This window comes from Janibacter corallicola NBRC 107790 (genome assembly GCF_001570965.1).
Classification (GTDB): domain Bacteria; phylum Actinomycetota; class Actinomycetes; order Actinomycetales; family Dermatophilaceae; genus Janibacter; species Janibacter corallicola.
Map to the genome: position 1 here is coordinate 1 of NZ_BCSR01000006.1, position 56826 is coordinate 56826.

A 56826-nucleotide genomic window follows, 5' to 3' on the forward strand; every position below is an offset into this window, starting at 1 on the left:
CACCAGCGCCGCACCCGCCAACGTGGCGGGTGGCAGCCGCGGACGATCGTCGCGCTGGCGGTCGTGTGGGTGCTGCTCTGGGACAAGGTCACGCTCGGCAACATCGCGAGCGGCCTGATCATCGGGGCCGTCATCACGCAGTTCTTCCCGCTGCCCTCGATCCAGTACCACGGGCGCCTCCACCCCTGGGGGCTGCTCGTGCTGGTCGCCCGCTTCCTCGGCGACCTCGTCGTCGCGGCCCTCGAGGTGGCCCGCGCGACTCTCGACCCGCACCCGCCGAAGGGCGGCTCCATCGTCTCGGTGCAGCTGCGGGTGCGCTCGGAGTTCTACATGACGATCATCGGCGCCAACGTCTCCCTCGTGCCCGGCTCGATCGTCGTCGAGGCCCGCCGCGCCGCCAACATCCTCTACATCCACGGCTTCCACGTGACGACCGAGGAGGGGCGCGAGGACCTGCGCCGTGAGGTGCTCGGCATCGAGGACCGCGTCGTGCGCGCCTTCGGCAGCGACGCGGAGATCGCCCAGCTCGACACCACCCCGGAGGTCACGTCATGACGGCCGTCATCGTCGACATCGCCCTCGTCCTCTTCATCGCCGCGGCCGCGCTGGTCCTGGTCCGGGTCCTCCGCGGCCCGACCGGCCTGGACCGGGCGCTCAGCCTCGACGTCGCCGTGGTCATCATCACCGGGATCATGTCGGCGCAGATCATGCACAGCGGCGACACCTCCGCGCTGCCGATCCTCGTCGTCTTCTCCATGACCGGCTTCGTCGGATCGGTCTCGGTGGCCCGGTTCATGGCACGGGAGGAGGATCCCAAGTGAGCTGGTCCGCCGCCCTCGACCTCGCCGGTGCCGTCCTCCTGCTGCTTGGGGCGCTGCTGGCCTTCGTCGGCGCGCTCGGGCTGGTGCGGCTCCCGGACATCTTCGCCCGGATGCACGCGGCCACGAAGCCCCAGATGCTCGGCCTGCTGCTCACCCTCGCCGGGCTCGCGCTGCACGTGCGCACCTGGGAGTCGGTGGCCACGATCATCGTCGTCGCCGGCGCCCAGGGCCTGACCGCCCCGGTGACCGCGCACCTGCTCGGGCGCGCCGGCTACCGGGCCGGAGTCGCGGTGCCCGAGCTGCTCCACCACGACGACCTCGGCGAGGACTACAAGCGGATGAAGCGGTAGCCGCCTCCTCGCGGGCCGCGTCGGCCCCCTTCGCCCCGGTCAGGCCAGGGGCTCGACGAAGACGTGCTGGGCCACGTCCAGGGGCAGCGTGACTCCGTCGGCGGCCGCGGCGCCGGACCGGGTGACGACCACCGAGCCCTCGGCCCCGGCCTCGGTCACCCACACGACCTCGCCCGGACGCAGCCGGGCACTGGTCAGCAGCGACAGCGCCTCGCGGTCGACCTGGGCCGGCTCGCCGATGCGCCGCACCCGGAAGTCCCCGCCCAGCTTCGCGTCGACGACCTCGACGAGGTTCATCAGCCCGGTGAGGTAGTCGTCGGAGGGCTCCTCGTCACCGCCGAGCAGCTCCTCGACGCCCGGGATCGGGGTCCCGTAGGGCGACTCCCGGTGCTCGGGCAGCATGGCCAGGATCTTGCGCTCCACGCGGTCGCTCATGACGTGCTCCCACCGGCACGCCTCGTCGTGGACGTACTCCCAGTCCAGGCCGATCACGTCGGAGAGCAGTCGTTCGGCGAGCCGGTGCTTGCGCATGACCCGGGTCGCCTGGTGCTGCCCCTCCTCGGACAGCACGAGGTGGCGGTCACGGCTCAGGCTGACCAGCCCGTCCCGCTCCATCCGGGCGATCGTCTGGGACACGGTCGGGCCCGAGTGCCCCAGCCGCTCGGCGATCCGGGCACGCATGGGAGGGATCCCCTCCTCCTCGAGCTCGAAGATCGTGCGGAGGTACATCTCCGTGGTATCGATGAGGTCCTTCACAGCCCCCATCATGCCTTGTCCGTGGCGGATCGGCCTCCCCCGGAGACTCCCACCCGGCTACGGTCGGCCCGCCCCACCCACAGGGTGGTCCAGCCGAGGCCGAGCAGCCCGGCCACGCCCAGGCTCACGGCAGCGACGGGCAGCGAGACCAGCGCGGTGACCGCCGTGAGCCCGAGCGAGCCGCCGGTGTTGCCGACCTCACCGCACATGCGCCATGCGGCGAGGAACTGGGCCCGGTCCAGCGCGGGTGCCGCGTCCGCCCCCAGGGTCATCACGATCCCGGAGCCGAGGCCGTTGCCGAGCGCCATGACGACGGCGACCAGGGTCAGGCTCGTCAGGGTCTGCGCGAAGGGCAGCAGCAGGAAGGCGACGGAGACCGTCGACATCACCGCCGCGACGATCCACACCCTCCCGAGCCGGTCCATGATCGCCCCACCCGGGTAGACGAGGCAGATCTCCCCGATCGCGGCCATGAGGAAGACCTGCGAGGAGGCGACACCGTCGAGGCCGATGTGCAGCGCCCACAGCGGCAGCAGCACGACCCGGGCGGTGCGCAACGCCGAGATCATCGCGACGCCGGCACCCTGGGTGAGCAGCAGCCGCAGGTTCCGTCCGGCGACGGAGGCGATACGGCCGGTGGGTTCGGCGGCGCGAGCCCGCTCGTTCTCCCTCGTCAGGTCCGGGCTGGCCACGACGAGGACGAAGGAGCCGAGGGCGAGCAGCACCGCCACGCCGTAGGCGCCCTGCAGCCCGAGCAGGGGGATCGCGAGGGAGCCGAGCGCAGGACCGAGCAGCATGCCGGTGCGCATCGACCCGCCGAGCAGGGACATCCCGCGGGCGAGCAGGTGCGAGGGCAGCACGTCGATCATGAACCCCTGCCGCGCCAGGAAGAAGGCGCTCGTCGCCGCCCCGGAGAGCAGCAGCGCCAGCGCCATGAGCCACAGCGAGGGCGCCCAACCGGCGACGACGAAGGCGAGCGCCTCCAGCAGTCCGGCGCGGGCCAGGGTCGCCCGCTCCCCGATCCTCGCGACGAGCCACCCGGCCGGCAGGGTGCCGAGCAGCTGACCCACCTGGGTCAGCGAGACGATGAGGGCTACGGTGCCGATGCCCGCGCCGAGCTCGTCGGCGCGCAGCGCGGCGATGGGCACGACGGCCCCCTTCGCCGCCGCGGAGAGGAGGGAGGGCCCGTACGCGGGTACGACGATCCGCCGCCACCGGAAGTCCGCGTCCGCACCCACCCGCCCCATCCTGCCTCCCTCGATCCGGTGCCGACGACGTGATTGGGTGGGAGGCGTGAGCACCGTCACCGAGGAGACCGTCGTCAGTGCGAACCGCTCCGGGCCGCCCGGGTGCGGCAACGGGGGCTGGGTCGCCGGCCTCGTCGCCGAGCGACTGGACGACCTCACCGCGGGCGAAGGGGGTGGCCCCGCCACCCACATCCGCCTCACCGCCCCGACGCCGCTGGAGCGCCCCCTTCGCTGGGAGGTCGCCGGCACCGTCGGCGAGCCCGAGGACCTGGCCGTCCACCTGCTCGACGGTGACACCCTGCTCGCCACCGCCACACACGTCCCCGCACCCGACCTCGAGGTGCCCGCTCCGGTGACGCCGGAGCAGGCGGCCGCCGCGGTCGAGTCCTTCGACCCCTCCGGCAACCCCTTCCCCACCTGCTACGGCTGTGGGCACGAGGCGAGCGACGGGCTGCACGTCTACGCCGCGCCCGTCCCCGGGCGCGAGGAGGTGAACGCCGCCCCGGTCGTCCTCGACGAGGAGGGGCTGGCGCCGGTCTTCACCGCGCTGGACTGCCCGGGGGCCTTCGCGCTCGGCTTCGAGGAGTCCATCCTCACCGGCAGCTTCACCATCACCGTCCACGAGGAGGTCCCCCGCGGACGGGAGCTCGTCGTCATGTCCTGGGTGGTCGGCCGCGAGGGGCGCAAGCGCCACACCGGCACCGCGCTGCTGGACGGGGACACCGTCCTGGCGACCGCCGCGACGACGTGGATCGCCCTGCGACCCGAGAGCACTGGAGGCACCCCGTGACGATCCCCACCCCGAACACCCCCGAGAGCGTCTTCACCTACGCCGCCCCGCGCCTGAAGTTCGGCCCCGGCTCGATCGAGGAGATCGGGCACGACGTCGCCGGGCTCGGGGCCCGGTCCGTGCTGGTGGTCACCGACCCGGTCCTCGCCGCGACGGGTCACCCCGAGCGGGTGGCGGAGGCCCTGCGCGCCGCGGGCCTGCAGGCGGAGGTCCACGACAGCGCCCACGTCGAGCCGACCGACACCTCGCTCACCGCGGCCGTGGAGCGGGCCAGGAGTGGCGCCCGTCCCGACGTCGTGGTCGCCGTCGGCGGCGGGTCGAGCATGGACACCGCCAAGGCCGTCTCGCTGCTGCTCAGCAATCCCGGCGAGCTGATGGACTACGTCAACGCACCCGTCGGCGGTGGCCGTGCCCCCGAGCAGCCCGTCCTGCCGATGGTCGCGGTGCCGACGACGACCGGCACCGGGGCGGAGTCGACGACGGTGTGCGTGCTCGACGTGCTCGCCGCGAAGGTCAAGACCGGCATCAGCCACGAGCGGCTGCGCCCGGTGCTCGCCGTCATCGACCCGGACCTGACCGCCACCCAGCCGGCGGGCGTGACCGCCTCGGCGGGGATGGACATCCTCTGCCACGCCCTCGAGTCCTGGACCGCGCGGCCCTACACCTCCCACGAGCACAAGCAGGCCCACGAGCGGGTGCCGTACTGCGGGGCGAACCCCATCGCCGACATGTTCGCCGAGCGGGCGATGCGGCTGCTCGCGGGGGCCTTCCGCCCCGCCGTCGCCGGGGATGACGCCGCGCGCACGGACATGGCCTTGGCGGCCACCTTCGCCGGGATGGGCTTCGGCAACGCGGGGGTGCACCTGCCGCACGCCGGTGCCTACCCGATCGCCGGGCGAGTGCACGACCTGGACACCGACTTCCGGCCCGACGGGTACGGGCAGGACCACCCGATGGTGCCGCACGGGATGTCGGTCGCGGCGACCGCGCCGGCCGTCTTCGCGCTGACCTTCGAGGCCGATCCCGAGCGCCACCTCGCCGCGGCCTCATGGCTCGACCCGCAGGGGCTGGACGCCGACGTTCCCGGTCCGGAGCGCCTCCCCGCCGTGCTGCGCCGGCTCATGCGCGACATCGGGCAACCCTCGGGCCTGGCCGAGATCGGCTACGGCGAGGCGGACGTCGACGCGCTCGTCGCCGGGACGATGCAGCAACAGCGCCTGCTCGCCAGCGTCCCGCGCCCCGTGACCGAGGAGGACGTCGCCGCGGTGATGCGCGCCTCGATGCACCACTGGTGAGGTGCGGGGGATGACAGGGAGCCGGTCCGGGGTGGGTGTCGGCCCGACTCACGGAAAGGTCCGGACTCACTACGCGCCGCGAGATGCGGGGAGAGCGGTCCGGACTTTTCCTTAGGGCCGCCCCCAGCCCCGGGCCGGCGACCGGGACGGAGCTCACGGCTGAAGGCGCTCCCGGCGCCAGGCGGCGGGGTCGTCCAGGCCCCCTTCGTCCACCCTGGACCACCGGAAGCGGTCGTGCAGTCGGTTGCTCCGGCCCGCCCACGCCTCGACGGCATCGCAGACGATCCGCCAGCCGCCCCACGTCCCCGGCCGGGGCACCGCACGCCCCTCGAAGCGTTCCTCGGCCCTCGCCCAGGCCTGCTCCAGCTCCTCGCGGCCACCCACGGGCGCCGACTGGTGGGAGACCCAGGCGCTGATCTGCGAGCCCCGGGGCCGCCCCGCGAAGTACAGGTCCAGCTCCTCCTCCCCGATCGGCTCGGCCCTGCCGCGGAAGCGGATCGCCCGGAACATCGCCGGCCACGTCAGCGTCGCCGCGAGCGCGGGCACCTCGCGCAGCTGGGCACTCTTGGCCGACTCGAGACTGGTGACGAAGCCCGGCCCCCGCGGGTCGAGGAAGCGCAGCAACACCGTGCGCACGTCGGGTCGCCCCTCCCCGTCGACCGTCGCGACGGCGATGGAGAGCGGCTCGGGCACGTCGCCCCGGTCCAGCTGCCGGGTGCGCGCGGCGGCCACCCACTCGGTGACCAGCGCGAAGGGGGCCGCCGGCACCTCGGCCTCCGCGAGACCGCCGCCGGTGTAGTCCAGGTGCTCGACCCGGATCGGCGTGCGCGGGATCATCCCGTCCGAGGGCTCGCTCATGCGGCCAGCCTACGACCGCGCGGGCGAAGCGCCCTACCCCTCGGTACGCTGCCGAGGTCACCGGGCAGGGCCTCTGCCCGGCACCCGTCCCCGAGCCCCCAGGAGTGTCGTGCGCCCTGCCTCCCAGCGCCGCTCGCGCTCCTCCCGGCGCGGCTCGCCCCCCGTCCTCGCCCGGTGGCGCGAGCTCGTCAGCACGAACGTCGACCGGATGGGGCCCCGCTACCGGCCGGCGCTGGACGGCTACCGGGGGCTCTTCGTCGTCCTCGTGATGCTCTTCCACTTCGGCGTGACGGCCCTCGCCGGGGGCTGGGTCGGCATCAACCACTTCTTCACCTTCTCCGGCTTCCTCATCGGCGGGATCCTCATCCGGCAGGCGCAGCGCAAGGGACGCATCGACGCGGTGGGCTTCTACCTGCGCCGGGCCCGTCGGATCATCCCGCCGATCGCGGTCCTCGTCACGGGCGTGCTCGTGCACACGCTGCTCGTGGACCAGGGCGATCGGCCGCAGACGGCCGGCGACGCCTTCGCGACGATGACGCTGTGGCAGAACTGGCGGCTCGTCCAGCGCGACGACCAGTACTTCGACCTCCTCGGTGAACCAAGCCCCCTTCGCCACGTGTGGACGCTCGGCGTCGAGGAGCAGTTCTACGTCTTCGTGCCCTTCCTCATCACCGCGGTCCTGCTGCTGCGCAGGCGCTTCGCACGCACGGCCGCGGTCCTCGGCCTGGCGGTCCTCTCGGCGGTGTGGACCGCCTGGCTCTCCGGCGACGGCGCGACCGGGTCGCGGCTGTACTACGGCACCGACGTGCGCGCGCAGGCGCTGCTCGTCGGCGTCGCGGCCGCGATGTTCTTCACCCCCGACAGACGAGGGCGCGCGCCGCGGATGGCCCGCTCCACCGCGGAGGCCATCGGCTGGGTGGGCACGATCGGGTCGGTCTGCGCCTTCTTCGTCCTCGACGAGACCGGCCGGTGGGTCTTCGAGATGGGCGGGATGCTGCTCTTCGCGCTGCTGGCGGCGTGCATGGGCGCCTCCTCGCTCGACACCCGCCCGCTGCGCATCAACACGATCTTCAGCCTGCCGCCGCTGGTCCACCTGGGCCAGATCTCCTACGGCCTCTACCTCTACCACTGGCCGATCGCGGTCTGGCTGCCGCTGGACCAGCTGCCCCAGGTCCTCGCGATCCTCGTCAAGCTGGCGCTCACCTGGGTCTGCGCGGTCCTCAGCTACCGCTTCGTCGAGCTGCCGGTGATGATCGGCGGCTTCCGCGCCCTCGTGCCCCGCGGCGTCCCGGGGGTGGCCCGCCGGTGGGTGGCGCCCGGCGTCCTCGCGGCGCTGACCGCCTGCGCGCTGCTGCTGAGCACCGCGTGGAGCTCGGCCATCGACGGTGACTGGAACGGCCGCCCCCTCCCCGGCGCCGCCACCTACCACCGCCCGGACACCGACCTGCACGTCGCCGTCGTCGGCAGCTCGATCGCCCAGTCGCTGCGGGACGGCTTCCACGGCGACGACTACCCCGGCCTGGACGTCAGCGGCCACACGCGGAGGGGGTCCTGCAACTCGATCCCGCTGACCTTCCGTTTCATGGGTGGCGGTGAGGTCCCCGAGGACGAGACCTGTGCCTCCTGGCGGGAGCGCTGGCCCACCGAGGTCGAGCACGCTGGTGCGGACATCGTCCTCTCCCCCGTGGAGACGGCGCTCACCCAGCCCCTGGTCGTGGACGGCCGCACGGTGGCGCCGGGCAGCCGTCGCCACGACGCGCTCATCCGCAAGACCCTGGACGCTCTTCTGGAGCAGACCCGCGGGACCGGCGCCCGCCAGCTGCAGCTGGTCAACGCGACCTGCCACGACGACCCCGCCGGGATCCGCGAGGGCGAGAAGGTCGGCGCCGTGAAGATCGACCCGACGGACACCAACACCGTCCTGCGGGAGTGGGCGAAGCAGGCAGACTCCCCCGACCTCGACGTGACCGTCCTGGACCTGAACAGCGTCGTGTGCCCGGACGGGAGATACCGCCCCGTCATCAACGGGGCCGAGCTCTACTCCGACCGGATCCACTTCTCCCGGCAGGGATCCGAGCTGGTCTGGACCTGGCTGGCGCCGCAGGTCGTCACGGCCTGGTCCTTCCGGGACGCGTGAGCGCTCAGTCCCGCTCGGCCCAGTTGGCACTGACCCGGCCGAGGACCCACTTCCAGACCATCGGCGTCGCCTCCGGGGAGAAGTGCAGGTAGTCGTTGAAGAGCTGGATGTCGTTGATCTTCTTCCGGTACCCGTCGGGGCACAGCGCTCCGTGCAGGTCGACCAGCCGGACGTCCTCGTGCCGGTCCGCCCAGTCCTTGACGACGCCGTTGACGTGCCGCGGGTCCTTGAACTCCTCGACGACCTGCGGGCTGGACTCGATGACGACGCGGAACTCCTCCGGGATGGCCTCGGGGCTCGCCTCCCGGCAGGGGACGGTGACGATCTGGACCTGCTCCGCGCCGGCGTCCAGCGCCTGCTCGCGCACCGTGTCGAGGCGGTCGGTGATCAGCTCCGCGTAGGCCGGGTCGTCGAACCAGACCCGCTCACCGTCGACGATGTGCGGGACGATGAGCAGCGGCGTGGCATAGATCAGCAGGACCTGGTCTCCGGACTCCTCGAAGCGCTGCGGCCACTCCTTCTTCGTGGCGGTGCACCCCGGCTTGTTCTCCATCCGGAAGCCGGGCGCCCAGCTCACCGGGGCCGAGAGCAGGTCGCACCCCTCCTCCGCGAGGTTGTCCACCTCGACCCCGGGGAAGCGGTCCTGCGGGAAGCGCTCGGCGAGGTAGTACGGCACGGAGTCGCCGTAGACCGCGATGCGCTCCGGGGAGCCCGGCTCGTAGGCCTGCTGGTCGGGGGTGATGTCCGGGGCGGGCGCCGTGGCGGCCGCGGCCACCTCGCTGTCGACATCGGCTGCGGGCGCGGTGCCGGCGACGGCCAGGCCGGTGGTGCCCAGCACGAGCACCGGCACGACGATCGCCGCGGCGGGGGCGCGCAGCCTCGGCAGCAGCCCCCGCACGCCGTGCTTGATCACCGGCCGCTCGAGGTAGCGGTAGGACAGGTGGGCCACGAGGATCGTCAGGGCCGAGTCGACGACGAGGGTGGCCGCCACGCTGCCGCCGAAACGCTCGGGGCCGAGCAGCAGCCGGATCGGCCAGTGCCACAGGTACAGCCCGTAGGAGAGGCGCCCGATGTAGGCGAGCGGGCGCCACCCGAAGGCGGTGACCACCCAGTTGGGGCGCGGGTCCACGCACGCGAGCACGAGCAGCGCCGAGCCGACCGCGAAGAGGAGCATCCCCCCGGCGTTGAACATCCACGCCGAGTAGGGCCCGACGAGGAGCATCGAGACCACGCTCGAGGCCACCCCGAGGGCCCCGGCGACGAGCGCGACCCGACGGGACGGGACGGGAGGCCGGCCACTGCGACCGGGCGCCAACCACACCCCGAGCGCGGCACCGACGAAGAGCGCCTGGGCCCGGGTGTCGGTGCCGTAGTACAGGCGCGGGTAGTCGCTGACGTCGTGGAAGCCCAACGTCGCGGTCCACGCGGCCGATGCGAGCGCCCCGACGAGCAACGCGATGGTCATCGCCCGGCGGGTGCGCAGCACGGCCATGAGGACGAGGACGACGAGCGGGACGATGACGTAGAACTGCTCCTCGATGGCGAGGGTCCACGCGTGACGAAGGGGGGTGGCCCCACCCTGGTCACCGAAGTACTGGTCCCCCTCGAGCACCAACCGCCAGTTCATGACGTAACCGAGCGTGGCCAGCACGTCCCCGCCGATCGTGCGCCGCACGGCCTCGTCGGCGAGGAACCGCGCGTAGACGAGGACGAAGCCCAGCACGAGGAAGAGCGCCGGGAGCAGCCGCCGGGCGCGGCGGCCGTAGAAGGCGAGCGCGTCGACCGTCCCGGTGCGCACCCGCTCCTCCACCAGCTGGCGGGTGATGAGGAAGGCGGAGAGGACGAAGAAGAGGTTGATGCCCACCCAGGCACCGGTGAGCACCGTCAGGCCGAAGTGGAAGGCCATGAAGCAGAGCATGAAGGCGCCGCGGACGCCGTCCAGCGCCGGGCTGTACCCAAGACGTGAGCGTGCCACCACCGCTCCTGTCCGGTCTGCCTGTCGTGCGCGGTCTGCTCCCTCGGTGGATGGTAGTGGCCGATCCCCCGAGGGGCAGTCGGACGTTCATCACATTCTCAGTGAGTGCACAATGGACGCTGGACCGTCGCTGATCAGGAGGCACCATGTCCGACACGGACGTCAAGCACGGACTCGAGGGAGTCATCGCCTTCGAGTCGGAGATCGCCGAGCCCGACAAGGCCGGGGGCGCCCTGCGCTACCGCGGCGTCGACATCAACGACCTCGTCGGCAAGGTCTCCTTCGGGCGCGTCTGGGGGCTGCTCGTCGACAACTCCTTCGACCCGGGCCTGCCGCCCGCCGAGCCCTTCCCGTTGCCGGTGCACACCGGCGACATCCGGGTCGACGTCCAGTCGGCCCTGGCGCAGCTCGCGCCGGTGTGGGGCTTCCGTCCCCTGCTGGACGTCGACGACGCGCAGGTCCGCGACGACCTGGCCCGCGCATCCGTCATGGCGCTGTCCTTCATCGCCCAGTCCGCCCACGGCCAGGACTCCCCGATGGTCCCCCAGAGCCGGGTGGACGAGGGCAAGAACATCGTCGAGCGCTTCATGATCCGCTGGCGCGGCGAGCCGGACCCCAAGCACGTCGAGGCGATCGACGCCTACTTCACCTCCGCCGCGGAGCACGGCATGAACGCCTCCACGTTCACCGCCCGGGTCATCGCCTCCACCGGCGCCGACGCCGCAGCCTGCCTCTCCGGCGCCGTCGGTGCCATGTCCGGGCCGCTGCACGGCGGGGCACCCTCCCGCGCCCAGCACATGATCTCCGGGGTCGAGCAGATGGGCGACGCCACGAAGTACGTCAAGGACGCGCTGGACCGCAAGGAGCGCCTCATGGGCTTCGGGCACCGCGTCTACCGGGCCTACGACCCGCGCGCGGCGGTGCTGCGCGAGACCTGCCGTCGGCTCGGAGCACCCCGCTACGAGGTCGCCCTCGAGCTGGAGAAGGCCGCCATCGCCGAGCTCGCGGAGCGCTACCCGGACCGGAAGATGGAGACCAACGTCGACTATTGGGCGGCGGTGCTGCTCGATTTCGCCGAGGTCCCCGGCGAGATGATGACCCCGCTCTTCGTGTGTGCCCGCAGCGCCGGCTGGTCCGCGCACGTGCTGGAGCAGAAGCGCACCGGCCGGCTCATCCGGCCGAGCAGTCGGTACGTCGGCCCCGGCAGCCGATCGATCACCGACGTCGACGGGTACGACGCGCTGCCGCGGGGCTGAGGACCGTGCGCACCCGGCTCCCCGCCATCGCGGCCACCGCGGGCCTCGCCCTGGCCCTGACCGCGTGCTCCGGCGAGGGCGCCGGCCCGGGCCCGACCGCGCCGGAGTCCGCCGCCTCGACGGCCGGTGGCGAAGGGGGCGGTCAGCCCCCTTCGTCGGAGAAGACCACGCCCACGTCCTCCTCGGAGGGGGAGGAGCCGACCTCCGCATCCGAGGGGTCCGAGACCTCCTCGGAGTCCTCCTCCTCGACCCCCACCGACACCGGGAAGCCCTTCGACCCGGAGGAGTTCACCGACCGCCTCCAGGCCGCGCTCGCCGACAGCCCCACGGCCCACATCTCGCTGGAGATCGAGGTCGACGGCAATGTCGCGATGAGCGCCGAGGGGGACCAGGACCTGGTCGCAGGGTCGCTCGACATGGACGTCGAGATGGCCGACCAGCAGCTCGGGTACCGCCTCGTCGACGGTGACTACTACTTCGAGCAGCCGCCGAAGTGGGTCCCGGTGACGCGGGACTCGGACAACACCGCCGTGCGGCAGGCGCTGGACCAGATCCAGGTGCTGAGCATGCGCAACCAGTTCGACGCCTTCGTCGCGGGGGTCGAGGACGCCGGCGTCAAGGGCCACGAGGAGGTCGGTGGGGTCCGCACCCGCCACTACACGGCCACGGTGGACACGACCCGTTCGATGGCCGAGCTCGAGGTGGACAAGGACGAGGGCATGCCGGACGCGATCGTCTACGACGTCTGGCTGGACCAGCAGGACCGCATCCGGCGGATCTCCTTCGAGCTGAACGGCGCGACGACGACGGTGAATGCCACGAGCTGGGGAGAGCCGGTCGACATCGAGGCGCCGACGGAGTCCGAGCTCGCCGAGTCCCCGTAGCGGACTCCCCGGCACCGCCGGGCCACGGTGCGCGAGAATCGCCCTCGTGAGCGAGATCAACATCCCGGCAGGCATCCTCCCCCGCGACGGCCGCTTCGGCTCCGGCCCCTCGAAGGTCCGGCCCGAGCAGGTCGCCCGCATCGGCGAGCTCGGCACCACCGTCCTGGGCACCTCCCACCGCAAGCCACCGGTGAAGGGACTCGTCGCCGAGGTCCGCTCCGGCCTGACCGAGCTGTTCTCACTGCCGGAGGGGTACGAGGTCGTCCTCGGCAACGGCGGCGCGAGCGCCTTCTGGGACATCGCGACGCTCTGCCTGGTCCGGGAGCGGGCACAGCACCTCGTCTTCGGCGAGTTCGGCGGCAAGTTCGCCGCCGCGAGCGCCGCCGCCCCCTTCCTCGCGGAGCCGACGGTGCGCACCGCCGAGCCCGGATCGCTCGTGGCGCCGGCGCCCGAGGCCGGGGTGGACGCCTACGCGTGGACGCACAACGAGACCTCGACCGGCGTCATGGCACCGGTGCACCGGGTCGAGGGCGGCGACGAGGACGCGCTCGTGCTCGTCGACGGGACCTCCGCGGCGGGCGGGCTGCCGGTCGACGTCGCCGCCACCGACGCCTACTACTTCGCGCCGCAGAAGTCCTTCGCCTCCGACGGCGGGCTGTGGCTGGCGGTCCTCTCCCCGGCGGCGATCGAGCGCGCGGAGCGGCTCGCCGCCACCGACCGGTGGGTCCCGCAGATCCTCTCCCTCACCGCCGCGATCGAGAACTCCCGCAAGGACCAGACGCTGAACACCCCCGCCGTCGTGACGCTGGCGCTCCTCGCCGAGCAGCTGCGCTGGATGAACGAGGGCGGCGGGCTGGACTTCACCACCGCCCGCAGCGCCGAGTCCTCCGGCCGGGTCTACGACTGGGCGACGAAGGGGGCCGCCACGACCCCCTTCGTCGGCGACCCGGCGGCGCGCTCCTCGGTGGTGACGACGATCGACTTCGTCGACGAGGTGGACGCCGGGGCCGTGTCCGCGGTGCTGCGGCGGCACGGCGTCGTCGACGTCGACCCCTACCGCAAGCTGGGCCGGAACCAGCTGCGCATCGCGACCTTCCCCGCGATCGATCCCGAGGACGTCTCGGCACTGCTCGCCTGCATCGACCACGTGGTCGAGCGGCTCTGAGTCACAGCGCGGCGATCACCGCGACGACGAGGACGACGGCGAGCACGAGCAGCGTCATCCGCCGGCGGAAGCCGGGCGTCACCGCGCTGCCGCCCGGGCGACGTCCGGCACCGGCCGGGGCGGGACGGGCGGCCCCTCGTGGATCACCTGGAGGTGGGGGCGGCTGCTGCGGGAGTAGGTCACCCGGACATTCTCGTGCCTGATGAGCCAGCGGGAGACGGCGGCCACCGTGACCCCGACCGCGATCGCCCCGACGGCGACCGTCCAGCGGGCGCCGAGGGCGTCGGCGATGACGCCGAGGAGGGGCGCGCCCAGCGGCTTGCCGCCGACGAAGAGGGCCATGTAGAGCGCCATGACCCGGCCGCGCATCGAGGGTTCGCTGCGCATCTGCACCATCGCGTTGGCGGTCGTCGTCGCGGTCAACGCGGCGAGCCCGCACACGGCCAGGGCGATCGCGAAGGCCCAGTAGGTGGGGGCGAGGGCCGCCGCGGTCGCGGCGACGGTGAAGCCGACGAGCGAGATCAGCAGCACCCGCATCCGCGGCTGGTTGCGCCGGGCGGCCAGCAGCGCCCCGCTGAGCGAGCCGACGGCGAGGATGGTGCCGAGCAGCCCGTAGCCCTCGGCGCTCTTGTCGAAGACCTCTGTGGCCATGAGCGCGATCGTCATCTGGAAGTTCAGCCCGAAGGTGCCGAGGATGAAGACGAGGACGAGCACGGTGAGGATGTCCGGGCGGCTGCGCACGTACCGCAGGCCGTCGATGGCCGAGCCCCGGCCTCCCTTCGCCCGCGGCGCGGGGCTCAGCTCGCTCCCGTTCATCAGGGCGAGCGCGATGATCACCGCGCCGAAGGAGGCGCCGTTGACGAGCAGCGCCGGGCCGGAGCCGAAGGCGGCGATGACCAGGCCGGCGACGCCGGGGCCGGCGAGGCGTCCGAAGTTGAACGAGGCGCTGTTGAGGGCGACCGCGTTGGCCAGGCGCCCCCTCGGGACCATCTCGGAGACGAAGGACTGCCGGGCCGGGTTGTCGAAGGCGGTGGCCAGGCCGGTCGCGAGCGCGATGAGGTAGAAGTGCCACAGCTCGGCGGTGCCGGTCACGACGAGCACCCCGCCGACGATCGCCGCGAGCCCGAGCATCGCCTGGCTGACCATGAGCAGGGCGCGCTTGGGCACGCGGTCGATGACCGCGCCGGTCCACGGGGCGAGCACGAGCATCGGGATGAACTGCAGGCCGGTGACGATGCCCAGGGCGGTGCCGGAGTTCTGCGTCAGGACGGTCAGGACCACCCAGTCCTGGGCGGCCCGCCCCATCCACGTGCCGACGTTGGAGACGATCGCGCCGGTGGCGTAGGTGCGGTAGTTGGGGACGGAGAGGGAGGCGAAGGTCGAGCTCATCGGGCCGCGATCCGCGCCAGGACCTCGCTGGCCGCCGCGAGGGCGCGCCGGTCCTGCTCGCCCAGCTCGAGGATCCGCTCGTGCATCCACCGGTTGCGACCCTGCCGGGTGCGGCGCAGGGCCGCCCGCCCCTCGTCGGTCAGCTCGACGATGATCCGGCGGCCGTCATCGGGGTCGTCGTGACGGGCCACGAGGCCCTGGTCGGCGAGGCAGCCGACGGTGCGGGTCATGCTCGGGGCGGAGACCTTCTCCACGTCGGCGAGGGCGCGGGGGCTCGCCGGCCCGCGCTCGAGGCGGGCGAGCACGCTGAACTGGTGCGGGGCGATCTCCCCGGCGCTCTCGAAGCGGACCCGCCGGCTGATGCGCATGCACGCCAGCCGCAGGTCCTCGCTCAGGGCGCCGACCTCCCGCTCCGTGGCGACGGCCGTCTGGGGCACGGGGACTCCTCTCGTGGTGGACACGTGGAGGAGAACTCATTGCGTCGGCTAACTATTCCGCCGGCCCCCTTCGCCCAACGATGATCGGGTGACCCGATCATCGTCGCGGGGGCGAAGGGGGAGGAGGAGGTCAGCTGACGCCGAGCAGCCCCTTGATCGGGTCGATCGCGAAGTAGAGCACGAAGAGCACCGCGACGAGCCACATGAGCGGGTGCACGGTGCGGGCCCGGCCGCGCACGACCCGGATGAAGACGTACGTGACGAAGCCGGCCCCGATACCCGCGGTGATCGAGTACGTGAAGGGCATGAGGATGATCGTCAGGAAGGCCGGTATCGCGATGCCCAGGTCGTCCCAGTCGATCTCCTTGACCTGCTGCATCATCAGGAAGCCGACGAGCACGAGTGCCGGGGTCGCGGCCTCGTAGGGCACGACCGAGACCAGCGGCGAGAGGAAGGTCGCGAGCAGGAACATCACCCCGGTGACGACCGAGGCGAGCCCGGTGCGGGCCCCCTCGCCGACACCCGAGGCGGACTCGATGTAGCTGGTGTTCGAGCTGACCGAGGCGGCACCACCGGCCGCGGCCGCGAGGGAGTCGACGACGAGGATCTTCTGCGACTCCGGCGGGTTGCCGTCCTCGTCGAGCAGGTCACCCTCGGCGCCAACCGCGACCATCGTGCCCATGGTGTCGAAGAAGTCCGCGAGCAGGATCGTGAAGACGAGCAGGCTCGCCGAGACGATGCCGATCTTGTCGAAGGACCCGAGCAGGTTGAAGTTGCCGAGCAGCCCGAAGTCCGGGGCGGCGAAGAGGGTGTCCGGCAGGGTCGGGACGTTCAGGCCCCACCCGGTCGGGTTGACCATCTTGCCCGAGGCATCGGTCTGGGAGCCGACGTGGAAGATCGCCTCGACGACGATCGCGAGCACCGTGGTCCCGAGGATGCCGTAGAGGATCGCGCCGCGCACCCGCCGCACGTGCAGCGTGATGATGACGAAGAGGCCGACGACGAAGACGAGCAGCGGCCAGCCGGCGAGGAAGCCGCCGACCCCGAGCTCGCCGAGCGGGCCCCCTTCGGCCTGGCGCACGAAGCCCGCGTCGACCATGCCGACGACGGTGATGAAGAGGCCGATGCCGACGCTGATCGCGGTCTTGAGCTGCGGCGGGACGGCGAGGAGCACCGCCTTGCGGAAGCCGGTGAGCACGAGCACCAGGATGATCAGGCCCTCGATGACGATCAGGCCCATCGCGTCCGCCCAGGTCATCTCCGGGAGCGAGGCGATGCCGAAGGCGACGAAGGCATTCAGGCCCAGGCCCGCGGCCAGGGCGAGCGGGTAGTTCGCGACCACGCCCATGAGCACGGTCATCACGCCGGCGACGAGGGCGGTGCCTGCGGCGACCATCGCGAGGTTCGGCGCATCCCCTCCGCCGAGGAAGGTGCCCGTGGAGTCCGGCTGGGTCCCGATGATCAGCGGGTTGAGGACCACGATGTAGGCCATCGTGAAGAAGGTCGCGAGACCACCACGGATCTCACGCCCGACGGTCGAACCACGCTCGGAGATGCGGAAGTGGCGCTCGAGGAGCCCCTCCCGGGCCGGTGCGCTCACAGGGCCTCGACGGCCTCGTCGTCGAGGATCGGGTCGCCGACCCGCTCCGGCTCCGGTGCCTTGACGTCGACCTCGGAGTGCGCGCCGCAGCCGTGGTCCCGGCTGACGACGGTGCCGTCGCTCGGGCTCCACTCGTTGGCGCAGACGCCGAAGGTGCGCCGCAGGATCCCGGCCATCGGCAGGAAGTAGCCGCAGCTCTCGCAGCGCGCCGGCGCCTTGGTCGCGACCTCGGCGGTCGGCCCGTGGGACCCGTCGTACCAGCGCTGCGCGGCGCGCTCGCGCCCCTCGGCGGAGAGCACGCGCGGGCGGCCGAGGCCGAGCTCCCACAGCGCGACCGCGTCGACGTCCTCCTCACCGGTGGCCTCGAAGCCGGCCTCGAGGTTGGGGTCGTCCTCGACCTTCGGGGTGACGTCGCCCGGCCGCACGTCGCCTGGGGCCAGGCGGTCGGCCCACGGCACCCACTCCGGGGAGAGCAGCGCGCCGTCGCCCGGCAGCAGCTGGGACTCGCAGACGGTGGCGTTCTTCGAGCGCGGTGCGCGGGTGACCACGACGCCCCAGTACCACCCGCGGTAGCCGGGGAAGGTCGCCTCGAACCAGTGCGTCCCGAGCCGGTCGTCCTCCAGGGTGAAGCCGACGTGCTCGCCGACACCCGTGCCGCCGGTCGCGACGAGCAGCTCGCGCCGGGCCGGCTCGATCGCCGCCTCGAGGACGGCATCGGTCTTCTTGCGAGGCATCTCAGCCCTCCAGGTCGTCGGCGACGCGGCGGAGCACCTGGGCGATCTTGGTGCCCTGGCCCTTCTCCGGGTAGCGCCCGCGGCGCAGCCCGTTGGAGACCCCGTCGAGGAGCTGGATGAGGTCCTCGACGATCCCCACCATGTCCTCGGGCTCCTTGCGGTCACGCTTGCGCAGGTTGGAGCGGACGCTCGGGGTCGGCTCGAGGACCTGCACCGACAGCGCCTGCGCGCCGCGACGGCCCTCGACCACGCCGTAGTCCACCCGGGTGCCGCCCTTGATGGTCTTCGTGCCCTCCGGCAGTGCGCCCGCGTGGAGGAAGACGTCCTCCCCGTCGTCGCCGGAGATGAAGCCGAAGCCCTTCTCCGCGTCGTACCACTTGACCTTGCCAGTCGGCACCGTGCACCTCTTGCTCGCCACAGTTCGATGGACGCACGGGTCCGCGCGCCCGTCCAAGGTTAACCCGTGCTTCCCGGCCGACCCCAATGCGCGAAAACCGCTCGTTGACGCGGCCTCCCGTAGGGCACGATGGTGCCTCGTGACCTCCCTCCCTCGCGACGTGCCGGCCCACGAGATCGGCTCCGGCTTCGGCGGCTTCTGGCGGGCCCTGCCGCGCGAAGGGAGATTCCTCCTCTCCACCGTGGCGCTCCAGCACCTCGGGCGGGGGATGACCCTGCCCTTCACCGTGATCTACCTGCACGAGGTGCGCCACTTCTCCCTCGACACCGCGGGCACGGTCATGGCGCTGCTCGCGCTCGTCGCCGCGGTCATGGCCGGCCCGATGGGAGCGCTCACCGACCGGGTCGGGGCGCGCTGGATGCTCATCGGCGCCGGCGTGGTGCAGAGCCTCGGGGCCGTGGCGCTGGCCTTCGCCGTCTCGCTCCCGCTCGCGGTCCTCGGCGCGATCCTCATGGGCCTCTCGCAGAGCATCGGCTGGTCCGGGTCGAACACCTTCATCTCCGCGCTCGTGCGGGGCCCGCTGCGGCAGCGCTACTTCGGGGTGAACTTCGCCCTGCTCAACCTCGGCATCGGGGCGGGCGGCCTCATCGCGGGGGCCTTCGTCGACGTGACGCGGCCGGTGACCTTCGAGACGATCTTCCTCGTCGACGCGGTGCTCATCCTCATCCCCGGGATCTGGCTGCTCGGCCCCCTTCGCCACGTGCACGCGCGCGCCGAGCGGCCCGCGGCTGGGGCCGGCCGGGCGGGCTACTCCGCCGTGCTCCGGCTGCCGGGGATGCGCTGCGTGCTGCTCCTCGCGCTCGTGACGAGCTTCGTCGGCTACGGGCAGCTCGAGGCGGGCATCCCGGCCTTCGCCCGCGGCGTCTCCCAGGTGGGCACCGAGGTCATCGGCGTCGCGTTCGCCGTCAACACCGGCGTCATCGTGCTGCTGCAGTTCTGGGTCCTGCAGCGGATCGAGGGGCACCGCCGCACCCGGGTCGGCCTGATCATGGTGGGCATCTGGACCCTCGCCTGGCTGGCCATCGGTGCGAGCGGGCTGCTCCCCGCGGGGGTGACGGCCGCAGTGCTCGTCATCGCCTTCCTCGGCCTCTTCGGCCTCGGTGAGACCCTGCTGCAGCCGACGCTGCCGGCGATCACCAACGACATGGCGCCGAACCACCTGCGCGGCCGGGTCAACGCGGTCCAGTCCGCGGCCTTCATGTCCGGCGGGGTCCTCGGGCCGCTCGTGGCCGGGGCGCTGCTGGACCGGCACCTCCCGGCGGTCTTCCTCGCCGTCATCGGGCTCGGGCTGGTGGCGGTCGTCTGGCTGCTGCTGCGGCTGGAGCGGCTCATCAGCCCGGAGGTCAACGGCCTCGAGGCACCTCGATCCCCCACTGCGCAGACCACGTCCCGCCCGGCGGCAGGCTGACCAGGCCCTCGCCGGAGTTGAAGGCGTCCGGCGGGCACGACAGCGGCTCCACGGCGATGCCGGCCGGCTGCCCGGCCGGGAGCTGCGCGGGGTCGGCGCGCCCGGTGAAGACCTGGACCCAGTCCAGCCCCGGCCCGCCCCAGAGGCCCACGGCTCCGGCGTCGGTGTCGAGGGTGACCGTCCAGCAGCCGTCGGCTCCCCGCGCCAGGTCGGTGTAGGCGTTGTCGATGGTCCGCTCCCCGAGCGGGTCGCCACCGCGCAGGTCGAAGGGCGTGCCCGTCACGTCGCGGGTCCCGGTCGGCAGCTGCCGCTGCCCGTCGACGAGCACGACCCGCTCCGCCGGCACGGTCAGGCGCGCCCGCGGGGCCGGCGTGCCGCCGAGGGCCAGGTAGGGGTGGGCGCCGTAGCCGACGGGCGCGGTATCGGCGCCGAGGTTCGTCAGCCGGGTGCTGCAGGTCAGGCCGCGAGCGTCGACCTGCCAGGTGATGCGCACCTCCAGCGCGAAGGGGTAGCCCGGGTGCGGGTGCAGGGTGTGCACGAGGACGACCCGGTCGGGGTCCCGCTCGGTCGGGCGGAAGGACTCCCACCGGACCAACCCGTGGATCGCGTTGCCGGTCTCGCGCTCGGTGAGCGGCAGCTCGTGCCGCTCACCGCCGAAGTCGTAGCGACCGTCACGGATCCGGTTCGGCCAGGGGACGAGCACCTGACCCCGGCCCGACGGGGCCATGACGTCCGGCGGGTAGTCGGCGACGACGTCGAGGTCGCCGATCGTCAGGCTGCGCAGCCCGCCGCCGACCTCGACGACGTGGGCCCGCACGTCCCCGCTGCTCAGCTGCCACTCGTCTCCGTGGGGGAAGATCGCCATGGCACCGAACCTACCGGGGCACCGGGCCCACCACGGCGCGTGATCTACCGTGGATCGGTGCGCTCCCTCGCCGAGGACATCCGCCACCGCACCGATGAGGAGCTCGTGGCGCTGCTCGGTGTGCGCCCGGACCTGGCCCGCCCCCAGCCGGCCGACCTGACCGCGCTCGCCGCGCGGGCGAGCACCCGGGCCAGCACGACCCGGGCCATCGACCACCTCGATCTGCCGCACCTGGCCGCGCTGCAGGCCTGCGTCGTGGTGGGTGAGGCATCACCGGGGGCGATCACCCCGCTGCTCGGTTGCGACGCGGCCACGGCCGCGGGACTGCTCGAGGACCTCACGACCGCCGCCCTGCTGTGGCGCACCTCCGACGGTCCCGCGGTCTCGCGCACCGTCGTCGAGGTGCTCGGGCCGACGCCGACCGGCCTGGGACCACGGGCCGCCGAGCTGCACCACGACCTGCCCGAGGACGTGGACGCGGCCGTCGCCGAGCTCTCCTCCGGCTCCCGCAGGGTCCTGGACCGCATCGCCCGGCACGGCCCGACCGCCGCCCGCCCACGGGACCCCGCGAGCTCGGCCGCCGCGGCGGTCGAGGACCTGCTGGCACGCCGCCTGCTGACCGCCACCGACGACGACCGGCTCGTGATCGCGCCGCTCGAGGTCGGGCTCGCCGCCCGGGGCGGGCGCCTGCTGTCCGACCCACTCGACGGACCCGACACGAGCGAGGTCCGCCGGCTGGAGCCCCGGGACGTGGACGAGGCGGCGACGGCGGCCGCGACCGAGACGGTCTCGCTCGTCGACGAGCTGATGGACCACCTCGAGGAGCTCGCGCCCCGCGTACTGCGCAGCGGCGGCCTGGCGGTGCGAGACCTGCGCTCCCTCGCCTCGGCGCTGGACCTGCAGGAGAGCACGGCGACGATCCTGCTGGAGCTGGCCCTGACCGCCGGGCTCATCGCCGACGACCGGGCCCCCGAACCGGCGTGGCGGCCGACGACGGAGCTGGACTCGTGGCGCGAGACGGACCCGGCCGTCCGGTGGGGCGCCCTCGCGGAGGCGTGGCTGGTCTCCCTTCGCTCCACCGCCGCGCCGGCGCCGGAGGACGGCAGCCGGGTCAACGCACTCTCGGACGGCCACGTCTGGCCGCCCGTGCGGGCGCTGCGCCGGGAGGTGCTCGAGGTCCTCGCCGGCCTGCCGGAGGGCAGCGCGCCGAGCGCGGAGCTGGTCCTGGACCTGCTGCACCACCGCCGACCCCGGCGGATGCCCCGCGACGCGGCCGGGGTGGTCGCGAGGCTGCTCGGCGAGACGGAGGTCCTCGGGGTGACCGGACGCTCGGCCCTGGGCAGCGTCGGCCGGGCACTGCTGTATCGGGGGGGCGCCGCTGCCCAACGGCTCGCCGGCCTCGTGCCCGAGCCCGTCGACCGGCTGCTGCTGCAGGCCGACCTCACCGCGATCGTGCCCGGCACCGCGGTGCCCGAGCTGGCCTCGCTGCTGCGCCGCACCGCCCAGGTCGAGTCACGCGGGGGCGCGGTCGTGCACCGCTTCACCGAGCGGACGCTGCGCGGCGCCCTCGATGCCGGGTGGAGCGCCGAGGAGCTGCTCGACGCGCTGGCCCGGTTCAGCGCCACCGAGGTGCCCCAGCCGCTGGAGTACCTCGTGCGCGACGTGGCCCGTCGGCACGGCCGGCTGCGGGTGGGTGACGCGGGCAGCTACCTGCGCAGCGACGACCCCGCGCACCTGGAGACGCTGCTCGCACACCGCGAGCTGGGCCACCTGCAGCTGCGGCAGATCGCGCCGACCGTGCTCGTCTCCCCGGTGGGCCCGACCGTCCTGCTGGAGTCGCTGCGCCAGGTGGGCAGCTCACCGGCCCTCGAGGGCGCCGGCGGGGTCGTCACCGCCGGCACGTCCCGTCGTCGGGCGACGCCGCACCGGGACCGCCCGGTGACGGAGGTCCCCCACGAGCCGGCCGAGCAGGTCCTCGCCCGGCTGCGGGTCGCGGAGGAGCAGGCCGCGTCGCGACCGGTGCTGGGCGGTGAGGGCCCGAGCATCCCGTCGCTGGACCCGGCGAGCGCCTCGGCGCTGCTGCGCGAGGCCGCCGCTGACCGGCTCCCGGTCTGGCTGGGCGTGAGCGACGGTGTCGGCGCGACCCGTCGGGTGTTCTTCCACCCCCGCCGCGTCGACGGCGGGCGGGTCGTCGGCGAGGTCGACGCGGCCCCGCAGGTCTACTCGCTGCACCGGATCACCGGTGTCGTGATCGACGGCTGAGGAGCGGGCCGGGACCCGCCGCTCAGGCCCCCGCGAGCGCCTTGACCACCCGGGAGGGTGAGGGGCGCCCCAGCTGCTCGGCCATCCAGGTGCTCGTCGCGACGAGGACATCCAGGTCGACACCGGTCTCGACGCCGGCACCGTCGAGCATCCACACCAGGTCCTCGGTCGCGAGGTTGCCGGTGGCCGACTTGGCGTAGGGGCACCCGCCGAGGCCGCCGGTCGAGGCATCGACGACGCTGACGCCGGCGCGCAGGGCGGTGAGGGTGTTGCTGAGGGCCTGGCCGTAGGTGTCGTGGAAGTGCACCCCGATCCTGTCGGTGCCCAGGCCCCGCCGGTCCAGCTCGGCCAGCAGCGCCTCGACGTGCCCTGGCGTCCCGGTCCCGATCGTGTCGCCGAGCGAGAGCTGGTCGCAGCCGAGCTCCATGAGCGAGACGCACGCGTCGGCGACCCGGGTCACCGGCACCGGCCCCTCCCACGGGTCCCCGAAGCACATCGAGACATAGGCCCGCACCCACATCCCGGCCTCCCGGGAGCGGCGGACGACGGGACGGAACATCTCGACCGACTCCGCCAGGGAGCGGCCGAGGTTCTTCTGCGCGAAGGTCTCGGTGGCGCTGCCGAAGATCGCCACGGCATCGACCCCGGACTCCATCGCCCGGTCCAGGCCACGCTCGTTGGGCACGAGCACGGGGCGGCGCGGGCCCTTCCCCGCCTCGCCGAGCTCGCTGAGCAGGTCGCTCGCGTCGGCCAGCTGGGGGACCCACTTCGGCGAGACGAAGCTCGTGGTCTCCACGGTCTCCAGACCTGCCGCGAGCAGCCGGGTGATGAACTCGGCCTTGACCTGGGCCGGCACGACGGACTTCTCGTTCTGCAGGCCGTCCCGGGCCCCGACCTCGTAGATGGTCACCCGCGGAGGCAGGCCGGGCAGGGGTTCACGCTGGGGCAGTGCACGGGTCATGTCCTCCATCATGGCTGATCGCGTAGCGTTGGCCGAGGTCCGTGCAGGGCGGATCAGGAGGACACAGGCATGAGCAGCAGCACGAACCCCGGCGAGCAGCCGGGAGGCCCGGAGGGGCAGAACGCCGGCGGGCACCACACCGAGCCGATCCAACCCGGCGCGGACCCGACGACCCCCTACCCGGTCCAGCACCCGCCGCAGCAGGCGCAGCAGCCGTACCCGCAGCCGCCCTCGCCGTACACCCCGTACCCGCAGGGCCCCGACGGGCAGCCGCCGGTCGCACCGGGCTACTACCGACCGCCGACACCGCCGAACACCTCGGCGATCGTGCTCACCGTGGTCTCCGGCCTGCTCGTCATCACCGTCTACTGCTGCCCGATCGGCGCGATCCCGCTCGTCCTGGGCGTCCTCGGCATGGCCCAGCAGGCCAGTGACCCGGAGAGCGCCCGACGGATGACCACGATCGGCTGGGTGGTGCTCATCGGGCTGACCATCCTGGCTCTGGCGGCCATCATCGCCATCACCGCCATCGCCGTCGGCGCGGAGTCGACGGCGTGAACGACGGAGCCCTGATCGTCCAGAGCGACAAGACCCTGCTGCTGGAGGTGGACCACGTGGGGGCCGCCGACGCACGCCGGGCCATCGCCCCCTTCGCCGAGCTGGAGCGGGCGCCGGAGCACATCCACACCTACCGCGTCACCCCGCTCGGGCTGTGGAACGCCCGGGCGGCCGGCCACGACGCCGAGCAGGTCGTCGACGCCCTGGTCACCCACTCCCGCTACCCGGTGCCGCAGGCGCTGCTCGTCGACATCGCCGACACGATGGACCGCTACGGGCGCCTCGTGCTGGAGAAGGACGGCGAGCAGCTGCTCCTCCGGGCGACCGACCGGGCGGTGCTCACCGAGGTCATGCGGCACAAGAAGATCAAGCCGCTGCTGGGTGAGCAGCTCTCCCCGGACGAGGTGGTCGTGCACCCCTCCGAGCGGGGCAGCCTGAAGCAGGAGCTGCTCAAGGTGGGCTGGCCCGCCGACGACCGGGCCGGCTACGTCGACGGCGAGGCGCACCCCATCGAGCTGGACCAGGACGGCTGGAGCCTGCGTCCCTACCAGCAGCAGGCGGTCGACGGCTTCTGGGACGGCGGCTCCGGGGTGATCGTCCTCCCCTGCGGCGCCGGCAAGACGCTCGTCGGCGCCGGCGCCATGGCCGAGGCGAAGGCGACCACGCTCGTGCTCGTCACCAACACCGTCAGCGCCCGGCAGTGGAAGGAGGAGCTGCTCGCCCGCACCACCCTCACCGAGGACGAGATCGGTGAGTACTCCGGTGCCCGCAAGGAGATCCGGCCGGTGACGATCGCGACCTACCAGGTGCTCACCCTCAAGCGGAAGGGCGCCTACCCCCACCTGGACCTGCTCGACGCCCGCGACTGGGGCCTCATCGTCTACGACGAGGTGCACCTGCTGCCGGCGCCGATCTTCCGGATGACCGCCGACCTGCAGGCACGCCGCCGGCTCGGCCTGACCGCGACCCTCGTGCGCGAGGACGGGCGCGAGGCGGATGTCTTCTCGCTCATCGGGCCCAAGCGCTTCGACGCCCCGTGGAAGGACATCGAGTCCCAGGGCTACATCGCCCCCGCGGACTGCGTGGAGGTGCGGGTGGCCCTCACCGAGTCCGAACGGATGGCCTATGCCACCGCCGAGGCCGAGGACCGCTACCGGCTCGCCGCCTGCTCCCCCGTCAAGCTCGACGTGGTCCAGCGGGTCGTCGACCAGCACGAGGGCGAGCAGACCCTCGTCATCGGCCAGTACCTGGACCAGCTGCACGAGCTCTCCGAACGGCTCGGCGCGGACCTGATCACCGGCGAGACCCCGGTCAAGGCACGACAGGCGCTCTTCGCGGACTTCCGCGAGGGACGGACCAACCTGCTCGTGGTCTCCAAGGTCGCCAACTTCTCGGTCGACCTCCCGGAGGCGACCGTGGCCATCCAGGTCAGCGGCACCTTCGGCTCACGGCAGGAGGAGGCCCAGCGTCTCGGTCGTCTGCTCCGGCCGAAGGGGGACGGCCGCGCCGCGCACTTCTACACCGTGGTCGCCCGGGACACCGTCGACTCGGAGTTCGCCGCGCACCGGCAGCGCTTCCTCGCCGAGCAGGGCTACGCCTACCGGATCATCGACTCCTCCGACCTGTGAGCACATGGCGAAGGGGGCATCCCCTGCGGACGGGCAGCGGATGGGTGCGGCACGGCTCAGGGAGCGCCCTTCGAGGCTCCTTCGTCGCACCTCAGGACCCGGGACGAGCGACCAAGTGCCGTAGCCATCCGTCGCCCGGTAGCGAGGAACGTGGCGTCAGAGGATCGAGGTCAGGAAGCGCTGGGTGCGCTCGTGCTGCGGGTTGCCCAGGATGTCGTCGGGCTTGCCCTGCTCGATGACCTGACCACCGTCGAACATCATCACCTTGTGCGAGACGTCACGGGCGAACTGCATCTCGTGGGTGACGATGAGCATCGAGATGTCGGTCTCCTCCGCGACCTGGCGCAGCACGCCGAGCACGTCGCCGACGAGCTCGGGGTCCAGTGCCGAGGTGACCTCGTCCAGCAGCAGGATCTCCGGGTCCATGGCCAGCGCCCGGGCGATCGCCACCCGCTGCTTCTGACCGCCGGAGAGCTGGGTGGGGTGGGCATCGCCGCGATCGCCGAGCCCCACCTGGTCGAGCAGCTCCAGGCCCCGCTTCTTCGCAGCCGCCTTGTCCCGCCCGAGGACGTGGACCGGGGCCTCGATGATGTTCTCGATGACCGACATGTTCGGGAAGAGGTTGAAGTGCTGGAAGACCATGCCGATCTTCTTGCGGGTCTGCGCGATCTCCTTGGTGCGCAGCTTCACCCGCTTCCCGCCCCGCTTGTCGTGGGTCAGCGGCGCACCGTTGATCCAGATGTAGCCGCCGGTCAGCTCCTCGAGCGTCATGACGAGCCGCAGGATCGTCGTCTTGCCGGACCCGCTCGGCCCGATGAGGGTGACTCGCTCACCGTGGGCCACGTCGAAGTTCAGCCCGGACAGCACGGTGTTCTGGCCGAACTTCTTCTCCACGTCCTCGAACCGGATGACCGGTTCACCGCTGTTCACGGCATCGGGCGACGGGCTGGTCTGGGGTTCAGTAGACAAGTGCTTTCTCCAGTCTCCGGACGGCGAAGGCGGTCACGAGACTCGCCACGAGGAAGATGAGGCCGGCGATCGTGAAGGCCTCGTTGTACCGGAAGGTCGCGGCACCGTACTGCTGGGCCTCCGTCACCATCTCGATCACCCCGATGCCGAAGAGGAAGGGGGTGTCCTTGAACATCGCGATCGCCCAGTTGCCGAGCGAGGGGAGCGTGGCCCGGATCCCCTGGGGGATCACCACGTCCCGCCAGGTGCGTCCCTGCGACAGGCTGAGCGCCCGCGCTGCCTCCCACTGCCCCTTGTCCACCGAGGCGATGCCGGCGATGTAGGACTCGGCCATGTAGGTCGAGTAGTGGACGCCGATGACGACCGTGCCGACCCACAGCAGCGGCCACGAGACCGGCACGAGGTAGCTGACGAAGATCAGCTGGACGATCAGCGGGGTCATCCGGATGAAGTCCATGACGAAGCGCAGCGGCTTGGTCACGATGCCCGGCAGTGCCTCGACGAGCACCGCGAGGAGCAGGCCCAGGGTCACGGCGATGAGGGTTCCCACGACCGTGATGAGCAGCGTCGTCTCGACGAAGGTGCTCAGCAGCTGGGGCAGCGCCTCGGCGGCGGAGTCCCAGTTCCAGAACTCCTCGAAGGTGATCGCTGGTTGCATGGTCGGCTGCATCAGATCGTCTCCCCGGTCCCGGAGTGGGCCCCACCGGTCGCCATGCCGAGGCGGCGTCGGGCGTGGTTCTCCATCAGGCGCAGGCCCTGGGAGAGGATCCACGCGATGACGAAGTAGGCCACCAGTCCGATGGAGAAGGCGAAGATCGTGTCCGTCTGGATGCGCAGCTGGTCGATCTTGTTGGTCAGGTCCTGCAGGCCGATGAAGAGGGCGACCGCGGTGCCCTTGACGAGCATGACGAGCAGGTTGTTGTAGCCGGAGAGCATGAGCACCCACGCCTGCGGCCAGATGACCCGACGCATCCGGGTCAAGGGCGACATGTTCAGCGCGGTCGCGCCCTCCCACTGACCCTTGTCGACGGCGTTGATCGAACCGCGCACGACCTCGGCGCCGTAGGCACCGTAGTTCAGCCCGAGGGCGACGACCCCGGTCAGGACCGCGTCCCAGCTGAGGCCGAAGAGCGGCATCACGTAGTAGAACCAGAAGAGCTGGACGACCAGGGAGGTGCCCCGGAAGACCTCGACGACGATCGTCGATCCCCAGCGCAGCGGCGGCACCGGGCTGATGCTCAGCAGCCCGAGGACCACCGAGACCACGAGCGCCAGGACGGCCCCGCCGAGGGTCAGCTGCAGCGTGACGGTGACGCCGTCAAGCAGCCCCGGCAGGGCGTCCTGGAGCGCTTCGAGGTTCTCGTTCACTCGCTGGCAGTCGCGTCGGGCAGCTCACCCTTGCAGAGCTGCTCGGTGGTCAGCTCCCCCTTCGGGCGCTCCGCGTCGGTGAACCCGTACTTGCCGATGACGTCGAGGTAGGCCTGCTTGTCGCCGGTGATCTTGTCGATCTCCTTGTTGTAGGCCTTGCGCAGCTTGTCGTCGTCCTTGCGGAAGACCGTCGCACCCGCCCCGACCTGCTTCTTGCCGTCGACGACGGCGACGAAGGGCTTGGTCACGGAGACGTCCGCGTCCTTGTTGTCCTTGGCCAGGGTGCGCAGCGAGATGCCGGTCAGCGCGAAGGCGTCGACCCGCCCGCGGGTGACGGCCTCCATGCCGTCCTGCGGGCTGCCGACCTCGAGCTTGTCGATGCCGAGCTTGTCCGCGTAGCCGGACTCGATCGCCCCGCTCATGACGGCGATCTTCAGCTTCTTGTCGGCGACGTCCTGGAGGTCCTGGACACCCTCGGGGTTGCCCTTCTTCGTCATCAGGGCCGTGGTGTACATGATCTCGGGGTGGCCGAAGTCGGCCTGCTTGCACCGGTCCGGCAGGATCGACATCCCGGCGGAGACGACGTCGTAGCGCCCGGCGTTCAGACCCGGGATCAGCGAGCCCCACTCGGTCTGGACGCCCTCGACCTTGTCGACGCCCATCTCCTTGAAGACCTTCTTGTGGATGGCGATCGTCGCGCCCTTGAGCTCGCCGTCCTCCATGAAGGAGTAGGGCTTCTCACCCGCGATGCCGACCTTGATGACCCCGTCCTCCTTGATCTTGGCCAGGGTGTCACCGCCGCCGCCACCGCCGCCGGAGTCGCCTGAGTCACCACAGGCCGCCATCGTCAGGGCCATGGCGGCAGCAGCCGCCCCGGCCAGCACTCGCGTCGTGCGCATATCGCTCCCTCCGTCCGGGGGAGGGTGACGATGGCCGACACGGCCTACCGCCGGCGTGGCGCCCTGCAGGTCACCCGCCCCGTGATGCCATGACTTCAACAGGTCAGAGGCACCCCGGACAAGGATTGGGCGGCGGCGTGACTCCTTCGTTACCACACCGCAACATGCGTCACACCCGCCTCATCGCCCAGCACACATCCAGCGAATGCACAGGAACTGCTCCCACACTGGGGACCGTGAGCACCCACCAGACGCCGGACGAGCTCGCCCCCTGCCTCCTCGTGGTCGAGGACGAGCCGAACATCCGCGAGCTCCTCGCGACCTCGCTGCGCTTCGCGGGCTTCCAGGTCGAGGTCGCCGGCGACGGCGGCTCGGCCCTGGACATGGTCCACCGCCTCGAGCCCGACCTGATCGTGCTGGACATCATGCTCCCGGACATCGACGGCTTCGAGGTCGCCTCGCAGCTGCGTGCCGCCGAGCGCCACCAGCCGATCCTCTTCCTCACCGCCCGCGACTCCCTCGACGACAAGCTCAAGGGCCTCACGGTCGGCGGCGACGACTACGTGACGAAGCCCTTCTCGCTCGAGGAGGTCATCGCCCGGATCCGGGTCATCCTGCGCCGCAGCCTGCACTCCCCCTCCGCCGACGCCGTGCTGCGCTTCGCCGACCTGGAGCTGGACGACGACGCCCACGAGGTGCGCCGGGACGGCCGCGCCGTGGACGTGTCGCCGACTGAGTTCAAGCTGCTGCGCTACCTCATGCTCAACCCCAACCGGGTGCTCTCCAAGGCCCAGATCCTCGACCACGTCTGGGACTACGACTTCCGTGGCGAGATGGGCATCGTCGAGTCCTACATCTCCTACCTGCGCCGCAAGATCGACACCGAGGGCCACCCACCGCTGATCCACACCAAGCGCGGATTCGGGTACGTCCTGCGGCTCCCGCCCGAGGGGTGATCGTGCGACGGCTCTCCGAGTCGGTCGTCAGGCGCCTGGAGGCGGTCCCGCTCACCTGGCGCCTGATCGTCATCCTGCTGAGCCTGCTGCTCGCGGCGCTGACGATCACCTCGACGGTGACCGCCTACCTGCTCCAGCGGGACCTCGTGGCCAACATCGACGACCAGCTCGTCGCGGTCGCCGAGCCGGTCGCCCAGACCAGCCTCGACGAGGGCTTCACCAACACGCGGGGAGGCTCGGAGCTCCCGAGCAACTACGCCTTCGTCTACATGCCGGTCGACTCCGACCACGGCTGGACCCGCAACCCCACCGGAGAACCACTCCAGCCCGCGCTCCCGAAGATCCTGCCCGACGACAAGCGCGTGCGCACCGGCAAGCCCTTCACCGTCTCCTCGGCCAACGGCGACATGAAGTGGCGCTTCGTCGCCGGCGCGGTCGACGACGGGTCCGCGACCGTCGCCGTCGGGGTCCCGCTGCGCGGGGTGCAGAGCACGGTGCACCGGATGGCCATCGCCGCCACGAGCATGGGTCTCCTGGCGGTCATCGCCTGCGGCGTGCTCGGGTGGTTCGCCACCCGGCGGGCCTTCCGCCCCCTTCGCCGCATCGAGGACACCGCCGCCGCCATCGCCGCCGGCGACCTGGCCAGGCGCGTCCCGGTCCGGCACAGCCGTGACGAGGTCGCGAGCCTGAGCGAGTCGATCAACTCCATGCTCGGCCAGGTGGAGCGCAGCTTCCGGGTGCAGGAGGCCTCCGAGGTCAAGATGCGCCAGTTCGTCGCCGACGCCAGCCACGAGCTGCGCACCCCGCTGGCGACGGTGCGCGGGTACGCCGAGCTCTACCGCCAGGGCGCCGCCGGCGACCTGGAGCAGATCGGGCAGATCATGGGGCGCATCGAGGGCGAGGCCGCCCGGATGAGCGGCCTCGTCGAGGACCTGCTCACCCTGGCCCGACTGGACGACGAGCGCCCCCTGGAGATCACCACCGTCGACCTGCTCGTCCTCGCCGGCGACGCCGTGCACGATGCCCGCGTGCGGGTCCCCGAGCGCGACATCCACCTCGTGCCGCTGGAGGAGGAGCTGACCCCGGAGACCGTGCGGGGCGACGACGCACGGCTGCGGCAGGTGCTGAGCAATCTCATCGGCAACGCCCTGATGCACACGACCCAGGACGTCCCCATCGAGGTCGCGGCCGGCCGGGTCGGTGACGAGGCGGTGCTCGAGGTGCGCGACCACGGCCCCGGCGTCGACCCGAGGATCGCCGAGCGGGTCTTCGAGCGCTTCTACCGGGCGGACAAGGCCCGCTCCCGAGCCCGCGGTGGCAGCGGGCTCGGCCTCGCGATCGTGACCGCGATCGTCGAGCAGCACCAGGGCACGGTCTCGCTGCACCCGACCCCCGGGGGCGGGGCCACCTTCCGCGTCTCGCTGCCGGCGATCGACGTGGACTCCTCCCGCGACGGCTGACCCGTGCACACACACCTGACGTCCAGCCGACGCACAGGTGGGGCCTAACCAGGGGGAGCACTGTGGAGGTCAGAGAGAAGGAGACCCCCATGGAACAGGGAAACGGAACCATCACACCGCCACAGCAGGACCCCACCCCGGACCGCTCCGGCCGCGGTCGCCGCCTCGCAGAGCTGGGCACCGTCGCCGTGCTCAGTGCGGCGCTGGCCGCCGGCGGGACGTGGGGGATCGCCTCGGCCACCGACGACGGCACCGGCGGTGGCGCCACGACGACGGCCACGGCCTCCCCCTCCTCCTCCGGGTCCACGCAGACCGTCCCGGTCAAGAACGGCTCGGACTCCCCGGACTGGAACGCCGTGACCGACGCGGTCGCCCCGAGCGTGGTCTCGCTCACCGTGCGCACCGGCAGCTCCGGCGCGCAGGGCTCCGGCGTCGTCATCGACGACAAGGGCCACGTCCTGACCAACCACCACGTCGTCGCCGGCGCGGCCGAAGGGGGCCGGATCACCGTCTCGCTCGCGGACGGCTCCACCTACCGGGCGACCATCGCGGGCACCGACGAGTCCACCGACCTCGCCGTCGTGACCATCAAGGACCCGCCGAAGGACCTCAAGCCCGTCACCCTCGGCTCCAGCAAGGACCTGCAGGTCGGTGACCCCGTCATGGCGGTCGGCAACCCGCTCGGCCTCGCGGGGACCGTGACCACCGGTGTGGTCAGCGCCCTCAACCGTCCGGTGAGCACGAGCAGCGCCGACGAAGGGGGCGGCCAGGGCCTCTTCTCCCCGCAGCAGTCCGAGCCGGTCGTCACCTCGGCGATCCAGACCTCCGCGGCGATCAACCCCGGCAACTCCGGCGGTGCACTCGTCGACGCCTCCGGCCGGCTGATCGGGATCAACTCCTCGATCGCCTCGGTGGGGCAGTCCTCCGGGTCCTCGGGCAACATCGGGATCGGCTTCGCCATCCCGGTCGACGAGGCGTCGTGGATCGCCGACCAGCTCATCGAGAACGGCCATGCCGAGCACGCCTTCCTCGGGGTGCGCCCCACCGACGGCACGGCACAGCTCGGGTCCGCGAGCCGCACCGGGGCCAAGCTCGTCGACGTCATCGACGGCACCCCCGCGCAGGAGGCGGGACTGCAGCGCGGCGACCTGATCGTCTCCCTCGACGGCACCCCGGTGAAGTCGGCCGAGTCCCTCGTCGGGCTCGTCCACGCCCGCAAGATCGGCTCCACGGTCCCGGTGACCTACATCCGTGACGGGTCGGAGAAGACGGTCCAGCTGACCCTGGCCACCGCCCCCGAGGGCCAGGCCGGCTGATCCAGCGGACTCACAGGTTCGTGCCAGCCCCATCCAAGGACGATGCCCCAGACTCGTGTCAGGAGCCGAGGTCGAGGAAGCAACGGTCCAACCGTCGTTCCCCTCCCCCGACGCAGACCGACTTCCTCCGGCTCCCCAGGGGTGCTACCCCCGCCTTCGGGTGTGGCGTTCGAAGGCGGCGCTGAGTAGCAGGACTCATGCCCCCGGCGGGCTTTCCGAGCACGCTGGGGGCATGAGTTTCCCTGGCGGTCCGACCCTCGATGAGATCCGCAGGCTCGAGGACGACTTCGCGGCGGCGATGACCCGCATGCACTCCTTCGGCAACGATCTGGCCCGGCTGCGCTCCCGACTCGCGAGTGAGGCGGCCGCCGCACCGCCCACGACCACTCCCCCGGCTCCCGCCACGGCGACGACGGCCCCGCCGACGCCCGTGCCCCCGCCTCCTCCCGGCCCCGGTGTGGTCTCCCCACCACCCCCGCCGGCATCGGGCCCGGCACCGGGAACGGAGCCGTCCCGTACCCCGGCCGCGCCGTCGGTCCCGCTCTGGCAGCGGGAGGGGTTCGTCGTGCGCACCCTCGCCGTCGTCGGGGCGGCCATCACCCTCATCGGCGTGGCCTTCCTCCTGGCCATCGCCATCTCGATCGGGATCTTCGGCCCGCTCCCGCGCGTCCTCAGCGGGGCGCTGCTGGCCGTCGGCCTCGTCGCCGCCGCGGAACGGGTCCGCCGCCGCCAGCAGGGCACGGCCGGGGCGATCGGCCTGGCCGCGACCGGCTTCGCGACCGCCTACCTCGACGTGCTCGCCGTGAGCCGCATCTACGAGCGGATCCCCGCCGGCCCGGGTCTCGTCCTCGCCGGCGGGATCGCGCTCGTCGGCGTGCTCATCGCCCGCTCCTGGGGCAGTGAGCTCCTCGCCTCCCTCACCGTCCTCGGGGTGGCGCTGCTCGCCCCCTTCGTCGGCTCCGGCGAGGTGATCCTCACCGGTTCCTTCCTCCTCGTCCTCACCACCGCCTCCTGGGCCGCCCAGATCGGACCCCGCTGGCACCTCTTCGAGGTCGCCCGGGTGCTCCCGAGCACGCTGTACCTCATGGGCGTCAGCGCCTTCGGGCACGACACCGGCGCCGCCGCGCTGCTCGGGCTGCTGCTGGCTCTCGTCGTCCTGGGCGTCACCCTCGCCGGGGAGCTCGCTGAGGCGCTGCCGCGCCAGCTGAACGTGCTCGTCCCGGTGGCCGCAGTGCCGGTCGTCCTCGCCGCGGTGCTCCTCGAGCACCGGGTGCAGGGCACCGCCCTGCTGGTCGTGCTGGCCCTGGGCCTGATCCTGCTCTCGTCCCTGGCGGACCGGTCCGCCGACCTCCCGGCGCACCTACGGCACCGGGAGGTGGCCCTGCCCGCGGCCGGGCTGGCCTCGCTGCTGGCCGCGCTCACCCTCGCCGAGGGCGGCGGGTGGGCCGGCCCGACGACGGTGCTCGTGGCCCTCTGCTGGGCGCTGGCGGCGCTCGCGCTGCGGGACGGGAGCACCCACGTCGTCGCCCTGGGCGTCGCCGGGCTGTGCGTCCTGGGCTCGCTCGTGCTCCTCCCCTACGTGCTGCTCTCCTCGTGGGCCTACCGGGTCCAGCTGACCGACCTGCTCACCGTGCTCGGCATCGTGCTCACCGCGCTGGTCCTCACCGGGGCCTCGCGCGCCGACGTCCTGCCCCACGAGGGCATCGCCGGGCGGGCCGCCGCCGCCCTGGCAGTGCTGTGGGGCGGCGGCCTCGCGGTCCTCGCCGGGGCGCTTATCGGGCAGCTCGCGGATGCGCCGGACACCGGCGTCATCGCCGGTCAGGCCGCGGCGACCGTGCTGTGGCTCGTCATCGCCGCGGCGTTGATCCGGCACGGTCTGCGGCACGCCTCGGTCGGCCGCACCGCAGGCCTGGCCCTCGCCGCCCTGGGAGTCGCGAAGCTGCTCATCTTCGACCTGGCCTTCCTCGACGGGATCGCCCGGGTGCTCAGCTTCATCGTCGGTGGGCTCCTCCTGTTGGCCATGGGCGCCGGGTACGCCCGGGCCGTCGACCGCTCCCAGCGGCCGCCGACCCCGCCTGTGGACAACTCCGGGCGCGTGACGTCGGCACCTCCTACCGTCTGAGGTGGGCCGGGAGCGTCCCGGCCGCGCACCGAAGGGGAGGACACCATGAGCACCTTTTCCGTCAGCACCGACAGCATCGCGAGCAGCTCCGCCGACGTCTCGCGGATCTCCGAGGACGTCGAGAGCACCGTCGCGGCGATGATGAGCCGCCTGGTCTCGTTGCAGAACGAGTGGACCGGCAGCGCCTCCGGATCCTTCCAGGACCTGGTCACCGAGTGGCGTGCCACCCAGCGGCAGGTCAAGGACAGCCTGGACGACATCGCCCGGGTGCTCGGCGAGGCCGGCGAGACCTACGCCAGCACCGAGTCCAGCGTCCGCTCGAGCATGCTCGGCGGACGCTGAGCCCCGGCCCGACCACGTGGTGGCGTGGGCCCGGCTACTCCGCGGCGATCGCGGAGAGGATGTCCATCCTCGCGGCCCGGCGGGCCGGCAGCAGCGCCGCCAGCACACCGACGACGCCGGCGAGCACCACGAAGACCAGGAGCGAGACCCACGGGATCGCCAGCTCGGTGAAGCCGTCGTCGGCCAGTGAGCGCTGGATCGCGATCCCGGAGACGACGCCGAGGACGATGCCGAGCACCGCGCCCAGCAGGGCGATGGCGATCGACTCCAGGCGGATCATCCGGCGCAGCTGGCCCCGACCGAGGCCGACCGCCCGCAGCAGCCCGATCTCTCGGGTGCGCTCCATCACCGACAGCCCGAGGGTGTTGACGATGCCGAGGACGGCGATGATGATCGCCAGCCCGAGCAGGGCGTAGATCAGGTACAGCAGCTGGTCGACCTGGGCGCTCTGCTCGGCCGCGTACCCGGCCTGGTCCTTGACGGTCACGAGCGGCTGGTCGGCGACGAGGGACTCGAGGTCCTTCTTCACCGCCGACGTGTCCGCGCCGTCGGCGAGGAAGATGAAGTCCCAGTTGTCGGCGGCCGCTCCGCCCATGTCGGAGACGGTGTCGACCGACATGAGCACGTCCGGGGTGCCGATCGCCTGGATCTCGTCGTAGAAGCCGACCACGGTCAGCTCGCGGGTGCTCGAGCCCATCTCCACCGTGACGGTGTCGCCGACCTGGCGACCCTCCTCGTGCTTGCTGGACATCAGCACCGAGTCCTCGTCCAGGTCGGCGCTGCCCGAGGTCACGTCGATCTGCTCCACGTCACGGAAGCTGTCCGGGTCGATCGCGGTGGTGAAGATCTGGCCGCCGTCGACCCGGGCGGAGACGAAGCGCACGGGCGAGACCTCACGCACCCCGTCGATCTTCCCGGCCTGCTTCGCGACCGAGGAGGAGAAGGGCTGGCCGACGGCATTGCTGAGGATGAAGTCCGCGCGGAAGGTCTCCTCGATCTGCTTGTCGATGCTCGCCTTGGCGCTCGATGCCACGACCCCCATGAGGGCGACGAGGGTCATCCCGATCATCAGGGCCGAGGCCGTGGCGGCCGTCCTGCCGGGGTTGCGCACGGTGTTCTGCTGCGCCATCCGGCCGACGCTGCCGAAGATGCCTCGGTACACCGCGCCGAGGGCGGCGATGAGTGGCCGGCCGACGAGAGGTGCCAGGAAGGCGGTGCCGAGGACGAGCCCGACGATGCCGATGCCGATCCACCAGATCTCGCGGCTGTCGATGACGAAGAGCCCGGCCAGGAAGGCGGCCAGCCCGGCGAGGAGCACGAGCACCTCGAGCGCGCGGCGCACCGGGTGGTGGCCCGAGCCGGTCGCCACGCTCTCGCGCATGGCCTCGACGGGGGCGACCCGGCCCGCCCGCCGGGCGGGGAGCCAGGCAGCGAGCATCGTGACGAGGATGCCGACCGCGTAGACGGCGACGACGGTGCGGGGGGCGAAGACGAGGTCGCTCCCGCTGAGGTCCAGGCCGAGCTGGGCGAAGAGGCCCTGGATGCCGAGTGCGAGCAGGACACCGAGCCCGAGGCCCAGCGTGGACCCGACGACACCGACGACGAAGGCCTCGACCAGCACCGAGCGGGTCACCTGCCCCCGTGAGGCGCCCATGGCGCGCAGCAGGGCCAGCTCCCGGCCGCGCTGGGCGACGAGGATCCCGAAGGTGTTGATGATGAGGAAGGAACCGACGAAGAGGGCGATGCCGGCGAAGACGAGCAGGAAGGTCGTGATGAAGCCGAGCGCCTGCTCGACGTCACTGGCGTTCTCCTCGGCCAGGTCCTTGCCGGTCCAGGCCTTGTAGCCGTCCGGGACGAGCGGCGTGGTCTGCTCGAGCAGCTCCTGCTGGCTGACCCCGTCCTTCGCCGTGACCCAGACGGAGGAGTACTCGTCCTTGCCGTCCATGAAGTACTTCTGCATCGTCTTCGTGTCGAAGACGGAGATGGAGGACCCGGCCGTGCTCCCCCCGCCGAAGGTCATCACGCCCACGAGCTCCGCGGAGATCTTCGGGGTGTCACCGGTGGTGACGAAGGGGACCTCGTCCCCGATCTCGTAGCCGGCCCGCTCGGCGGTCGCCTCGTCGATGACGACCTCGTCGGCCCCCTTCGGCGCATGCCCCTCGATGATGTCCATCGGCTGCTCGCCGAGCTGGTTCGGGGCGCTGCTGTGGTTGAAGGCGAGGGCCGGGGCCCCCTGGCCGCCGACGACCTTGCCGTCCTCACCGACGACGAAGACCCCGGTCGCGTCCACGGAGCCGTCGGCCCGTGCCGCCCCCGGCAGGTCAGCGAACTCCCGGACGTCGGAGGCCGGGATGTGGCCACCCCCGGAACCGCCGTAGTCGTCGGTCTGCTCCGGCTGGACCACGACGTCACCGACGGCGCCGTCCATGATCCCGTCGAAGGTCCGACCGAGGGTGTCGGTGAAGATCAGCGAACCGGCGACGAAGGCGGTGCCGAGGATGATCGCCATGGCGCTCATCAGGAGGCGCAGCTTGCGCGCCAGCAGGTTCTTGAAGGTGGTGCGCAGCACGTCAGGCCGCCCCGAGGCTGCTCAGGGCGAGCATCCGCTCCAGCACGCTCTCCCGGTCCGGCTCCCACAGCTCGTCGACGATCTGCCCGTCGGCGAGGAAGAGGACCCGGTCGGTGTGGCTGGCGGCCACCGCGTCGTGGGTGACCATGACGATCGTCTGCTCGAACTCGTCGACGCTGCGGCGCAGGAAGTTCAGCACCTCCGCGCCCGAGGTGGAGTCCAGGTTGCCGGTCGGCTCGTCCGCGAAGACGATCTCCGGCTTGCTGACGAGCGCGCGGGCGCAGGCGACGCGCTGCTGCTGGCCCCCGGAGAGCTCCGACGGGTGGTGCTCGAGACGGTCGCGCAGCCCGACGGTGTCGATGACGTGGTCGAACCAGCCCTGCTCCGGCTTCCGGCCGGCGATGGCGAGCGGCAGCAGGACGTTCTCCCGGGCGGTCAGCGTCGGGATGAGGTTGAAGGCCTGGAAGACGAAGCCGATCCGGTCCCGTCGCAGTCGGGTCAGCTGTTTCTCCTTCAGCCGGGTGATGTCGACGTCGCCGACGCGTACCCGGCCCTCGCTGACCGAGTCCAGCCCGGCGAGGCAGTGCATGAGCGTGGACTTCCCGGAGCCCGAGGGCCCCATGATGGCGGTGAACTGGCCGGTGCCGATCTCCAGGTCGATGCCGTCGAGCGCGCTGACGCTCGCCTGCCCCCTGCCGTAGACCTTGCGCAGTCCCTCGGTGCTCGCGGCCACGGGTGTACCCATGAGTGTCCCCTCGGATGTCTGTGGATGTTCGACACCGAACCTATGCGCTGGGGAGGTTCCGCGTCACTGGGGTTTGCCCCCGGAGGGTCGGGCGGGGGTTCCCCCGGACTCCACGGCCGCATCGAGCTCGACGAGCGCCACCCGGCGCAGGCGGGGGTGGTCGTGGTCGCGGTCGCGGACGTCACCGGTCAGCCAGCTCAGTCGCAGCGAGTCGGGCTCCACCTGCGCCAGGGCGAGGTTGTTCTCGAACCACGGGCCGTGGGAGATCGACCACGGCCGCACGAGGGCGGGGACCCCCTTCGTGCGGCGACGCAGCCAGGCCATCGGCGCGACGAGCCGGGCCGCCAGGAGGGACATCAGGCTGCGCAGCGCCGGCGGCATCGGGTTCCGGATGGGGCTGCACACCGCCTGGATGATCCGGCTGCTGCCGTGCTCGCCCCCGACCTCGGCGACGTAGGAGTGGTGCACGTCGCCGGAGAGGAAGGTGATCGTGGCGGGCGCCGGGCCGCGCTCGCCCCGGGAGACGCGGAGCACGAGCTCGAAGACGTCGCCGAAGCCGGACTGGAAGGCGGCCCAGTGCTCCAGGTCCACCAGCTGCCGCAGCGCTTCGGTGCCCCTGCGCAGCAGGCGGTGTCGTCCCGGCCCGGCGAAGGACTCGCTGATCGCCTCCAGGTCGTGCAGGCCCGGGGGCAGGAGGAAGGGCACCGAGGTCGCGATGAACAGGTGCTCCACGTCCCCGGTGAGGTTCTCCGCGAGCCAGGCCAGCTCGCCCCGGTCGAGCATGGACCGACGGTCCGGCTCGAGCACCCGCGCGGCGCGGGAGTCCAGCACGACCAGCCGGCTCTCCCCCACCTGCCGCGTGTAGCTCCACCGGTAGGTCTCGGGGTCGTGGTCGACCTCCTCGGCGAGCCGGCGCAGCGCGTCGGTGAGGTCGACCTCCTCCCCCTCCTCGGGCGTCAGCAGCTGCCAGACCGGGTCCTGGGCCAGCTCCTCGGGCGCGAGGTTGCCCACGTGCTGGTACACCCAGTACGAGCTCAGTCCGGCGACGAGCCGTTCGTGCCACCACGGCGTGCGGTTGATCTCCCGGTGCCAGGACCACGAGGTGTTCCAGTCGTCGCGGATGTCGTGGTCGTCGAAGATCATCGCGCTCGGCACGGTCGAGAGCACCCACCGGATCGCCGGCTCGCTCCAGGCCAGCCGGTAGAGGTGGGCGTATTCGGCGTAGTCCTTGATCTCCTCCCCGGGAGGCTCCTCGAGGTCACGTCGGGAGGCGATGAAGTCCCGCATCTGCGGGCTCGTCTCGTCGGCGTACACCTGGTCACCGAGGAGCGCCAGCACCCCCGGGCGCTCCGCCTCGCCGGCTGCGAGCGCGAGGGCGAAGGTGCGCAGCGCGTCGACGCCGTGACTGGCGTGGTGCTCGGCGTCGTGGGGGACGCTGGTGCGGCAGGACCCGAAGGCGAGCGTGGTCCGCCGCGCGGGGGCCGCCGTCGTCACGCTCGAGGGCGGGAAGGGCGAGTCCGGCAGCGGCCAGACGAGCTCGTCATCGATGCGGACCGTGTACTCGTGGGTCGCCCCCCGGCTCGAGGTCGGTGGCCGTCACGAGCGCGTAGTGGTGGCCCTCCACCCGGAAGGTGGGCGCCGACCACTCCCTGCCGGCGAGTGCGAGGGTGACCCTCGCCGCGTCACGGGTCTCGACCCAGACGCTCGCCTCGTGACGGCCGACGAAGCGCAGCAGCGGGCCGAGGACGAGGGGTGTGCTGGTGGGGCTCATCCGGGCATCCTCACGGATCTTCCTGTGACACGGCCGAAGGGCGGCTCCCCGTCGTCGGGGAACCGCCCTTCGGCCGTACTGCTGGGCCGGGCAGGATCAGAAGCCCATGCCACCCATGCCGCCCATGCCGCCCATCTCGTCACCGCCGGGCATGCCTGCGGCAGCCTTCTCCGGCTTGTCGGCGACGACGGCCTCGGTGGTGAGGAAGAGGCCGGCGATGGAGGCAGCGTTCTGCATCGCGCTGCGGGTGACCTTGGCCGGGTCGATGATCCCGAGGGAGATCATGTCGACGTACTCGCCGGTGGCCGCGTTGAGGCCTTCACCGGCGGGCAGGCTCCCGACCTTCTCCGCGACGACGCCGCCGTTGAGGCCGGCGTTGACCGCGATCTGCTTCAGCGGGGCCTCGGCGGCCACGCGCAGGATGTTCGCGCCGGTCGCCTCGTCACCCTCGAGCTGCAGGCTCTCGAAGGCGGACTTGGTCGCCTGCAGGAGGGCCACGCCACCACCGGCGACGATGCCCTCCTCGACGGCGGCCTTGGCGTTGCGCACCGCGTCCTCGATGCGGTGCTTGCGCTCCTTCAGCTCCACCTCGGTGGCGGCACCGGCGCGGATGACCGCGACGCCGCCGGCGAGCTTGGCGAGGCGCTCCTGGAGCTTCTCCCGGTCGTAGTCCGAGTCGCTGTTCTCGATCTCGGCCTTGATCTGGGCGACGCGGCCGGAGATCTGCTCCTGGTCGCCGGCGCCGTCGACGATGGTCGTCTCGTCCTTGGTGACCACGACCTTGCGGGCGCGGCCGAGCAGGTCGAGCTCGGCGGTCTCGAGGGAGAGGCCGACCTCCTCGGAGATGACCTGGCCCCCGGTGAGGATCGCGATGTCGGCGAGCATGGCCTTGCGGCGGTCACCGAAGCCCGGAGCCTTGACGGCCACGGACTTGAAGGTGCCCTTGAGCTTGTTGACCACGAGGGTCGAGAGGGCCTCGCCCTCCAGGTCCTCGGCGATGATCAGCAGCGGCCGGTTGGCCTGCATGACCTTCTCGAGGATCGGCAGCAGGTCCTTGATCGAGCCGATCTTGGAGTTGGCGATGAGGACGTAGGGGTCCTCGAGCACCGTCTCCATGCGCTCGGTGTCGGTGACGAAGTAGCCGGAGATGTACCCCTTGTCGAAGCGCATGCCCTCGGTGAGCTCGAGCTCGAGCCCGAAGGTGTTGCTCTCCTCGACGGTGATGACACCTTCCTTGCCGACCTTGTCCATGGCCTCGGCGATCTTGGCGCCGATCTCCTTGTCGGCGGCCGAGATGGAGGCCGTGGCAGCGATCTGCTCCTTGGTCTCGACCTCCTTGGCCATGACGAGCAGCTCCTCGGTCACGGCCGAGGAGGCCTTCTCGATGCCGCGCTTGAGGGCCATCGGGTTGGCACCGGCGGCCACGTTGCGCAGCCCCTCCTTGACGAGGGCCTGGGCGAGGACGGTGGCCGTCGTCGTGCCGTCACCGGCGACGTCGTCGGTCTTCTTGGCAACTTCCTTGACGAGCTCGGCGCCGATCTTCTCGTACGGGTCGTCGAGCTCGATCTCCTTGGCGATCGAGACGCCGTCGTTGGTGATGGTGGGAGCGCCCCACTTCTTCTCCAGGACGACGTTGCGGCCCTTGGGGCCCAGGGTGACCTTGACGGCGTCGGCGAGGGTGTTCATCCCCCGCTCGAGGCCGCGGCGGGCGTCCTCGTCGAAACTGATGAGCTTGACCATTCGGGTGGTTCCTCCACGCGCGAAATCGAAGGGTGCGACCGGGGGTGCCCGCGACGGACGGAGCCGATCGCACGGTTCACGTCCCCGTGCTCACGGGCCCCTCACCTGACCGGTCAGGACTGTCACTCCCCGATGGAGAGTGCTAACGCACATTATTGGCACTCTCGATGGTCGAGTGCAAACGCCCGGCGACGGAGAAGGCGACTCCGGCACCCCCTGCGCGCCGGAGCCGCCCTCGGCCCTCCACATCCGCAGACGCGGCTCGTCAGGGGCGGGTTCGCCGCACGGGTGATCCGTTATCGTTCCGTGACATCCGGCCCGCCGGCGGGCCGGCACCCTCAGAGGAGCTTCTCGTGCACCTCGGCGGCGGGGGCGAAGCCCACCGCCTCGCAGAACTCCTCGGCACCGGGCGTGCAGCGCAGCCCCACGACCCGGACGCCGGCCCCCTTCGCCCAGCTCTCGCAGGCGGTGAGCAGGGCGGTGGCGATGCCGCGGCGGCGGTGGTCCGGGGCGACGAAGAGCGCATCGACCCAGAGCCGGCCGCGGGTGCCCACCGGCTGCCCGGGTCGGGTCGTCTCGGGGACGGTCACCGCCTGGAGGTACCCGGCGTGCGCGCCCTCGTGCTCGGCGATCCACGACGGCAGCCGGTCATGGTGCCGCAGCCAGTGGTCCGCGGCCCGGTCCAGGTAGCCCTCCTCGCGCTCGGCGCCCGCGGCCCGGGCGCGCTGCAGCGACAGAGCGGCGAGGACGACGGCGTCCTCCGGCCGGGCGCGGACGGTGCGCACGCGGACCGCCGGGCCTCAGAGCTCGATGCCCAGGCGGCGCGCGCTGCGGGTGCGCTGGCGCTGGTCGCGCAGCCGGCGCAGCCGCTTGATGAGCATGGGGTCCTCGGAGAGCGCGGCCGGGTTGTTGATCAGCCCGTTGAGCACCTGGTAGTACCGCGTGGAGCTCATGTCGAAGAGCTCCTTGATCGCCTGCTCCTTGGAGCCGGCGTACTTCCACCACTGGCGCTCGAAGGCGAGGATCTCCCGATCCCGGTCCGTGAGCGGGACCGAGGGGGTCGGCTGTGCGGACTGGTTCGCGAGGTTCACGACCGGAACTCTACCCACGAAATGACACGCGTGTCATTCGCATCGGCGCGTCGGCTGGACACGGCAGCCACGAGAGGCGACGCACGCCCCCTTCGTCCCATCCGTCACGCCTCAGCGCATCGAGTCCAGCAGGGTGAGGACGTCCTCGGGAGTGGTCTGCGGGTTGACGATGGCGAAGCGGGCGAGGGTCTCCCCCTCGTGCGAGGTCGGCACGACGAAGCCCACCTGCTGCTCCAGGAGCCGGTCGGACCAGCGCTTGTAGTCCTCCGGCGACCAGCCCCGGCGCCGGAAGACCACGACGGTCAGCTCCCGGGGGCGCACCAGCTCCAGCTCCTCGCGCCGCTCGATCTCCTCGGCCGCGAAGGCCGCCACCGACAGGGTCCGCTCGACCGCGTCGGCGTAGGCCTGCGTGCCGTGCGTCGCGAGGGAGAACCACAGCGGGAGGCCGCGGGCGCGTCGGGTCAGCCCGACCGAGTAGTCGGTCGGGTTCCACTCGGGCGCCTCGGTGAGCACGTCGAGGTACCCGGCGTGCTGGGTGTGCGCCGCCCGGGCGATCGCGGGCGTGCGGTAGAGCAGCGCGCAGCAGTCGAAGGGGGCGAAGAGCCACTTGTGCGGGTCGACGATGAAGGAGTCGCAATGCTCGATGCCGTCGTAGAGCCGGCGCACCGACGGCGCGGCGAGACCGGCGCCGCCGTAGGCACCGTCGACGTGGAACCAGATGCCGAACTCGCGGCACACCTCGCCGACCCCGGCGAGGTCGTCGACGGTCCCGAAGTTCGTCGTCCCGGCGGTCGCGACGACGGCGAAGAAGTTCTCCGGCCCGTGCTCCAGGACCACCTCGCGCAGCCGGGATCCGGTGAGGCGTCCCCCGTCGTCGGTGGGGACGGGCGTGAACTCGGCGTCCATGACCTCGCACGCGGAGCCGATGGAGCTGTGCGCCCCGGAGCTGGCAGCGACCCGGAAGGGCCGGGCCCCCTCGGTCGCCTCCCGCCGGGCGGACCAGCGGGCCGCGACGAGCGCGGAGAGGTTGCCGATCGTCCCGCCCGGCACGAAGACCCCGCCGGCCTCCGCCGGCATACCGGCGAGGTCGGCGAGCCAGCGCAGCGCCTGGTTCTCGGCGTAGACCGCCCCCGAGCCCTCCAGCCAGGAGCCGCCGTAGATCGAGCTGGCCCCGACGACGAGGTCGAACATGGCCGCGGCCTCGGTCGGCGCGCACGGGATGAAGGAGAGGTAGCGCGGGTGGTCCACCGAGAGGCAGGCCGGCGCGAGCACCTCGGCGAAGAGGTCCATCGCGCGGTGCCCGCCGAGCCCGTGGGGCGTGATCGTCTCGCCGGCCTGCTGCCCCAGCTCCTCGGGACTCAGCGGTCGGTCCAGCGGGACCGGGTCCAGCTCGAGGCGCTCCTTGGAGTAGTCGAGCACGATCCGGGCGAGGTCGCCCAGGGAGGTGTTGTCATCGGGGAAGCCATGCACGGGAGGTCACTCTAGAGCCGGTGGGTAGCGTGTGGGCGTGCCCGCGCGACCTCTGACGGAACTGATCCACCCCTCCTGGGCCGACGCGCTGGCGCCGGTGGCCGAGGACATCTCGGCGATGGGGGACTTCCTGCGCGAGGAGCTCGCCGAGGGGCGTGGCTACCTCCCGTCCGGCGAGCGCGTGCTGCGCGCCTTCACCATCCCGATCGAGGAGGTGCGGGTGCTCGTCGTCGGGCAGGACCCCTACCCCACGCCCGGTCACGCGGTCGGCCTGTCGTTCGCGGTCGCGCCGGAGGTGCGGCCGCTGCCGAAGTCGCTGCTGAACATCCACCGCGAGCTCGTCGACGACCTCGGCCTGCCCCCGCCGAGCAACGGCGACCTCACCCCGTGGGCCGAGCAGGGCGTCATGCTGCTCAACCGCTGCCTCACCGTGCAGCCCGGCGCCCCGAACAGCCACCGCGGCAAGGGTTGGGAGGCGGTGACCGACCGGGCCATCGAGGTGCTCGCCTCCCGCGGCGGCCCGCTCGTGGCCATCCTCTGGGGCCGCAACGCCCGCGACCTGGCGCCCGCCCTCGGCGACGTGCCCAAGGTCGAGAGCACCCACCCCTCGCCGCTGTCCGCGCGCAACGGCTTCTTCGGCTCGCGCCCGTTCAGCCGCACCAACGACCTGCTCGCCCGCCAGGGCGCCACCCCGATCGACTGGAGACTGCCATGACCGCTGCCCATCCCTGGCGTCGCTACGTCGCCATCGGCGACTCCTTCTCCGAGGGCATGGTCGATGCCGACCCACGGCGCGAAGGGAGCTTCGTCGGGTGGGCGGACCGGCTCGCCGCCGAGCTCTCGGCCACCGCCGGGGGTGAGGAGTTCCGCTACGCCAACCTGGCCATCCGCGGCCGCAAGCTCGACGACGTCGTCGACCGCCAGCTGGCGCTGGCCCTCGAGCTCGAACCGGACCTGGTCTCGCTCATCGGGGGCGGCAACGACATCCTGCGCCCCCGGGTCGACCTGGACGGGATCGCCGCCCGGCTCGAGGAGGCGGTCGCCGCCGTCCGCGCGAGCGGTGCGGACGTGCTGCTCGCGACCCCGACGGACCCGCGCGGGGCCGGGCTCTTCGGCACGCTGCTGGTCCGGCACGCGGTCCACACCGCCAACCTGCACTCGATCGCCGCGCGGCACGGCGCCCACGTGCTCGACCTGTGGGGCATGCGCTCCATGCGCGACCCGCGCATGTGGGGCGAGGACCGCATCCACCCGAGCACGGAGGGCCACCGCCGGCTGCACTGGGCGGCGATGCGCTCGCTCGGGCTCGAGGTGCCCGAGGACTGGGACGAGCCACTGGTCGCGGCACCGCCCCGGCCGCGTGCCGAGCTGCGCACCGAGCGGCTGCGGTGGACCCGCACCCACGCGGTGCCGTGGGTGCAGCGCCGCCTCACCGGCCGCTCCTCGGGTGACTCGGTGACGGCCAAGCTGCCGGAGCTGACCCCCTTCGGCCCGGGGGACCTGCCCGCCCCCTGATCACGTCACGGACCGGGATCGGAGCCGCAGTTGCGGCTGATACCGTCCATCCATGGCGCAGATGCGTGTATCCGATGCGGCTGAGCTGCTCGCGGTCTCCCCGGACACGATCCGTCGGTGGATCGATGGCGGCCGCCTCGAGGCGGGCAGGGACGAGCGGGGAGTCACCGTCATCGACGGGGCCGGGCTGGCCCGGGTGGCCCAGGACGTCGCCCACCCGCCGACGGTCGGGCCGGTGCACGACGAGTCCGCGCGCAACCGGATGCGCGGCATCGTCACCGAGGTCGTGCGCGACACGGTGATGGCCCAGGTGAGTCTCCAGGCCGGGCCCTTCCGCATCGTCTCCCTCATGTCCCGCGAGGCCGCCGACGACCTGGGCCTCGAACCCGGCTCCGTCGCGGTCGCGTCCATCAAGTCGACCAATGTCATCATCGGCACCCCCGGAGGCTCCCCGTGAAGCGACCCCTGGCCGTCACCACCCTGACCGCAGCCGTCCTCGCCCTCGCCGCGTGCGGTGGCTCCGACGACGGGTCCGGGGACGGGACCACCACCCTCCGCGTGGCGGCAGCGGCCTCGCTGACCGACTCCTTCGAGGAGCTCGCGAAGACCTACGAGAAGCAGCACGACGACGTCGAGGTCGAGCTCCAGTTCGCCGGCTCCTCCGACCTGGCCTCGCAGATCAAGGGCGGCTCGGACGTCGACGTCTTCGCCTCCGCCGACGAGCCGAACATGGACAAGGTCTCCTCGATGGTGAAGGATCCGACGATCTTCGCCACGAACACCCTCACGATCGTCACCGAGCCGGGCAACCCCGAGGACATCACGGGGATGAAGGACCTGGCCGACCCCGATCTGGCCGTCGTGGTCTGCGCCCCGGAGGTCCCCTGCGGCAACGCCACCGGGCGCCTCGCCAAGAAGGAGCACGTGACCCTCGACCCCGCGAGCGAGGAGGCCAAGGTCACCGACGTGCTCGCCAAGGTCACCTCCGGCGAGGCCGACGCGGGTCTGGTCTACGTCACCGACGCGACCGGCGCCGGCGACGACGTCACGACCGTGGAGCCGAAGGGGGCCGACGCGGTGGTCAACGACTACCCCATCGCCACCCTGGAGGAGAGCGCCTCCCCGGAGGACGCGCAGGCCTTCGTCGACCTCGTCACCGGCAAGGAGGGGCAGAAGGTGCTGCGGGCGGACGGCTTCGGCGCGCCGTGACGCCGCCCCGCTGGCTGTGGGTCCCGGCGGCCGGCGCGGTCGTCCTCGTCGTCGTCCCGCTCGCCGGACTCCTCGCCCAGGTCCCCGTCGGCCAGCTGTGGCCGCTGCTGACCTCCGAGACCTCGCTCGATGCGCTGCTGCTCTCGCTGCGCACCGCGACGGCCGCGACCGTGATCTGCGTGCTCCTCGGGACGCCGCTGGCGCTGCTGCTGGCCCGCGGCCGCTGGCCGGGCCAGGCGGTGCTGCGGGCCCTCGTGCTCGTCCCGCTCGTCCTGCCGCCGGTCGTCGGCGGCCTCGCGCTGCTCTACACCTTCGGCCGGCGGGGCCTGCTCGGGCGCTACCTCGAGGCGGCTGGGGTCTCGATCTCCTTCAGCACCACGGCCGTCGTGCTCGCGCAGACCTTCGTCGCCCTGCCCTTCCTCGTCCTCTCCCTCGAGGGGGCGGTGCGCGGGCTCGGCCGCCGGCACGAGGAGGTCGCCGCCACCCTCGGCGCAGGTCCGTGGCGCCGACTCACCCGCGTGACCCTCCCCCTCGTCGCGCCCGGCCTGCTCTCGGGGTGCGTGCTCGCCTTCGCCCGGGCGCTCGGCGAGTTCGGGGCGACCCTGACCTTCGCCGGGTCCGCGCAGGGGCGGACCCGGACGCTGCCGCTGGAGATCTACCTGCAGCGCGAGACCGACCCGGACGCCGCGGTCACCCTCGCGCTGCTGCTCGTCGTCCTCGCCACGGTCATCGTCGGCACGGTCTACGCCCGCACCATCCGACCGGAGCGGGCCCGGTGAGCCTGCGCGCCGGGGTGCGGTGGCGGGAGCGCGGTCTGGCCGTCGACCTCGACCTGCCGGCCGGGCGGCACGCGATCACCGGGCCGAACGGCGCCGGCAAGTCCTCGCTGCTCTCGGTCATCGCGGGACTGACGCGTCCGGACTCGGCGCACATCGCGCTCTCCGGGCGCGACCTGACCGGGGTCCCACCGCACCAGCGACGGGTGGCCCTGCTCAGCCAGGCGCCGACGCTCTTCCCCCACCTGGACGCCCGGGACAACGTCGCCTTCGGGCCCCGCAGCCGGGGACGGCGGCGAAGGGAGGCCCGCGCCACCGCGGAGCACTGGCTCGGCGTCGTGGGGATGGGTGACTTCGCCGACCGGCGGCCCAGCCAGCTCTCCGGGGGGCAGGCCGCCCGGGTGGCGCTCGCCCGGGCGCTCGCCGCCGAGCCGGACGCGCTGCTGCTCGACGAGCCGCTCGCCGCCCTCGACGTCGAGGCCACGCCGGCGATGCGGGCGGTGCTCTCGGACGTCACCCACGCCCGCGAGGACCTCGTGGTGCTGCTCGTCACCCACGACGTGCTCGACGTGCTCACCGTCGCCGACGGCGGGCAGGACACGATGACGGTGCTCGGCGAGCAGGTCGAGCACGGGCCGGTCCGGGAGGTGCTCGAGCACCCCCGGAGCGCCTTCACCGCCGGCCTGGCCGGGGTCAACCTCGTGCGGGCCGAGGCGCTGCCCGGGGCGGGTGCCCGCGCCGGGACGCCCGACGGCCCGCTGGAGATCGCCACGACCGGTCACGACGTGACCGGCGCCTGCTGGGTGACCTTCACCCCCGATGCGGTCTCGCTGCACCTGGACCACCCCGAGGGCTCACCCCGCAACGTCTGGCCGGGTCGGGTCTCCCGGGTCGAGGCCCACGCCGGGCGGGCGCGGGTGTGGGTCGACTCCCGGGTCCCGGTGAGCGCCGAGGTGACCCCCGCGGCGCTGGCGGCACTCCCCCTTCGTCCCGGGGACCGGGTGTGGGCCTCGGTCAAGGCCAGTCAGGTGCGGGTCCACCCCGCACACACGGAGGCGGCGGGCCCGTAGGCCCACCGCCTGCGACGTGGCGACACTCAGTCGTCGCTGTCGTCGTCCTGGTCGTCGGAGTCCTGGTGCACGGCGGCCTCGCCGGTCTGCACGTCGACGCGGACCTCGATGTCCTTGCCTGAGGGCCCGTCCAGGGAGACCTCCCAGAAGTGCTCGCCGCCCTCGGTCTCGAGCTCGACGTCGTCGAAGGTGCCGTCGGCCTCCTTCATCCCGGCCTCGAGGGCTTCGAGGACGGTGATCTTCGCGGCGTCCAGCGCGCGACGGTCCTCGGAGTCCATCTGCTCCTCGGAGTCCGAGCGCACGACCTTGCTGCCGTCGGCCGCGACGTCGACCTCGACGGAGGTCCCGCCGTCCCGGGCCACGTCGACCTCCCAGGTGCCGTCGCGGTCCTGGTCGTCGATCTCGTAGGCGGTCCCGCCGGCCTCGTCCTCGGCGGTGGCGACGACCTTCTCCAGGTCCTTGATGTCCACGTCGCCGGCCGACGACGCCGAGCCCTCGGAGGCGGAGTCGTCGGGCGACCCCTCGGAGGACTCCGAGGTCTGCGAGGTCGCCGTGCTGCTCGTGTCCGAGGCGGAGCCTGCGGAACCGGCGTCGTCGGACCCGCAGGCGGCCAGGGCCAGGGCGGTGGCAGCGGTCAGGGAAGCGAGGGCGGTGCGTGGGATGTCCATGGCTCCACCATGGCCCGCCCGGCCCACCGGACCAAGCCAGGAGGGCGATTCTGAAGGACCTCTCATCGACTCCTCACCCGTCCCTCACCAAGGCCCCTGCCGGGGCCCCTCCGGTGTGACCCGAACTACAGTGAGGCCATGCCCGCGACCAGACTCATGCCCACGGAGATCGGTGACGACCTCATCGAGCTCACCCGCTCCATCTGCGAGAAGTCGCTGCGTCCGGTGGTCGACGACGTCGAGGCCCGGGCGGAGCACGAGGAGGTCTTCCCACGGGAGGTCTTCCGGACCCTCGGGCGCGCGGGCCTGCTCTCGCTGCCCTACCCGGAGGAGCTCGGCGGCGGCGCCCAGCCCTACGAGGTGTACCTGCAGGTCGTCGAGGAGATCGCCTCGGCGTGGGCCGCGGTCGGCGTCGGGGTGTCGGTCCACTCCCTCACCGCCTACGCGGTGCACACCTTCGGCTCCCCGGAGCAGCAGGAGGCGCTGCTGCCGGACATGCTCTCCGGTGAGCAGCTGGGCGCCTATGCCCTCTCGGAGCCGCTCGCCGGCTCCGACATCGCGGCGATGACCACCCGCGCGGTCCCCGACGGCGAGGACTGGCTGATCCGCGGCCGGAAGGCCTGGATCTCGCACGCCGGGCACGCCGACTACTACACGACCTTCGCCCGCACGAGCGACGACGGGGGCCGCGGGGTCAGCTGCTTCGTCGTGCCCGGCGACGCTCCCGGCCTGTCCTTCGCCGCCCCCGAGAAGAAGATGGGGCTGCACGGCGACACCGTCCGCGAGGTGATCTTCGAGGACGTGCCCGTCACCGGCGACCGGCAGGTGGGCGAGCTGGGACGTGGGGTGCCGATGGCGCTGGCCGGGCTGGACGCCGGTCGCCTCGGGATCGCCGCCGTCGCCACCGGCCTGGCCCAGGCCGCCCTCGACGTGGCCGCCCGCTACGCGGGCGAGCGCGAGCAGTTCGGCCGGACCATCGCCAGCAACCAGGGCCTGGCCTTCCTCCTGGCCGACATGCAGGCCGCTGTGATGAGCGCCCGGGCGACCTACCTGCAGGCGGCGAGGCTGCGGGACGCCGGCCGCCCCTTCGGGACCGAGGCCGCCGCCGCGAAGCTCGTGGCCACCGATGCCGCCATGCAGGTGACGACCGACGCGATCCAGGTGCTCGGCGGCGCCGGCTTCACCGAGGACTTCCCGGTCGCGCGCTACTTCCGCGAGGCCAAGGTCACCCAGATCTTCGAGGGCACCAACCAGATCCAGCGTCTGGTCATCTCCCGGAACCTCCTCCCCTCCCTCTGACCCCGTCCCTCCCCGAACGAGGTGCGGCTGGCTCCGGCGGCACGTGGGGCCGGCGAGCAGGGCCGGGGGGTCTCCGCGTCAGTCGTCGCGGTCCCGCGAGATCCCCGGCAGCAGGGTCTCCCCGCGACGCAACGCGGCCAGGGCGCCGGGCGTGCCCGCCACCCGGGCCAGCGAGCGCCGCCGGTAGCGCCGCAGCATGAGCGCGCCGACGCCCCAGATGAGGAACTGCGAGCTCATCGCGACCCGGAAGTCATCGAGGGTGTAGGTCGCCGGCCCTCCGGGCGCGCGCAGGTCGAGCAGGATCCCCACGAGCGCCATCGTCAGCAGCGAGGCGGTGAAGCCGCCCATGTTCACGAAGCCCGAGGCCCGCCCGAGACGCTCGCTGCGGTGGAAGCTGCGCGCCAGGTCGAAGGCGACCATCGACGTGGGCATGCCGATCGCGGTGACCGCGATGAAGAGCACGAGCAGCCACATCGGCGCGGGGAAGGGCAGCGCGAGGACGATCGCCCACACCAGCGCGATCGCCCCGACCACCGACAGCGCGAAGACGGACCGGTGGTAAGGGTGCCGGCCGCTCCAGCGGCCGATGACCGGCCCGGCGACGAGCGCGACGAAGGTCATCAGCGTCAGCAGCGCCGAGGCCTCCGTCGGCGCGCGCCCCTGGCCCTGGACGAGGAAGGGGAAGCCCCACAGCAGAGCGAAGACCGTGGGCGCGAACTGCGTGGTGAAGTGCAGCGAGAAGCCCAGCTTCGTGCCCGGCTCGCGGAAGACCTGCACGAGGCTGCGGCCCATCGCACGGACCTGGATCCGCTCGACCTCACCGCGCTCGTACGGGGAGTCCTTGACGAGCACGATGACGCCGAGCGTGAAGATCACACCCAGCGACGCGGTCGTCGCGTAGGTCATCGTCCAGCCCCACCGGTGCAGGGCGGCGCTCAACGGCACGGCGGCGATGACCGCGCCCAGCTGGCCGACGATGCCGGTCAGCTGGTTCAGGACGGGCACCTGCCGCGCGTTGAACCACAGGGCGATGAGGCGCAGCACCGACGTGAAGATCATGGCGTCGCCCGCGCCCACGAGGGCCCGCGCGGCCAGCCCCACCCCGAAGGACCCCGCCACCGAGAACCACAGCTGTCCCACGGTCATGGCCAGCAGCCCGCCGAGGATCATCGCCTTGGACCCGAAGCGGTCCAGCATCACCCCGACGGGGATCTGCATGCCCGCGTAGACGAGCAGCTGCAGGACGGTGAAGGTCGCCAGCTGGCTGCCGCTGATGTCGAAGCGGTCCGCCGCGATGAGGCCGGCCACGCCGAGCGAGGTGCGGTGGAAGATGGCCAGGACGTAGACGCCGAGGCCGGTCAGCCAGATCGCCCACGCGCGACGGCGACCGATGTCGTGCAGCTGTCGCACGGCGGTCACCACTCCCAGCGCGCCAGCAGGTACTGCACGCCGAAGGGAGCCTCCTCCAGGAGCAGGTGCGCGGCCGGCGAGGCACCGGCGGCGGCGCCGGCGAGCACCTGCAGCGCGGGCCGTCCCCGCATCCACACCCGGTCGCACTCGGCCGGGTCCAGGCCGGCGAGCGCGACGACGTCACCGACGGCCAGTGCCTGCGCGAGCTCCCCGGCGAAGGGGGCGGCGTCGGGTTGCAGGTGGCCGGGTGCCTTCTCCGTCAGCGTGGCGGGGCCGTCGGCGACGACGACGAGGAGTCCGCCGGGAGCGACGGTCAGCCCGTGGCCGAGGTCGGCGCACTCCTGCGGCGTCGCGTCGGCGGCGACCGACTGCAGCACCAGCCGGTCCCCGACGTCGGGGAGCAGCCCGCGGCCGATCCCCGGGTCCGTCGGCAGGGCGCCCTCGGGCACCCGACCGGTGGTGAAGCGCGCCCCACCGGAGGGGGCGTCGACCGGCCAGGTGCGGGTGCTCTCCCCCGCGCCGATGACCACGACCGGGCCCTCCCCCTTCGCCACGGTCTCGGTGAGGAGCCCACGTGCCCGCTCGCGCAGCTCCGCGAGCGGGTCGGCGGTGCCGCCGACGCCGGGGATCAGCGCGGGCGCGGCCGGGAGGACCACGGCCCTCATGCCAGGCCCCGGATCGTGCGGGCGGGCGGGCGTTCGCCGCGCAGCGTGGCGACCATGTCGAGGACCTGGCGGGTCTCGGCGACCTCGTGGACCCGGTAGATCCGGGCGCCGAGCCAGGCGGAGACCGCAGTGGTGGCCAGGGTGCCGACGAGTCGCTGGTCCACGGGCCGGTCGAGGGTCTCCCCGACGAAGTCCTTGTTGGACAACGAGACCAGCACCGGCCAGTCGGTCGCGACCATCTCCTCGAGCCGACGGGTGACCTCGAGGGTGTGGTGGGTGTTCTTGCCGAAGTCGTGCGCGGGGTCGATGACGACGGACTCCTTCGCGACCCCGGCCGCCAGGGCCCGCTCGGCGTAGCCGACCGCCCCGTCGACGACCTCGGCGACGACGTCCCGCTCGTATCCCGTGCGGAAGGGCCGGGTCCGCGGGGTCACCCCGCCGGTGTGGGTGCAGATGATCCCGACGTCGTGGCGCGCGGCGACGTCGACGAGGCCGGGGTCCGCACCGCCCCACGCGTCGTTGAGCACGTCGGCGCCGGCGCGGCAGACCTCCTCGGCGACCTCCGAGCGCCACGTGTCCACCGAGATGACGAGCTCCGGGTGCTGCTCGCGCACCCGCGCGACGAGGCCGACGACCCGCTCGATCTCCTCCGCGACGTCCACGTCACCGCCGGGAGCCGCCTTGACCCCGCCGATGTCGACGATGTCCGCGCCCTGCCCGGCGACGAGGTCGACGCGCTCCATCGCCTTGTCCTCGGCGAAGGTGGCCCCCTTGTCGTAGAAGGAGTCCGGGGTGCGGTTCACGATCGCCATGACGAGCATCGCGGTGTCCTCGAAGCGGTGCCGACCGAGTCTCATGACGCTCCTCCCGGGTATCCCACCGCGTCCACGGCCGGCGGTCGCTGGGCGAGCGGGACCGGCCGGGCCCGCCAGCCCCCTTCGCGCGTGAACTGGTGCAGCTCCTGCGCCGCCGGCACGCCCGCGGTCTCGCCCCCGCAGCGGGCGCGCACGACGGCGAGCAGCTCGGCGGCCATGACGGCCAGGTCGTGGTCCTGCTGGTGGCGGTGGGCCCGCGCGCCGAGGTCGACCTGGGCGATGGCGCCCAGCCCGTGGGCGGTGAAGGTGTCGACGAGGGAGGCGATCTCCACGCCGTAGCCGGTGGGCACCGTGAGGGCCTCCATGAGGGAGCGGCGGGCGGCCCACTCCCCGGCCAAGGGCTGCACGACACCGGCGAGCTCGGGCCACCACAGGTCGAGCACCGGGCGGGCGACGAGCTCGGTGACCCGACCACCCTCGGTGCTGCGGCGCCCGTCGAGATCGAGGACCCGGTCGTACCACCCCTTGACCAGCCGGGTGGCCGGGTCGGCCGTCAGGGTGCCGACGAGCCCGGTGACGAAGTGCGGCCCCCACTCGGTCAGGTCCGCGTCGACGAAGACGAGCAGCTCTCCGGTCGTGACGAAGAGGGACTTCCACAGCGCCTCGCCCTTGCCGGGGTTGCTGCCCAGGTGCGGTGCGATCTCGGCGCTCCTGTGGACCACGGCGCCGGCCCCGCGGGCCACCGCGGCGGTCTCGTCGGTGGAGTCGGAGTCGATGACGACGAGCTCGTCGACGAGGGGGACCTCCTCCATCAGCGCGCCGCGCAGCAGCGAGACGACACCGCCGACGGTGCGGGCCTCGTTGCGGGCGGGGATGACGACGCTGACGCGCTCCCCCGTCTCCCGCAGGTGCTCGGCCACCCCGGCGGCGGTGAACTCCTCGTGGGCACGGCTGTGCACTGCCAACCAGTCACGGGTGGACGTGCGCATGCTCCTGGCCTCTCCGGGGGGATGGGCCCAGCCGGCCCCGCTCCATCGTATGCAGCGGGCGAAGGGGGCCTGCCGGCACCCGGCGGAGGCGGGCACCCGAGTGGCGGAGCTGGCGGGGGGACTCGAACCCCCAACCACCTGTTTACAAGACAGGTGCGCTACCGATTGCGCCACGCCAGCGGGCCCGGAACGAGGAAGGACCGGGGCCGCGGGCATCCTAGCCGCGGTCCCGGTCCGTCACCGAGTCCGGTCCCCTCAGAGGACGTTGCGGTTGAGGTAACCCTGCAGCTCGGAGGTGGTGCGCGGGCCCCAGATCCCGTCGACGGTGGCTCCGACGCGGCGCTGGAGGGCGGAGGTGGTCACCGGGCCGATGATGCCGTCCTGGGCGGTGCCGACCTCGCCCTGCAGGGCCTGACGGTCACCGCGGTCCAGGGAGCCGTCGACCGGCCGGTTCACCCAGGTCTCGATACCCGAGTTCGTCTTGGGGCCGCGGATGCCGTCGACGACGAGCTCACCGGCGGAGGCCGTGCTGGAGCTGGAGCTCGTGCTCGTGCGGGTCTCCGAGCGGGAGGCACGCTCCGTGCCCGAGTACGGGTCGACCCCGAGGCCGTTGGAGACGGTCAGGCCCGCCTCCTTGGAGCAGACCGGCCAGGCGCCGGGGCCCTGGACCTTCAGCACCTCCTGGGCGATGTCGATCTGCTGGGCCTTCGTCGCCTGGTCGGCGGTGGTGGCGTACTGCTGGCCACCGAAGCCCTTCCAGGTGTCGTAGGTGAACTGCAGGCCGCCGTAGAACGGGTTGTCGGTGTTGATGTCCCAGTCCCCGGAGGACTCGCACATCGCGACGCGGTCCCAGACCGTGTCGGACGCACCGGCCCCGGTGGCCACGGCGACACCACCGGCCGCGAGGGCGGTGACGGTCAGGGCCCCACCGGCGAGGCGCAGACGGGTGCCGCGCCGGGAGGCGGGCTGATCGGGGAAGTCGGTGGTGTTCAGCATGTACTCAATACCCTTTCGGTCGACACGGGCAGGGGCCCCGTGCTGGTCCGAGAAGGACGCTAGAGGCACACGAGTCACACAAACAACATCTGCCCCGTAAATACATCCCTGTAACTTACTCCCCAGTCACATCATCCGGGCACAGAAGAAGGGCCCCGCACCAGTGGTGCGGGGCCCTTCGTCAGCTCAGTGCAGCGGTGCTGCTCAGAGGGCCTCGTTGAGGTGCTGCTGCAGCGCGCTGGTGGTCTGCGGACCCCAGATGCCGTCGGTGTTGGCACCGACGAGCTCCTGCAGCGCGGTGGTGGTCTCCGGGCCGACGACGCCGTCCTGGGTGACGCCGAGCTTGGCCTGCAGCTTCTGGATGTCGGAGCTGCTCAGCCAGTCGTCACCGTCGACGGATCCGCCGACCCACTGCTCGATGGCAGCAGCAGTGTTCGGGCCGACGATGCCGTCGACGGCGATGTCACTGGTGCTCGGGGCGGGGGCGGTGCGCTCGGTGCTCCGGGAGGGGGCCTCCTCGGTGGAGCGCTCGGTCGGGGTGGACTCGGTGGACTCGGTCGACTCGCTGGAGTCGGTCGACTCGGAGGAGTCGGTCGAGTCGGTGGACTCGGTCGAGTCGCTGGACTCGGTCGAGTCGGTGGACTCGGAGGAGTCGTAGGACTCGGTGGAGTCGCTCGTGTCGTAGCTGCCGCCACCGTTGCTGGAGGTCAGGCCGGCCTCCTGCGAGCAGACGGGCCAGGCGCCCGGGCCCTGCGCCTCCAGG

Annotated in this window: 55 protein-coding genes and 1 tRNA gene (1 of these 56 only partly in view); 25 read left to right on the forward strand and 31 right to left on the reverse strand. The window is 72.3% G+C overall.

Annotation, left to right across the window (positions count from 1 at the left end):
* The 3 genes from JCO01S_RS03960 to mnhG form a co-directional block, all read left to right on the forward strand.
* Positions 1 to 555 (forward strand): Na+/H+ antiporter subunit E (locus JCO01S_RS03960; protein WP_068251060.1); only part of this gene is annotated, 555 nt, incomplete at its 5' end.
* The gene (locus JCO01S_RS03965) at positions 552 to 821 is read left to right on the forward strand and encodes an MrpF/PhaF family protein (protein ID WP_068251063.1); all 270 of its coding nucleotides are present in this window, start codon (positions 552 to 554) and stop codon (positions 819 to 821) included. The genes JCO01S_RS03960 and JCO01S_RS03965, both read left to right, overlap by 4 nt.
* Positions 818 to 1171 (forward strand): monovalent cation/H(+) antiporter subunit G, encoded by a 354-nt coding sequence (gene mnhG / locus JCO01S_RS03970; RefSeq protein ID WP_068251069.1) that lies wholly within the window; start codon positions 818 to 820, stop codon positions 1169 to 1171. Before JCO01S_RS03965 ends, mnhG begins: the two co-directional genes overlap by 4 nt.
* A 39-nt stretch (positions 1172 to 1210) precedes the next feature.
* Here mnhG and JCO01S_RS03975 read toward each other — a convergent pair whose 3' ends face one another.
* Positions 1211 to 1936 carry an iron-dependent transcriptional repressor DtxR gene (locus JCO01S_RS03975; protein ID WP_084342610.1) on the reverse strand — a complete coding sequence of 242 codons (726 nt, stop codon included), beginning with the start codon at positions 1934 to 1936 and terminating at the stop codon, positions 1211 to 1213.
* Complete coding sequence (locus tag JCO01S_RS03980; protein WP_068251075.1) at positions 1936 to 3174, reverse strand: MFS transporter; 1239 nt, start codon at positions 3172 to 3174, stop codon at positions 1936 to 1938. The genes JCO01S_RS03975 and JCO01S_RS03980 overlap by 1 nt, the downstream gene beginning before the upstream one ends.
* Before the next feature lie 46 nt (positions 3175 to 3220).
* On the opposite strand from JCO01S_RS03980, the gene JCO01S_RS15855 reads away from it, so the two are divergent.
* On the forward strand, positions 3221 to 3964 hold the full coding sequence (locus JCO01S_RS15855; RefSeq protein WP_068251078.1) for a hypothetical protein: 744 nt from the start codon (positions 3221 to 3223) through the stop codon (positions 3962 to 3964).
* The gene (locus JCO01S_RS03990) at positions 3961 to 5259 is read left to right on the forward strand and encodes a hydroxyacid-oxoacid transhydrogenase (RefSeq protein WP_068251081.1); all 1299 of its coding nucleotides are present in this window, start codon (positions 3961 to 3963) and stop codon (positions 5257 to 5259) included. Before JCO01S_RS15855 ends, JCO01S_RS03990 begins: the two co-directional genes overlap by 4 nt.
* Before the next feature lie 153 nt (positions 5260 to 5412).
* Here JCO01S_RS03990 and pdxH read toward each other — a convergent pair whose 3' ends face one another.
* The gene (gene pdxH / locus JCO01S_RS03995; protein ID WP_068251084.1) at positions 5413 to 6117 is read right to left on the reverse strand and encodes a pyridoxamine 5'-phosphate oxidase; all 705 of its coding nucleotides are present in this window, start codon (positions 6115 to 6117) and stop codon (positions 5413 to 5415) included.
* 109 nt (positions 6118 to 6226) lie between these two features.
* Between pdxH and JCO01S_RS04000 the strand changes: the two genes are divergently transcribed.
* Complete coding sequence (locus JCO01S_RS04000; RefSeq protein ID WP_068251087.1) at positions 6227 to 8254, forward strand: acyltransferase family protein; 2028 nt, start codon at positions 6227 to 6229, stop codon at positions 8252 to 8254.
* A 4-nt stretch (positions 8255 to 8258) separates the two neighbouring features.
* On the opposite strand, the gene JCO01S_RS04005 is transcribed toward JCO01S_RS04000, so the two are convergent.
* Positions 8259 to 10229, reverse strand: coding sequence for an acyltransferase family protein (locus tag JCO01S_RS04005; protein ID WP_068251089.1), 1971 nt, complete (start codon positions 10227 to 10229; stop codon positions 8259 to 8261).
* A gap of 146 nt (positions 10230 to 10375) precedes the next feature.
* Here JCO01S_RS04005 and JCO01S_RS04010 point away from each other — a divergent pair, with 146 nt between their 5' ends.
* From JCO01S_RS04010 to serC, 3 genes are read left to right on the forward strand one after another with little or no spacing between them, the layout of a single operon-like run.
* Positions 10376 to 11485, forward strand: coding sequence for a citrate synthase 2 (locus JCO01S_RS04010; RefSeq protein WP_068251092.1), 1110 nt, complete (start codon positions 10376 to 10378; stop codon positions 11483 to 11485).
* Positions 11486 to 11490: 5 nt separating this feature from the next.
* Positions 11491 to 12369, forward strand: a complete 879-nt coding sequence (locus JCO01S_RS04015) for an LppX_LprAFG lipoprotein (protein ID WP_068251095.1) — start codon at positions 11491 to 11493, stop codon at positions 12367 to 12369.
* A 55-nt stretch (positions 12370 to 12424) separates the two neighbouring features.
* Positions 12425 to 13534, forward strand: a complete 1110-nt coding sequence (serC, locus tag JCO01S_RS04020) for a phosphoserine transaminase (protein ID WP_245634326.1) — start codon at positions 12425 to 12427, stop codon at positions 13532 to 13534.
* Positions 13535 to 13612: 78 nt separating this feature from the next.
* Here serC and JCO01S_RS04025 read toward each other — a convergent pair whose 3' ends face one another.
* The 5 genes from JCO01S_RS04025 to JCO01S_RS04045 all read right to left on the reverse strand — a co-directional run bounded on the left by JCO01S_RS04025 (position 13613) and on the right by JCO01S_RS04045 (position 18091).
* The gene (locus tag JCO01S_RS04025) at positions 13613 to 14923 is read right to left on the reverse strand and encodes an MFS transporter (protein ID WP_068251103.1); all 1311 of its coding nucleotides are present in this window, start codon (positions 14921 to 14923) and stop codon (positions 13613 to 13615) included.
* On the reverse strand, positions 14920 to 15360 hold the full coding sequence (locus JCO01S_RS04030; RefSeq protein WP_068251106.1) for a MarR family winged helix-turn-helix transcriptional regulator: 441 nt from the start codon (positions 15358 to 15360) through the stop codon (positions 14920 to 14922). The genes JCO01S_RS04025 and JCO01S_RS04030 overlap by 4 nt, the downstream gene beginning before the upstream one ends.
* 130 nt (positions 15361 to 15490) lie before the next feature.
* Positions 15491 to 16960: an NCS2 family permease gene (locus JCO01S_RS04035; protein WP_068251110.1), complete on the reverse strand. Its 1470-nt coding sequence runs from the start codon at positions 16958 to 16960 to the stop codon at positions 15491 to 15493.
* Complete coding sequence (locus JCO01S_RS04040) at positions 16957 to 17694, reverse strand: DUF3027 domain-containing protein (protein WP_068251113.1); 738 nt, start codon at positions 17692 to 17694, stop codon at positions 16957 to 16959. The genes JCO01S_RS04035 and JCO01S_RS04040 overlap by 4 nt, the downstream gene beginning before the upstream one ends.
* 1 nt (position 17695) lies before the next feature.
* Positions 17696 to 18091, reverse strand: a complete 396-nt coding sequence (locus tag JCO01S_RS04045) for a cold-shock protein (RefSeq protein ID WP_068251116.1) — start codon at positions 18089 to 18091, stop codon at positions 17696 to 17698.
* A gap of 139 nt (positions 18092 to 18230) precedes the next feature.
* Here JCO01S_RS04045 and JCO01S_RS04050 point away from each other — a divergent pair, with 139 nt between their 5' ends.
* A complete protein-coding gene (locus tag JCO01S_RS04050; RefSeq protein ID WP_068251118.1) occupies positions 18231 to 19559 on the forward strand; it encodes an MFS transporter in 1329 nt (442 codons plus the stop codon).
* Here JCO01S_RS04050 and JCO01S_RS04055 read toward each other — a convergent pair.
* A complete protein-coding gene (locus tag JCO01S_RS04055) occupies positions 19495 to 20424 on the reverse strand; it encodes an aldose 1-epimerase family protein (RefSeq protein WP_068251121.1) in 930 nt (309 codons plus the stop codon). The genes JCO01S_RS04050 and JCO01S_RS04055 overlap by 65 nt on opposite strands.
* A 57-nt stretch (positions 20425 to 20481) precedes the next feature.
* Here JCO01S_RS04055 and JCO01S_RS04060 point away from each other — a divergent pair, with 57 nt between their 5' ends.
* A complete protein-coding gene (locus JCO01S_RS04060) occupies positions 20482 to 22686 on the forward strand; it encodes a helicase-associated domain-containing protein (RefSeq protein ID WP_157074469.1) in 2205 nt (734 codons plus the stop codon).
* Positions 22687 to 22708: 22 nt separating this feature from the next.
* Here JCO01S_RS04060 and JCO01S_RS04065 read toward each other — a convergent pair whose 3' ends face one another.
* Positions 22709 to 23647 (reverse strand): hydroxymethylglutaryl-CoA lyase, encoded by a 939-nt coding sequence (locus JCO01S_RS04065; RefSeq protein WP_068251356.1) that lies wholly within the window; start codon positions 23645 to 23647, stop codon positions 22709 to 22711.
* A 69-nt stretch (positions 23648 to 23716) separates the two neighbouring features.
* Between JCO01S_RS04065 and JCO01S_RS04070 the strand changes: the two genes are divergently transcribed.
* Entirely contained in the window at positions 23717 to 24205 is a 489-nt protein-coding gene (locus JCO01S_RS04070; protein ID WP_068251127.1) for a hypothetical protein, read from the forward strand.
* Positions 24202 to 25833 carry a DNA repair helicase XPB gene (locus JCO01S_RS04075; protein WP_068251130.1) on the forward strand — a complete coding sequence of 544 codons (1632 nt, stop codon included), beginning with the start codon at positions 24202 to 24204 and terminating at the stop codon, positions 25831 to 25833. The genes JCO01S_RS04070 and JCO01S_RS04075 overlap by 4 nt, the downstream gene beginning before the upstream one ends.
* A gap of 156 nt (positions 25834 to 25989) precedes the next feature.
* On the opposite strand, the gene ehuA is transcribed toward JCO01S_RS04075, so the two are convergent.
* From ehuA to ehuB, 4 genes are read right to left on the reverse strand one after another with little or no spacing between them, the layout of a single operon-like run.
* Positions 25990 to 26802 (reverse strand): ectoine/hydroxyectoine ABC transporter ATP-binding protein EhuA, encoded by an 813-nt coding sequence (ehuA, locus tag JCO01S_RS04080; RefSeq protein WP_084342614.1) that lies wholly within the window; start codon positions 26800 to 26802, stop codon positions 25990 to 25992.
* Positions 26792 to 27460, reverse strand: coding sequence for an amino acid ABC transporter permease (locus tag JCO01S_RS04085; protein ID WP_174521061.1), 669 nt, complete (start codon positions 27458 to 27460; stop codon positions 26792 to 26794). The genes ehuA and JCO01S_RS04085 overlap by 11 nt, the downstream gene beginning before the upstream one ends.
* 11 nt (positions 27461 to 27471) lie before the next feature.
* Positions 27472 to 28170 carry an ectoine/hydroxyectoine ABC transporter permease subunit EhuC gene (gene ehuC / locus JCO01S_RS04090; RefSeq protein ID WP_068251136.1) on the reverse strand — a complete coding sequence of 233 codons (699 nt, stop codon included), beginning with the start codon at positions 28168 to 28170 and terminating at the stop codon, positions 27472 to 27474.
* On the reverse strand, positions 28167 to 29069 hold the full coding sequence (gene ehuB / locus JCO01S_RS04095) for an ectoine/hydroxyectoine ABC transporter substrate-binding protein EhuB (RefSeq protein WP_068251139.1): 903 nt from the start codon (positions 29067 to 29069) through the stop codon (positions 28167 to 28169). Before ehuB ends, ehuC begins: the two co-directional genes overlap by 4 nt.
* A 236-nt stretch (positions 29070 to 29305) precedes the next feature.
* Between ehuB and JCO01S_RS04100 the strand changes: the two genes are divergently transcribed.
* The 5 genes from JCO01S_RS04100 to JCO01S_RS04120 all read left to right on the forward strand — a co-directional run bounded on the left by JCO01S_RS04100 (position 29306) and on the right by JCO01S_RS04120 (position 35265).
* On the forward strand, positions 29306 to 30025 hold the full coding sequence (locus JCO01S_RS04100; RefSeq protein WP_068251143.1) for a response regulator transcription factor: 720 nt from the start codon (positions 29306 to 29308) through the stop codon (positions 30023 to 30025).
* A gap of 2 nt (positions 30026 to 30027) precedes the next feature.
* Complete coding sequence (locus JCO01S_RS04105; protein ID WP_245634319.1) at positions 30028 to 31485, forward strand: sensor histidine kinase; 1458 nt, start codon at positions 30028 to 30030, stop codon at positions 31483 to 31485.
* 89 nt (positions 31486 to 31574) lie between these two features.
* A complete protein-coding gene (locus JCO01S_RS04110) occupies positions 31575 to 32801 on the forward strand; it encodes a S1C family serine protease (RefSeq protein ID WP_084342616.1) in 1227 nt (408 codons plus the stop codon).
* Between the two features lie 232 nt (positions 32802 to 33033).
* Positions 33034 to 34923, forward strand: a complete 1890-nt coding sequence (locus JCO01S_RS04115; RefSeq protein ID WP_084342617.1) for a DUF2339 domain-containing protein — start codon at positions 33034 to 33036, stop codon at positions 34921 to 34923.
* A gap of 45 nt (positions 34924 to 34968) precedes the next feature.
* On the forward strand, positions 34969 to 35265 hold the full coding sequence (locus JCO01S_RS04120; protein ID WP_068251150.1) for a WXG100 family type VII secretion target: 297 nt from the start codon (positions 34969 to 34971) through the stop codon (positions 35263 to 35265).
* Between the two features lie 34 nt (positions 35266 to 35299).
* Here the strand turns inward: JCO01S_RS04120 and JCO01S_RS04125 are convergent, their stop codons facing one another.
* From JCO01S_RS04125 to JCO01S_RS04155, 8 genes are all read right to left on the reverse strand, one after another.
* Positions 35300 to 37834: an ABC transporter permease gene (locus JCO01S_RS04125; RefSeq protein ID WP_068251152.1), complete on the reverse strand. Its 2535-nt coding sequence runs from the start codon at positions 37832 to 37834 to the stop codon at positions 35300 to 35302.
* A gap of 1 nt (position 37835) precedes the next feature.
* Positions 37836 to 38579 carry an ABC transporter ATP-binding protein gene (locus JCO01S_RS04130; protein WP_068251157.1) on the reverse strand — a complete coding sequence of 248 codons (744 nt, stop codon included), beginning with the start codon at positions 38577 to 38579 and terminating at the stop codon, positions 37836 to 37838.
* A gap of 63 nt (positions 38580 to 38642) precedes the next feature.
* The gene (locus JCO01S_RS04135; protein ID WP_245634320.1) at positions 38643 to 40073 is read right to left on the reverse strand and encodes an alkaline phosphatase D family protein; all 1431 of its coding nucleotides are present in this window, start codon (positions 40071 to 40073) and stop codon (positions 38643 to 38645) included.
* A 46-nt stretch (positions 40074 to 40119) separates the two neighbouring features.
* Positions 40120 to 40350, reverse strand: a complete 231-nt coding sequence (locus tag JCO01S_RS16175; RefSeq protein WP_245634321.1) for a DUF7800 domain-containing protein — start codon at positions 40348 to 40350, stop codon at positions 40120 to 40122.
* A gap of 96 nt (positions 40351 to 40446) precedes the next feature.
* A complete protein-coding gene (gene groL, locus JCO01S_RS04140) occupies positions 40447 to 42090 on the reverse strand; it encodes a chaperonin GroEL (protein ID WP_068251160.1) in 1644 nt (547 codons plus the stop codon).
* 338 nt (positions 42091 to 42428) lie between these two features.
* Entirely contained in the window at positions 42429 to 42875 is a 447-nt protein-coding gene (locus tag JCO01S_RS04145; protein WP_068251163.1) for a GNAT family N-acetyltransferase, read from the reverse strand.
* Positions 42876 to 42890: 15 nt separating this feature from the next.
* Complete coding sequence (locus JCO01S_RS04150) at positions 42891 to 43181, reverse strand: DUF3263 domain-containing protein (protein ID WP_068251165.1); 291 nt, start codon at positions 43179 to 43181, stop codon at positions 42891 to 42893.
* 111 nt (positions 43182 to 43292) lie between these two features.
* Positions 43293 to 44651 (reverse strand): pyridoxal phosphate-dependent decarboxylase family protein, encoded by a 1359-nt coding sequence (locus tag JCO01S_RS04155; RefSeq protein WP_068251166.1) that lies wholly within the window; start codon positions 44649 to 44651, stop codon positions 43293 to 43295.
* A gap of 37 nt (positions 44652 to 44688) precedes the next feature.
* Here JCO01S_RS04155 and JCO01S_RS04160 point away from each other — a divergent pair, with 37 nt between their 5' ends.
* The 6 genes from JCO01S_RS04160 to JCO01S_RS04185 are packed head-to-tail and all read left to right on the forward strand — an operon-like array spanning position 44689 to position 49221.
* Complete coding sequence (locus JCO01S_RS04160; protein ID WP_068251366.1) at positions 44689 to 45366, forward strand: uracil-DNA glycosylase; 678 nt, start codon at positions 44689 to 44691, stop codon at positions 45364 to 45366.
* Positions 45363 to 46166, forward strand: coding sequence for an SGNH/GDSL hydrolase family protein (locus JCO01S_RS04165; protein WP_068251168.1), 804 nt, complete (start codon positions 45363 to 45365; stop codon positions 46164 to 46166). Before JCO01S_RS04160 ends, JCO01S_RS04165 begins: the two co-directional genes overlap by 4 nt.
* A 52-nt stretch (positions 46167 to 46218) precedes the next feature.
* Positions 46219 to 46623, forward strand: coding sequence for a TOBE domain-containing protein (locus tag JCO01S_RS04170; protein ID WP_068251170.1), 405 nt, complete (start codon positions 46219 to 46221; stop codon positions 46621 to 46623).
* Positions 46620 to 47375: a molybdate ABC transporter substrate-binding protein gene (gene modA / locus JCO01S_RS04175; RefSeq protein WP_068251172.1), complete on the forward strand. Its 756-nt coding sequence runs from the start codon at positions 46620 to 46622 to the stop codon at positions 47373 to 47375. The genes JCO01S_RS04170 and modA overlap by 4 nt, the downstream gene beginning before the upstream one ends.
* The gene (locus tag JCO01S_RS04180) at positions 47372 to 48154 is read left to right on the forward strand and encodes an ABC transporter permease (RefSeq protein ID WP_068251174.1); all 783 of its coding nucleotides are present in this window, start codon (positions 47372 to 47374) and stop codon (positions 48152 to 48154) included. The genes modA and JCO01S_RS04180 overlap by 4 nt, the downstream gene beginning before the upstream one ends.
* Positions 48151 to 49221, forward strand: coding sequence for a sulfate/molybdate ABC transporter ATP-binding protein (locus JCO01S_RS04185; RefSeq protein ID WP_068251177.1), 1071 nt, complete (start codon positions 48151 to 48153; stop codon positions 49219 to 49221). Before JCO01S_RS04180 ends, JCO01S_RS04185 begins: the two co-directional genes overlap by 4 nt.
* A gap of 26 nt (positions 49222 to 49247) precedes the next feature.
* Here the strand turns inward: JCO01S_RS04185 and JCO01S_RS04190 are convergent, their stop codons facing one another.
* Entirely contained in the window at positions 49248 to 49889 is a 642-nt protein-coding gene (locus JCO01S_RS04190) for a PepSY domain-containing protein (protein WP_068251180.1), read from the reverse strand.
* 138 nt (positions 49890 to 50027) lie between these two features.
* Between JCO01S_RS04190 and JCO01S_RS04195 the strand changes: the two genes are divergently transcribed.
* Positions 50028 to 51188, forward strand: a complete 1161-nt coding sequence (locus tag JCO01S_RS04195; RefSeq protein ID WP_068251184.1) for an acyl-CoA dehydrogenase family protein — start codon at positions 50028 to 50030, stop codon at positions 51186 to 51188.
* A 78-nt stretch (positions 51189 to 51266) separates the two neighbouring features.
* Here JCO01S_RS04195 and JCO01S_RS04200 read toward each other — a convergent pair whose 3' ends face one another.
* The 7 genes from JCO01S_RS04200 to JCO01S_RS16345 all read right to left on the reverse strand — a co-directional run.
* On the reverse strand, positions 51267 to 52598 hold the full coding sequence (locus JCO01S_RS04200; RefSeq protein WP_245634322.1) for an MFS transporter: 1332 nt from the start codon (positions 52596 to 52598) through the stop codon (positions 51267 to 51269).
* Between the two features lie 5 nt (positions 52599 to 52603).
* Positions 52604 to 53263: a class III extradiol ring-cleavage dioxygenase family protein gene (locus JCO01S_RS04205; protein ID WP_157074470.1), complete on the reverse strand. Its 660-nt coding sequence runs from the start codon at positions 53261 to 53263 to the stop codon at positions 52604 to 52606.
* Entirely contained in the window at positions 53260 to 54120 is an 861-nt protein-coding gene (folP, locus tag JCO01S_RS04210) for a dihydropteroate synthase (protein ID WP_068251193.1), read from the reverse strand. The genes JCO01S_RS04205 and folP overlap by 4 nt, the downstream gene beginning before the upstream one ends.
* Positions 54117 to 55067 carry a glucosyl-3-phosphoglycerate synthase gene (locus JCO01S_RS04215; RefSeq protein WP_068251195.1) on the reverse strand — a complete coding sequence of 317 codons (951 nt, stop codon included), beginning with the start codon at positions 55065 to 55067 and terminating at the stop codon, positions 54117 to 54119. Before JCO01S_RS04215 ends, folP begins: the two co-directional genes overlap by 4 nt.
* Before the next feature lie 107 nt (positions 55068 to 55174).
* Positions 55175 to 55247 (reverse strand) — tRNA-Thr (locus tag JCO01S_RS04220).
* Between the two features lie 75 nt (positions 55248 to 55322).
* Complete coding sequence (locus JCO01S_RS16340; RefSeq protein ID WP_068251198.1) at positions 55323 to 56063, reverse strand: transglycosylase family protein; 741 nt, start codon at positions 56061 to 56063, stop codon at positions 55323 to 55325.
* Positions 56064 to 56267: 204 nt separating this feature from the next.
* On the reverse strand, positions 56268 to 56826 hold the 3' portion of the coding sequence (locus tag JCO01S_RS16345) for a transglycosylase family protein (protein WP_068251200.1). 314 nt of this gene lie beyond the right edge of the window; only the last 559 of its 873 coding nucleotides appear in the window; its start codon lies off the right edge, out of view; its stop codon occupies positions 56268 to 56270.

Excerpts from the sequence above, each read along its gene's own strand:
- JCO01S_RS03965 (WP_068251063.1), top strand. The coding sequence starts at position 552 with ATGACGGCCGTCATCGTCGACATCGCCCTCGTCCTCTTCATCGCCGCG.
- JCO01S_RS03975 (WP_084342610.1), bottom strand. The coding sequence starts at position 1,936 with ATGGGGGCTGTGAAGGACCTCATCGATACCACGGAGATGTACCTCCGC.
- JCO01S_RS03980 (WP_068251075.1), bottom strand. The coding sequence starts at position 3,174 with ATGGGGCGGGTGGGTGCGGACGCGGACTTCCGGTGGCGGCGGATCGTC.
- pdxH (WP_068251084.1), bottom strand. The coding sequence starts at position 6,117 with ATGAGCGAGCCCTCGGACGGGATGATCCCGCGCACGCCGATCCGGGTC.
- JCO01S_RS04010 (WP_068251092.1), top strand. The coding sequence starts at position 10,376 with ATGTCCGACACGGACGTCAAGCACGGACTCGAGGGAGTCATCGCCTTC.
- JCO01S_RS04025 (WP_068251103.1), bottom strand. The coding sequence starts at position 14,923 with ATGAGCTCGACCTTCGCCTCCCTCTCCGTCCCCAACTACCGCACCTAC.
- JCO01S_RS04040 (WP_068251113.1), bottom strand. The coding sequence starts at position 17,694 with ATGCCTCGCAAGAAGACCGATGCCGTCCTCGAGGCGGCGATCGAGCCG.
- JCO01S_RS04055 (WP_068251121.1), bottom strand. The coding sequence starts at position 20,424 with ATGGCGATCTTCCCCCACGGAGACGAGTGGCAGCTGAGCAGCGGGGAC.
- JCO01S_RS04065 (WP_068251356.1), bottom strand. The coding sequence starts at position 23,647 with ATGACCCGTGCACTGCCCCAGCGTGAACCCCTGCCCGGCCTGCCTCCG.
- JCO01S_RS04070 (WP_068251127.1), top strand. The coding sequence starts at position 23,717 with ATGAGCAGCAGCACGAACCCCGGCGAGCAGCCGGGAGGCCCGGAGGGG.
- JCO01S_RS04085 (WP_174521061.1), bottom strand. The coding sequence starts at position 27,460 with ATGCAACCAGCGATCACCTTCGAGGAGTTCTGGAACTGGGACTCCGCC.
- ehuB (WP_068251139.1), bottom strand. The coding sequence starts at position 29,069 with ATGCGCACGACGCGAGTGCTGGCCGGGGCGGCTGCTGCCGCCATGGCC.
- JCO01S_RS04110 (WP_084342616.1), top strand. The coding sequence starts at position 31,575 with ATGGAACAGGGAAACGGAACCATCACACCGCCACAGCAGGACCCCACC.
- JCO01S_RS04115 (WP_084342617.1), top strand. The coding sequence starts at position 33,034 with ATGAGTTTCCCTGGCGGTCCGACCCTCGATGAGATCCGCAGGCTCGAG.
- JCO01S_RS04120 (WP_068251150.1), top strand. The coding sequence starts at position 34,969 with ATGAGCACCTTTTCCGTCAGCACCGACAGCATCGCGAGCAGCTCCGCC.
- JCO01S_RS04130 (WP_068251157.1), bottom strand. The coding sequence starts at position 38,579 with ATGGGTACACCCGTGGCCGCGAGCACCGAGGGACTGCGCAAGGTCTAC.
- JCO01S_RS16175 (WP_245634321.1), bottom strand. The coding sequence starts at position 40,350 with ATGAGCCCCACCAGCACACCCCTCGTCCTCGGCCCGCTGCTGCGCTTC.
- groL (WP_068251160.1), bottom strand. The coding sequence starts at position 42,090 with ATGGTCAAGCTCATCAGTTTCGACGAGGACGCCCGCCGCGGCCTCGAG.
- JCO01S_RS04165 (WP_068251168.1), top strand. The coding sequence starts at position 45,363 with ATGACCGCTGCCCATCCCTGGCGTCGCTACGTCGCCATCGGCGACTCC.
- JCO01S_RS04170 (WP_068251170.1), top strand. The coding sequence starts at position 46,219 with ATGGCGCAGATGCGTGTATCCGATGCGGCTGAGCTGCTCGCGGTCTCC.
- JCO01S_RS04190 (WP_068251180.1), bottom strand. The coding sequence starts at position 49,889 with ATGGACATCCCACGCACCGCCCTCGCTTCCCTGACCGCTGCCACCGCC.
- JCO01S_RS04195 (WP_068251184.1), top strand. The coding sequence starts at position 50,028 with ATGCCCGCGACCAGACTCATGCCCACGGAGATCGGTGACGACCTCATC.
- JCO01S_RS04205 (WP_157074470.1), bottom strand. The coding sequence starts at position 53,263 with ATGAGGGCCGTGGTCCTCCCGGCCGCGCCCGCGCTGATCCCCGGCGTC.
- folP (WP_068251193.1), bottom strand. The coding sequence starts at position 54,120 with ATGAGACTCGGTCGGCACCGCTTCGAGGACACCGCGATGCTCGTCATG.
- JCO01S_RS04215 (WP_068251195.1), bottom strand. The coding sequence starts at position 55,067 with ATGCGCACGTCCACCCGTGACTGGTTGGCAGTGCACAGCCGTGCCCAC.
- JCO01S_RS16340 (WP_068251198.1), bottom strand. The coding sequence starts at position 56,063 with ATGCTGAACACCACCGACTTCCCCGATCAGCCCGCCTCCCGGCGCGGC.